The following is a 43,962-nucleotide window of genomic DNA, read 5'->3' as shown; positions in this document are numbered from 1 at the left end:
GCCGCCGGAGAACAGCAGCACCGGCCGCTCGAACTCCCCCGCCACCTCCCGGAAGACGTGCACCGCCTCCGACTCCAGCACATCCAGATGCGACAACGCGTACGGACTGTCCGGAACGCTCATGCCAGCCCCCTTCCCGCCAGCAGCGCGTGCAGCGCCCCGGCCGATTCCGCGACGGTCTGCGCGTGCGCCTCGATCCGCAGGTCCGGGTCGGCCGGCGCCTCGTACGGATCGTCCACGCCCGTCAGCCCGGACAGCTCGCCCGCGGCCTGCTTCGCGTACAGGCCCTTGACGTCCCGCGCTGAGCACACCTCGACGGGCGTGGCCACGTGCACCTCCAGATAGCCGGTGCCCCGCCGCTGGTGGTGCCCCCGCACCGCCTCGCGGGAGTCCGCGTAGGGGGCGATCACCGGGACGAGCACCTTCACGCCGTGCGCGGCGAGCAGCTGCGCGACGAAGCCGATGCGCCGCACGTTGGTGTCCCGGTCCTCGCGCGAGAAGCCCAGACCGGCCGAGAGGAACTCCCTGACCTCGTCGCCGTCGAGCACCTCCACCCGGTGCCCCTCGTCGCTCAGCCGTGCGGCCAGCGCCCGGGCGATGGTCGTCTTGCCCGCGCTCGGCAGGCCGGTGAGCCAGATCGTGGCTCCGCTCATCCTCTGCTCCCGCTCCTGTGTCATCCGTGCAGCCCGCACTCGGTCTTGGCGAGCCCCGACCAGCGACCGGCGCGCGCGTCCTCGCCCGCCGCGATCCGGCGTGTGCAAGGCGCACAGCCGACGGAGGCGTAGCCGTCCATGAGCAACGGGTTGGTGAGCACGCCGTGTTCGGATATGTACGTTTCTACGTCGTCCTGGGTCCAGCGGGCGATGGGCGACACCTTCACCTTCCGCCGCCGCGCGTCCCAGCCGACGACGGGCGTGCCCGCGCGGGTCGGCGACTCGTCGCGGCGCAGCCCGGTCGCCCAGGCGTCGTACGCGGCGAGCCCGCGCTCCAGCGGCTCGACCTTGCGCAGCGCGCAGCACAGGTCGGGGTCGCGGTCGTGCAGCCGGGGCCCGTGGGCGGCGTCCTGCTCGGCGACGGTCGCCCGCGGCGTGAGCGTGATGACGTTGACGTCCATCACGGCCGCGACCGCGTCGCGGGTGCCGATCGTCTCGGGGAAGTGGTAGCCGGTGTCGAGGAAGACGACGTCCACGCCGGGCAGGGCGCGCGAGGCGAGGTGGGCGACGACCGCGTCCTCCATGGAGGAGGTGACGCAGAACCGTTTCCCGAAGGTCTCGGCGGCCCAGCGAAGGATGTCGGGCGCCGGGGCGTCCTCCAGCTCGCGGCCCGCCCGTTCGGCGAGCGCTTGCAGATCGGTAACGGTCATGACGTGATGTCCCCTTCGCCGGGTACGGGCGCGGGGCCCCGGCCGCGCGGGGCCAGCAGCCCGAGGAACGACAGCCGGAACGCGCGGCTGCACGCGGTGCATTCCCAGACCCCGTGCCCCTCCTCGGAGGGGCGCAGGTCCTCGTCGCCGCAGTAGGGGCAGTAGAAGGGGGCGGCGCGTCCGCTCATGACAGGTCCGCCTCCGTGGCACGCGCGGCCCAGGCCGCGAACCGCTCGCCGTCCTCGCGCTGTTCGCTGAAGCGGGTGAGCACCCGCTCGACGTAGTCCGCGAGTTCGCCGGAGGTGACCTTCAGGCCGCGGACCTTGCGGCCGAAGCCGGCCTGCAGGCCCAGCGCGCCGCCCAGATGTACCTGGAAGCCCTCGACCTGGCGGCCGTCCGCGTCCAGCACGAGCTGGCCTTTGAGGCCGATGTCGGCGGTCTGGATCCGGGCGCAGGCGTTGGGGCAGCCGTTGATGTTGATGGTGACCGGCTCCGCGAAGTCCGGCATCCGGCGCTCCAGTTCGTCGATCAGCGAGGCTCCGCGGGCCTTCGTCTCCACGATCGCGAGCTTGCAGTACTCGATGCCCGTGCAGGCCATCGTGCCGCGCCGGAAGGGGGAGGGATTGACCTGGAAGCCGAGCGCCTCCAGCCCGGCGACGAGGGGGGCCACCCGCTCGCGCGCCACGTCCAGGATGACCATCTTCTGCTCGACAGTGGTGTTGAGCCGGTCCGAGCCGTGCGCCGCCGCGAGCTCGGCGAGCTCGGCGAGGGTGCTGCCGTCCACCCGGCCGACGCGCGGGGCGAAGCCCACGTAGAAGCGGCCGTCCTTCTGCTCGTGGACGCCCATGTGGTCGCGCCAGCGGTTGCTCGGCTCGGCCGGCGGCGGCCCGTCGGTGAGCTTCCGCTTCAGGTACTCGTTCTCCAGGACGTCGCGGAACCGCTCCGGGCCCCAGTCGGCCATCAGGAACTTCAGCCGGGCGCGGGTGCGCAGCCGGCGGTATCCGTAGTCGCGGAAGATGCCGACCACCCCGGCCCACACGTCCGGGACGTCCTCCAGCGGCACCCAGGCGCCCAGCCGCTCGCCGAGCCGGGGGCTCGTCGACAGCCCGCCGCCCACCCAGACGTCGAAGCCGGGCCCGTGCTCGGGGTGGACGACGCCGACGAAGGCGATGTCGTTGATCTCGTGGACGACGTCCTGCGCCGGCGAACCGGAGACCGCGGACTTGAACTTCCGCGGCAGGTTGGAGAATTCCTTGCTGCCGATGTAGCGGCGCTCGATCTCCTCGATCGCCGGCGTGCCGTCGACGATCTCGTCCGCGGCGATCCCGGCGACCGGCGAGCCGATGACGACCCGCGGGCAGTCGCCGCACGCTTCCGTCGTCGACAGCCCGACGGCCTCCAGCTTCTCCCAGATGGCGGGCACGTCCTCGATGCGGACCCAGTGCAGCTGGATGTTCTGCCGGTCCGTGATGTCGGCGGTGCCGCGGGCGTACGTCTGCGAGACCTCGCCGATCGCGCGCAACTGGGCGACGGAGAGACGGCCGCCGTCGATGCGGACCCGCATCATGAAGTACTCGTCGTCCAGCTCCTCCGGCTCCAGGACCGCCGTCTTGCCGCCGTCGATCCCCGGCTTGCGCTGGGTGTACAGCCCCCACCAGCGCATCCGGCCGCGGAGGTCGGCGGGGTCGATGGAGGCGAAGCCGGCCTTCGAGTAGATCGTCTCGATGCGTGTCCGCACATTGAGACCGTCATCGTCCTTTTTGAACTGCTCGTTGCCGTTCAGCGGGGTGAAGTGGCCCACGGCCCACTGGCCCTCGCCGCGGTGGCGGCCGGCCTTGCGGCGGGTCGGGGCGGCGGCCGGCGGTGTGTGCGAGGTGGCAGCCATGGCGGTGTGTCCTTCGGTGGCCTGCGGGTAGCCCGCGGAGCCCGGCCCGGCGGGTGCGGGGCGGCGGGCTGCGGCGGAGCTGCGTGGGTGCGCGAGGGGGACGCTCGTCCGCGGCATCGGGGACGGCGGCGGAGCGGGCGAATGTCAGGAAACGGCGGTGCTGGTGCGAAGTGGTGCTGAGACCTCAGCCCGCCGGACAGATGGCGCTGGACACGCGGACGAGGTCGACGTGACGCCGACTCACCAAGACGATTCCAGCTCCGGACATGACGGCAGCGTGGCACGGCGGGATCCGGCCAGTCCACCATTGTCCGTAATGTGGACGAACCCGTCCCGGATGGCGGGACGGGTTCGTTGGTGGGGGTGGTGTTCGGTCAGGCGTGGGCGCCCGGCCACGGGCCCGGAGGCGCGGCCTCCGGCTGCTCCTCGGACTCCGTCCTGAACACGCGGAAGCCGCGGCGCTCGTAGTTGGCGACCGCGTGCTCGCCGTCCAGGCTGCAGGTGTGCACCCAGACCCGCTTCGTCGGCGCCAGGTCCGGCCACCGGCCGGCCAGGTCCCACGCGCGTGCGGTGCCGTAGGAGAGCAGGTGCCCGCCGATGCGGCGGCCCCGGAACGCCGGTATCAGACCGAAGTAGACGATCTCGACCGCGCCTTCGTCCTGCGCCTCCAGTTCGATGTAGCCGGCCGGCGTCCCGTGCTCGTACGCCACCCAGGTCTCGACCCCGGGCCGCTCCAGGTGCGCGCGCCACGTCTCGTAGCTCCACGGCAGCCGGTCGAGCCACGTCACGTCGCCGCCGACGGCCGTGTAGAGGAAGCGGCTGAACTCGGGCGAGGGCACCTCGGCGCGGACGATCCGGATGCCGGACGTGCTGTCCGGTTCCTGGACGGGTGCGAGGTCGCCCGGCGAGGTCTGCTCCAGCGACCAGGTGGTCACGGTGGTCGTACGGTTGCTCATACGCCCAGCCAATCACGCCTGCTGCGCGCGGGGTGCCGGGCGCGTCCCGCGGCGCGGGGCGGCTCGGGCGGACCGCCGCGGGATTTTGTTCCGCCGCAGCGGCGCCCAGCTGCCGCGGTGGTGCCCGGCGGTGCCGTACGGCCTCAGGTTGGTCAGGCACCGCCGGAGGGGTCGCAGTCGGCTGATCGCGGCTGCGGCGGAGGGTGGTGCCGGTGCCGGTGCCGGTGCGGCTCGGGTGGACCGCCGGCGGCTTTCGTTCCGCCGCAGCGGCGCTCAGCCGCCGCGGTGGTGCCCGGCGGTGCCGGGCAGGCCTCGGGCGGCTGCAGCGTCGCCGGAGGCGTCGCCGCGGAGAGGCCGCCTCGGGACCCGCCCGTCAGGGCCCGGCCCGGTCCGCCAGGACCACCGGGGCCGTCGAGGACGGCAGGAGGTCCGCCGGACGGGACGGCACGAGCAGGCGGACGTCGACGTTCTCCGCGAAGCGGTACGGGCGGTGGCTCAGCACGCCCGCGAGCGTGCGCCGCATCCGCGACATCTCCGCCCGTACCGTCACCGTCCGGGACGCGTCCCCGAACAGATCCGCCGCGAGCTCCGCGGCGGACCGCCCCCCGGGGTGCCGGGCCAGCACGTACAGCAGCTCGGCGTGGCGGGGGCTGAGCTCCTGAGACCACTCGCCCGCGGCGCCGGCGACCGTGACCGTCCAGCGCCGCGGCCCCCGCACGTCCAGCACCACGCGGCTGGGCACGAGCTCGGCCCGGGGCGCCTCCTCCACCCGCACCAGCCAGCCGTCCGGCAGGGGCGCGAGCGTGCACAGCCCCAGCGACGGCAGCCACGCCCGCCCCGCCTGGACGGACTTGGGCAGCGCGACCCGGCCGACCGGCCCCATGCCCGTCACCGCCGCCGCCCAGCCGTCGCGGTCCACCACCAGCGCCCGGCCGCCCACCCGGGCCAGCATCGGCGCCGCGACTGCCCGCAGCCGTTCCACCGACTCCCAGTGCCGGACCCGCAGCTCCCCCTCGCCGACCTTCGCGACCGCCGTGACCAGCGGCAGCGTGGCCGGGTTGAAGACCGGGGCCGGACCGCTCACGTTCAGCACGCCCAGCAGCCGCCCGTCGCGCGGATCGTGCAGCGGGGCGGCCGCGCAGGACCACGCGTGGTGCGTGCGGACGAAGTGCTCGGCCGACCGCACCTGCACCGGGCGCCGCTCCACCAAGGACGTGCCGATGCCGTTCGTGCCCACCAGCTCCTCGGCCCAGGACGCGCCCACGTCGAAACCCAGCCGGTCGGCGCTGCGCAGCACGCCGCGGTTCCCCTGCCGCCACAGCACCAGGCCCTCGGCGTCCGTGACGGCCATCAGGTGCCGCTCGACGTCCACCACCGACCCCAGGCCCTCGCGCAGGTGGGCGAGCAGGCCCCCGAGCCGGGAGCCCTGCCGCCGCTCCTCGACCTCGTCCGCCGCCAGCCGCGGGGACGAACCGCCCTTCTCCGGATCGACGCCCCGCAGCCGGACGCGGTGCCAGGACTGCCCGATCAGCGGGCGCGGAGGGGCCGGGGGACGCGCGTCCCCCAGGCAGGCCTCCCGGACGGCCGGCAGCAGGGCTTCGTCGGTGGTTCCGCGGTTCACGCTGCCATGGTGCCGTCCCGCGGGCCCGCCCGCGGGGCATCCACAGGATTGCAACTCCATGCAACCGTTGCGCGGGGCCGCGCCGCGGGCGGATGGTGAGGGTGAGCGGCCGGAGGGTGGTGCCGAGTCGGCGCAGCATCACCCTCCACCGGACGCTTTTCCCGCCCCCGTCGCCCGCCTGTTCGGCTGCTGTGCGATTCCACGTGGCCAGGGCGGATACGGTTAGACCGTGCAGGCAGCAAATGAATCACCGGGGCGTCGGGCCGGCCGGCTGCACAGGGCTCGCGTCCTGTACCGAAATGTCTCGAAACGCAGGATGGCGTGGCTCCTCCTGAAGGACACCGTCAACTCCTGCGTCGAATACCGCGTGACCGGGCTCGCGGCGGAGGCCGCGTTCTTCACGCTGCTCTCCCTGCCGCCGTTGCTGCTCGGTCTCCTCGGCCTGCTCGGCTACCTGGACGCATGGACCGGCACCAACACCATCGGCTCCATCCAGGAGAACATCCTCAAGGCGTCCGCGACCGTCCTCAGCGACAAGGGCGTCAACGAGATCGCCAGGCCCCTGCTGCGGGACGTCACCAAGGGCCGCCCCGACGTCATCTCCGTCGGCTTCGCCATCGCCCTGTGGTCCGGCTCGCGCGCCGTCAACGTCTTCGTCGACACCATCACGATCATGTACGGGCTGGAGGGCAAGCGCGGCATCGTCCGGACCCGCCTGCTCGCCTTCCTCCTCTACGTCGTCGCCCTCCTGATCGGCGCGGTGGCCCTGCCGCTGATGGTCGCGGGGCCCGAGGCCGTCGAGGACGTCGTTCCCTGGAGCGGCGACGTGGTGCGGTTCCTCTACTGGCCCGTCGTCATCCTGCTGTCCATCGTCTTCCTCACCACGCTCTACCACGTCTCCGTGCCGGTCCGTTCGCCCTGGCAGGAGGACATCCCCGGGGCGCTCGTCGCCCTGACGATGTGGGTGCTCGGCAGCTTCGTGCTGCGCATCTACCTCACCCACACGGTCGAGGGCCTGACCATCTACGGGTCCCTCGCCGCGCCCGTCGCCGTCCTCCTGTGGATCGGCGTCTCGGCCTTCGCGGTGCTCGTCGGCGCGGCCGTCAACGCCGCGCTGGACCGCGTGTGGCCGTCGGTCGCCACCGCTGCCGCGCGCGCCGACGTCGACCGGCTGCGGGCCGCGGCCGCGGCGCAGGAGGCGGCCGAGCGGGCGGCCCGCGCGCTGGAGGCGAGCCTCGCCGACGACCTCGACGAGGACGGCCCGGACGAGGGCGTGATCGGCCAGGACCGCGAGCCGCCCTCGGAGTTCCCCGAGCGGTGGGCGCAGTTCCTGCCCCCGGACGACGTCCGCTCCCGGATCCAGAAGGAGACCCACCACCCCAAGCACGCCAAACGGCGGGACTGAGGGCGAGCGATCGGGCGGGCGCGAAAAACCTTTCGCGCCCGCCCGATCGCTCTGCCTAAGCTCACCCCGACGCGAAAGACGCGTGTCCGCAAGGACTTACGGAGAGGAGGCGAGGACCGATGACTGCCACGGCCCGCACCCGGACGTCGATCACCTCCCGCTCCTCCTCCGTGAAGGAACACCGTCTTGAGTTCGCTCTCCCACCCTCTCGCCCCCTACGGCTGGGACGAAGGGTTCGCTGACAGCTACGCCCCGCACGCCGCCGAGGGCGTCGTCCCCGGCCGGATCGTCCGCGTCGACCGCGGCCGCTGCGACGTCGTCGTCCCCGCACCGGACCGCTCCGGCGTCCGCACCGTGCAGGCCGACGCCGCGCTCGTCACCACCGGCGACCCGCTGGCCGTCATGTGCACCGGCGACTGGGCCGCCGTCGACACCGGCCGCGGTTACGTCCTCGCCCTGCTGCCCCGCCGCACCGCCTTCGTGCGGTCCACGTCGTCGAAGCGCTCCGAGGGCCAGGTCCTCGCCGCCAACGTCGACCACGCCGTCGTCGCGGTCTCCCTCGCCGTCGAGCTGGACCTGGGCCGCGTCGAGCGGTTCCTCGCCCTCGCCTGGGAGAGCGGCGCCGAGCCGCTGGTCGTCCTCACCAAGGCCGACTTCGTGCCCGACCCCGTCACCCTGGGCCACCTCGTCGCCGACACCGCCGCAGCGGCGCCGGGCGCCCAGGTGCTCGCCGTCAGCTCCGAGACCGGCGAGGGCCTCGACGTCCTCGCCGCCTCCCTGGCCGGCGGCACCACCGTGCTCCTCGGCCAGTCCGGCGCCGGCAAGTCCACCCTGGCCAACGCCCTCGCCGGCGAGGACGTCCAGGACGTCAACGCCGCCCGCGACCGCGACGGCAAGGGCCGCCACACCACCACCACGCGCAACATGCTCCGGTTGCCCTTCGGCGGCGTCCTGATCGACACCCCGGGCCTGCGCGGCGTCGGCCTGTGGGACGCCGAGGGCGGCGTCGCGCAGGCCTTCGCCGAAGTCGAGGAGTACGCCGCCCGCTGCCGCTTCCACGACTGCGGGCACGCCGGGGAACCCGGCTGCGCGGTGCTGGCCGCCGTCGCCGACGGCGCGCTCGCCCAGCGCCGCCTCGACAGCTACCGCAAGCTCCTGCGCGAGAACGCGTGGATCGCCGCCCGCACGGACGCCCGGCTCCGCGCGGAGATCCGCCGCGACTGGAAACGGAAGACGGCGGAGGGCCGCGAGTCCGCTGCGCGGAAGCGCGGCGGGCGGTAGCCCGTACAGCCGGGGGCGGGTTCCGGCGGTGCCTGACCTGCCCCGGCCCGCGGAGCAGCACCGTCCGCCCACAGGTTCGGCACCGCCGGAAGCCACCGTGGGGCGTCTCGCCGTTGCGGCGGAGAATATGTCCCGCCGCAACGGCGCCCAGCCACGACGATGCGCTCCGGCGGTGCCGGACTCACCCCGGCCCGGGAGGTCCATGACGCGCCCCGCGGGCCGAAGGCCGCCGTCCGATTTCCGCCAGTCGCAAGCGCAGCGATACCGCAGACTGGAGCCATGGACGACGAGTCCCGCTACCAGGCGGTACACAGCAGAGACGCCCGCTTCGACGGCGAGTTCTTCCTCGCCGTGAAGACGACCGGCATCTACTGCCGTCCCAGCTGCCCCGCCGTGACCCCCAAGCGCCAGAACGTCCGCTTCTACCCCTCGGCCGCCGCCGCCCAGGGCGCCGGCTTCCGCGCCTGCCGCCGCTGCCGGCCCGACGCCGCCCCCGGCTCCGCCGACTGGAACGTCCGCGCCGACCTCGTCGGCCGCGCCATGCGGCTCATCGGCGACGGCGTCGTCGACCGCGAAGGCGTCGCGGGCCTCGCCTGCCGCCTCGGTTACAGCTCCCGCCAGGTGCACCGCCAGCTCACCCAGGAGCTCGGCGCCGGCCCCATCGCCCTCGCCCGCGCCCAGCGCGCCCACACCGCCCGCGTCCTCCTGCAGACCACGGACATGTCCGTCACCGGCATCGCCTTCGCCGCGGGCTTCGCGAGCGTCCGCCAGTTCAACGACACGATCCGCGAGATCTACGCGGCCACCCCCAGCGGCCTGCGCGTCCGCAAGGGCCCCCGGCAGACCGGCGCCGGCATCCCGCTGCGCCTGGCTCACCGCGGCCCGTACGCCGCCCCCGAGATCTTCGGCTACCTGCAGCGGCGTGCCGTACCCGGCGTCGAGGAGGTCCTCGGTGGCCCCGGCGCCCGGCTCTACCGCCGCACCCTGCGGCTGCCCTACGGCACCGGCGTCGCCGAGGTCCGCGAACCCCGCCCCGCGGGCGGCCGGCACGGCGCCTGGCTCGACTGCCGGCTCCACCTCACCGACCCCCGCGACCTGGCCACCGCCGTCCAGCGCGTCCGCCGCCTCTTCGACCTCGACGCCGACCCCTACGCCGTCGCCGAGCGCCTCGGCGCCGACCCGCTGCTGCGCCCGCTCGTCGCCGCCCGGCTCGGGCTGCGCTCGCCCGGCGCCGTCGACGGCGACGAACTGGCCGTACGGGCCGTCCTCGGCCAGCAGGTCAGCGTCGCCGCCGCGGTACGCCTCGGCGCGAACCTCGTCGCCGCCTACGGCAAGCCGCTGCCCGCCCCCGACGGCGGCCTCACCCACCTCTTCCCCGACCCCGCCACCCTCGCCGACGCCGCCCTCGACGGCCTCGGCATGCCGGACACCCGCAAGCGCGCCCTGCGCGCCACCGCCACGGCCCTCGCCGACGGCGCCGTCCGCCTCGACCCCGGCGCCGACCGCGACCAGGCGACGCAGGCCCTCCTGCAGCTCCCCGGCATCGGCCCGTGGACCGCCGGCTACGTCCGCATGCGGGCCCTCGGCGACCCCGACGTCTTCCTGCCCGGCGACGCCGGCGCCCGCCACGGCCTCGCCGCCCTCGGCGCGGAGCCCGGCGCCGCCGAAGCCTGGCGCCCCTGGCGCTCGTACGCCCTCCACCACCTCTGGCAGGCGGCCGCCGACCCGGCCCCCGGGCCCGCTGCCGCCACCCCGAACAGCAAGGACTCCTGAACCATGACCACGCTCTACACCGAGATCGCCAGCCCCCTCGGCCTGCTCCTCGTCACCGGCCGGCCCTCCGCGACCGCCCCCGGAGGCACCGCCATCGCCTCCCTGTCCGTACCGGGCCGGAAGAACGCCCCCGCCCCGGCACCGGACCGGCTCCGCGACCACGCCGCGTTCGCCGAGGCCGAGCGGCAGCTCACCGCCTACTTCGCCGGCGAGGCCGAGGGCTTCGACCTCGAATTCGCCGTGGAGGGCACGGAATTCCGCCGCCGCGTCTGGGACGCCCTCGACGCCATCCCCTACGGCGCCACCACCACCTACGGCGAGCTCGCCGCCCGGATCGGCGCCTCCCGCGCCGCGGTCCGCGCGGTCGGCGGGGCCGTCGGCGCCAACCCGCTGCTCGTGCTGCGCCCCTGCCACCGGGTGATCGGCGCGGACGGCTCGCTCACCGGCTACGCGGGCGGCCTGGACCGCAAGCGCGTGCTGCTGGCACTCGAGGGCGTGGGAGAGCCGGCGACGGCCTGAACGGCGCCCGGGCCCCGGCCCGCCCCCATCAGCCCCACGCGACCGCGCCGATCCACCCGCCCACCACCAGCAGGCACGCGAACAGCTCCACCAGGACACTCGTGCCCAGCGCCCGCATCACGTTCCGCGTGGACGCCCACGCCGCGCCGTGCCCGCCCAGCCGCTGCCGCTCCACCCCGTAGAGCCCGCCGACGAAGCCGGGCAGCGCACCCAGCACCGGGAGCACGAAGAAGCCGGCGATCCCGGCGACCCCCGCCACCAGGAAGGCGCGGCGCGTGATGCCCGCGCCCCTGAGCCGGCGGGGCGGCAGCAGCCAGCTGACGGCCTGCTCCAGCAGCAGCACCCCCGTCGCCCCCGCGAGCACCCCCCAGGCCAGGGCGGACTGGTCGGTCATCGCCCACCACAGCACGCCGGCCCAGACGATCGGCGGCCCCGGCACCCCCGGGGTGACGACGCCGAGCAGGCCGAGCAGCATCACGAGGCCGACGAGGAGCAGCTGCCACGTCCCCATGCACCAAGGTTGCCGGAAGGCGGGCGGCGGCGCTCCCGGACGATTGCGGCCACTTTGGCCGACACGCGCCCCCGGCTCGTCCCCGGCCGTCCCGGCCGTCCTCAGCCGTCTCCGGGCGTCCCGGCCGGTGCCGGTCGTTCAGCCCTGCGGCCCGCGGACGGTCGTCCAGCCGTGCGCCGCCGCGTGCCACCCCAGCTGCAGCCGGGTCGTCACCCCGGCCAGCTCCATCAGCCGCTTCACCCGGCGCTGCACCGTCCGCAGCCCCAGCCCGAGCTGCTTGGCGACGCTCGTGTCGGTCAGCCCGCCCATCAGCAGCGAGAGCACCTCCAGGTCGAGCGCGTCGGGCCCGGCGGGAAGGCCGTCCACCGCCCGCCGCCGGGCGGCGTCCGCGCAGACCCGGGCCGGGAGGGCCTCGTTCCAGATGTCCTCGAACAGGTTCACCAGCGTCGAGAGCAGCGGACCCCGGTGGACGACCAGCGCCGCCGGCTCGGGCCCCTCGCGGAGCGCGGCCGGACCGGCGGTACGGGGCGTGAAGGGGAGTAGCGCAACTGCCCGATCGGCAATCACCAGTTCGGCCGGAATGCGGTCCGCAACACGTATCAGGGTGGGATCCCCGGCATCCGGCAGGGCGGCGAGCCCCGTACGTTCGACGACCGTGCGGCGGGGTATGCCGGAGCCTGTGTCAGACGAAGCGGATGGACTTCCCGCGAGCAGCGCGCATATTTCCACGGTCGCCCCGCGGCATATGCGCAGGAGCCGTTCGTCAACAGCGCGTGCTCCCGTCACCAGTTCCACACCACTGTGTCCCGCGGACTGCCGCCGTTCCTTTTCCGTCCCCCCGCAGCGGCTCATCTCCCGGACTGCAGAAGGCGCTTCCGGTTCAATGTCCAGCCCAATGGCGCCAAGCACACGACATCCCTCCCCGCGACCGCTTTTCGACTCGGTCATCATCCCCGGGTGAGGTCCGCCGTGCACTCTTCCCGTATGCCCCAGAGTATGGACAATAAGGGCATGAGCCAGCAGGGGGACCCGCGCACCGGCCAAGAGGACGCCTGGTGGGGCGAGTTGTACGACAAGAATGCACCGGACATCGGATCCGCCGCCGGGGACGACAGCAGCCTCGACGAGCGGTTCACCTCGGCCTCGGCGGTGGTGAGGGCGGAGTCCCGCGGTGAACGGCCGAAACGCACGCAGAGGACGGTCAGGGCGCCCAGAGCAGAGCCTCCCGATCCACCGAGGCCCCCGGATCCGGTCGCCGTACCCCCGAGCGGGCTTCCCTCCCTGCCGAAGGGATACGGAGCACCGCATGCGCGGGGCGTTCCGGGGCGCTCGGAATTCACGCCGCCGCCACCGCCTTCGGGTGCGGAGCGCCTCTCCGACGGGCCGGTCCCGGGCCGTGCGGCGCGTGTGCCCCTGCCGAGGATCCCCAAACCGCCGGATCTGCACGGTGCGGGGCTCCTGCCGGAGCTGCTGGAGAAACCGCAGAAGTGGCGGAAGGCGGATCCGCGCAGGCCTTCCGAAGTGCCGCGGCAACCGGAGGATTCTGCTCCGCCGACGCGGAGGGATCCGCGGGAGCGGCCTGATCGTCCGGACCGTCCTGATCGTCTGGACCGGCTTGATCGTTCGGACCGCCCGGACCGGCGGACCGGGGCGGCCCAGCCGCCGGGATCCATGACCGCGTCCGCCCCGTCGGCCCCCGCCCGGCGGACAAGGTCGGCGCCGGACGGCGCGGGCCCGGAGACCCCCGCCCGCCCCCCGCGCCAGGCCCGTCCCGAGACCACGGGCCGCTCCGAACGCCCGCCCCGCTCCGAACGCACGGACCGCTGCGAAGGCGCGGACCTCTTCTTCGGCGGCCGCACCCCGCGCCCGCCCCGCCCCGAACCGGCCGAACGCGCGGACCGCTCCGGCGGGGCCGAGCGCCCCGAGCGCCCCGAGCGCCCCGAGCGCCCCGACCGCCCCGACCGCCCCGACCGCCCCGAGGATCGCGCCGGGGGCCGGGTCCCCGGTCGCGTGGCCCGCCCCGCGGGCCGGAACGGGCCCCGGTACGCGGGCGGTGACGACCGCGCGGAGAACTTCGACGCCACGGAAGCGGCCGGCAGCGCGGATCGCACGGAAGACCGGAAAGGCATCGGGTACGGCGCGGCGGAGGGCTCGGACGGTACGGAGCTTGCAGGTCGCCGGGGCTCGGAGGACGACGGCTCCCCGGACCGCCTTGCAGCTCCTGAGGAGGCCGGTGATGCGGGGGGTGACGGTCCGGCGGAGGCTTACGGCAGCGCGAAGCCTGCCGGTCGCCGGAATCGTTCCGGGGGTCCGCACGGCGACGGCTCCCCGGAGCGCCTCGCGGGCCCCGAGGGGGCCGGATACGCGGGCGACGAGGAACCGGCGGAGGCTTACGGAAGCACGGAGTTTGCCGGTCGTCCGAATCGTTCCAGCGGCCCGAAAGGCATCGATCCCCCGGACCGGCTTGCAACTCCTGACGAGGCCCGCCTTGCTCCGGACGGCGACGGCTCCCCGGAGCGCCTCGCAGGCCCTGGCGGGGCCGGATACGCGGGCGGTGACGAACCGGCGGAGTCGTCCGACGGCGTGGAGGCCGTCGAGCGGCCGGTGAGCCCGCGTGAGGCCCGGCGCGTGGACGGCCACGGCCGGTCCGGCGCCCCCGGCCGTGACGGGCCCGGGAATTCCCTCAGCCCGGCGCCGGGCCGGCCGGCGTTGCCGGAGCGGCCGGAGCGCATCAGGCGTACCGGGCGGCTGGAGCGGCCGACCAGGCCCGTACGGGCCGAGCGTCCCGTACGCCCGCCGAGGCCCCCCAGGCCGGAGCCCCCGCAGCCGCTGGAGCCGCCCGCGCCGTCCGACACGTACGAGCGCACCGAGCGGCCCGGGCTCCCCGGGCAGTCCCTCCCGGCCGTGCCGGAGAAGCCGGCCTCCGGGGCGAGCCCCGCTCGGGCCCGGAGCGCCCAGCCGGCCCGTACCGCCCCGCCCGGCGGCGACCACGCCGACCCCCTGGAGCCCGCCGCCCGGGCGGCGTCCCTGGAGCCGGCCTCGCGCCCGCCCGTCGTCTCCCACGAGTCGACGCCGCCCCGGCGGCACCCCCTCGCGGCGCCCCCGCAGCCGGCGCGCCCGGCGGCCCGCGGCGCGGAGTTCGTGGGGGAGCGGCCGCCGACGTACGACGCGGAGCCCACCGCCTGGCCCGCCGCGGACCCGCAGGACCTGGACGGCCTCGTGCCGGACACGGTCCTGGACGGGGCGCAGTACGGCGCCGTCACGCTGCGCGCCCTGTCGCTGCGCGGCGACTCCGCGCGCTACCGCGGCGAGCCCCGGCGGGACTCCCTGCTGACGGCGCGCTTCGGGGACGGGGACGGCGCACTGCTGCTCGTGGCGATGGCCAGCGGCCTGCGCGGCACGGACGTGGCGCCCCGTGCGGCGCGGGACGCCTGCAGGTGGCTGGCGGGCGCCGTCGGCCGCAGCCACGCCCGGCTGGCCGACGACATCCGCGGCGGCCGTCGCGGCGAGCTCAAGTCGGGCCTGCACCGGCTCACCGACCGCTCCTACGGCCGGCTGCGCGCCCGCGCCGCCGAGCTGGGCCTGCGGCCCGAGGAGTACACGGCGACGGTCCGCTGCCTGCTGCTGACGGCCGACCCGCAGTGCCGTACGCGGGTGTTCTTCGGCGTGGGCGCGGGCGGCCTGTTCCGCCTCCGCGAGGGCGTGTGGCAGGACCTGGAGCCGGAGGCCCCGCCGGAGGGCACGGGCGACCCCGTCGTCGGCTACGGCTCGGCGCCCGCCGACATGATGACGGTGGACCTCGGCATTCCCACACCGGGCCTCGCCCCGCCCGTCGAGCCGGAAGAACCGGCGGCGCCCGGCGAGCCGTTCCGCTTCCGGGCGTCCGTCGCGCGGCCGGGGGACACGCTGATGCTGTGCACGACGGGCCTGGCCGAGCCGATGCGCGGCGAGCCGGAGCTGGGCGGCAGGCTGGCCGAGCGCTGGGCGGGCGAACGGCCGCCGGGGCTCGCGGCGTTCCTCGCGGACACCCAGCTGCGGGTGAAGGGTTACGCGGACGACCGCACGGCGTGCGCGCTCTGGGAGGCGTAGCCGGGCCGATTCCGGGGCGGGGCGGTGGCGTTGTCACCGCCTCGCCCGGCTGTTTCCCGGTACTTCGCTATTCCTTGCAGTTCCGTACGGACTTTCTCACCGGCCGCGCGCCAATGGCATATTCGCGGCCCGCGCAAGAGGCCCCGGGATTTTGGTCATATCACCATGTTGATGGCTCAACAGGAGTCGTTCCGGGCGGGCCGGGGCATGCATTGCGGTGAGTGAGCGCGAGCGCGTTCGAGGCCGGGGCGCCGGGGAGGGGTCGGGGCGAGGAGGATGAAACGGCAGGCAGTAGGCCGGATGAGCGCTGAAGGTTACGCGGAGGGCCACGCGGGGGACCGGGAGGGCCGTACGGACCACGGGAGCGGGCACGGTGACGACGCGGCGCATTCCGGGCCGCGTTTCGAAAGGAGGCTCCGCCGCCGGGATCTCACCGGTGTCCGGGAAGTCCGGGCCGAGTTGCGCCGCTTGCTGGCCCACTGGGGCGCGCCGGGCCGGGCGGAGACCGCGGAACTACTCACGAGCGAACTCGTCACCAATGCCCTCGTGCACACCGACGGGGGCGCCGTGGTCAAGGCGGTGCTCACCGGTGCGTTCGGCCAGGCGCGGGGGCGGCTGCGGGTGGAGGTCCGGGATTTCGTGGCGGGCCATCCAGCGCTGCGCGGTCCGGGAACGGACATCGGGCCGGTCGTGGGCCCGGGGGGAGCGGTCGGTGACGGCCGCCCCGGCTGCAGGGAGCGGGACGCCGTCAGGGACGTCGCCCGGGACGCCGTTCCGGATATGAACGACATCGAGAAGGCCGCCACGTCGGGGCGGGGGCTGCTGCTGGTCCACGCCCTCGCGGACGGCTGGGGCGTTCGCGCCCACGGCGTCGGCAAGTCGGTCTGGTTCGAGCTGGCCGCCCAGGAGCCCTGAACCGTCGCCGTGCGACGACCCAGGGCCCGGGGGCGTCAGCCGAACTGCCGCTCGATCTGGGCGAGCTTCGCCTCGAGCGAGTCCAGGCGGGGAATCGCCTGGGTGTCGTCCTCCGCGGTGAGGTCGATCGGGTCAGGGCCGCCGACCGCCTGCAGCGGCCGCGCGCGGACGGGAAGCTGTCCCTGGTCGACTATGGAGGGGTCCGAACCGATCTGCGCCGGCTGCGCGGGGCCGGGCACCGCGGTCCCGCCGACCTCCACCTGCCGGCCACCGCGGACCCGCCCCCACACCCGGTTCTGGCGGTTGTACGCCTTGAGCCGGGCGCGCTCCAGCTTGCCCGCCTCCCTCCTGCGGGCCCTGGCCTGCGCCCGCTGCCGCTTGTCCTCGCGGACCTCCTCCACGGCCTCGTCCAGCGAGCGGACGCCCTCCAGGAGCATCAGCGACCAGGCGCCGAAGGTCTCGCGCGGGGCCCGCAGCCAGCGGACTATCCGGATCTGCGGCAACGGCCTGGGCACCAGGCCCTGTTCGCGCAGTGCGGCCCGGCGGGTCTGCTTGAGCGCGCGGTCGAAGAGGACCGCCGCCGACAGCGACATGCCGGCGAAGAACTGCGGCGCGCCCGCGTGGTCGAGGCCCCGCGGCGCGTGCACCCAGTTGAACCAGGCGGCCGCGCTGGCGAAGGTCCACACGAGCATCCGGGAACCGAGCGCGGCGTCGCCGTGGCTCGCCTCGCGCACCGCCAGCACCGAGCAGAACATGGCCGCCCCGTCGAGGCCGAACGGCACCAGGTACTCCCAGCCGCCCGTGAGCCCCAGGTTCTGCCGCCCGAAGCCCACGAGACCGTGGAAGGAGAGGGCGGCGGCTACCGCGGCGCAGCAGAACAGGAGGACGTACGAGGCGCTCCCGTAGATGGCCTCCTTGCGGCGTCTGCGCTCCTCGTTGCGCTCCCAGGAGTCCGAGCCGCCCCCCGAGTCGTCCGCGCCGTGCCGGCCGCGTGCGAGCACCGTCACCGCCACCACGACCCCGGCGAGCGCCACGACACAGGGGAGCATCCAATTCAGCGGTATATCGGTCACTCTCATCTTGCGTCCCTTGCATAGCTGTACGGCCTTTCGCGCGCCATCCTGTCGGAATCGGTCCGTTCGCCAAGGGGTTTCGCGCCAACTGCCTGCCAATGGAGGGCAACGGCATACGGATAGGTGCGAAGAAATTCGAACGCCGTTAAGCAAAGCGGGAATTGCGTTCCCTTCACCTCACCCGATCGAGTGGTGTGAGGCCGGTCAGCTTACGGACAGCCGATGCACCCGGTCCGTGTCGCATGTACGCGGGCAGGTCGTACAGGTGTCCTGCGGACGCAAGGTGTAGAAGAGGCAGCAGCTCGCCCGGTCGCGGGTCGGGATCGGCTCTCCCATGCGGCCGGTAAGCATCCGGAAGGCCGCGCCGCCGACGTACGGCGGCGTCACCCCCGGGAGCAGCAACTGCAGTTCGCGGCGGGCGCGCTCCTCCTCGCCGAGCAGCTGCCCCACATACCACAAGGATTCGGCCAGTTCGTCCGTCACCATTCCCCACAGGGCGCGCGGACCGCGCCGCATCCGTGGCCGGAAGCCCTCCAGGACGGGCGCGAAATGCGCGGCGACCGCGGCCCGCAGTTCCGCGCGCAGCGCCTCTTCGCAGGGAACTGTCCGGGCGCCCGGCAGTTCCGCTGCGGGGTCGCCGGGCAGACAGGCGAATTCCGGTGCAAGGGCCGTCAGCAGGCCCTGGGCGCGGTGGAAGGAAACGGCCTCGGGAGGAAGCCGCGGCACCCTGCGGTGCAGGAACCAGGGGACGGTGACGAGCAGGCAGGACGCCCACGCGTAGCGGTGCAGGCCGAAGCTCGCGACGACGTCCGGGCGGGCCCGCTCCCCGTACTCCCGCAGGATCTGCTGGTCGTCCCACGCGAGGAAGGCGTCCAGCCCGGCGCCGCCCTCCGCGAGCCCGGCGGCGGTCAGCCAGCCCTCGCCGCTGCGCGGCGGTCCGGCCGTCAGGGTCAGGCCCGAGTAGACCTCGGCGAGGCGGGCGTAGGCGTCCGTGAGCGGGGGCGGAGCAACCGGGGCGCTGGAGGCAGGGGCCATGCGGGACCACCGAATCGCGATCGTTCTGCAGGTTAGGCTTACCTTACCCCGGTTGATCGGGGTTTGAACTGTCCGCGGGGCCGCCTATGGTTCAGAAAGGACATCAGGAGGACCCCAATGGAGCAGGGAAGATCCCACGCCGCGCCGCCGGCCGCGAGGCTCTTCGCCGAGATGCCGGCGCAGGTCGCGCGCGGCGCGGCCGTCCGTGGCGGCGCTCCCGCCGGCAGCCGCGGCGGCGGCCCCGCCGAGGTGCACGGCGAGGGTGCCCGGGGTGAGCACGTTCACGGCGAGCAGGAGTACGGGGTCCCGTGTGCCGCCCCCGCGCACGCTCCCGCACGCAGGATGCCGCAGCGCCACTCCGTGCGCGGCCAGATCCTGGACGCCCTGCGCAAGGCCCTCGTCAGCGGCGAGCTGATACCGGGCGAGGTCTACTCGGGCCCCGCGCTCGGCGAGCGCTTCGGCGTGTCGGCCACGCCCGTACGGGAGGCGATGCAGCAGCTCGCCCTGGAGGGCGCCGTCGAGGTCGTCCCCAACCGGGGCTTCCGCGTCGCCACGCGCACCGCGCGCGATCTGGCCGAGCTCGCCGAGGTGCGCGCCCTGCTGGAGGTCCCGGTCCTGCTGCGGCTCGCCCGTACGGTCCCGGCCGCCGGCTGGGACGGGCTCCGCCCGCTCGCCGAGACCGCCTGCGCCGCGGCGGCCACCGGCGACCGCGTCCTCTACGCCGAGGCCGACCGGGCCTTCCACCGCGCGCTCCTCGGCCTCGCGGGCAACCGCCGGCTCGTCGCCGTCGCCGACGAGCTCCACCGGCGCGCGCAGTGGCCCGCGGCGCACGGCGGGCCGCACTGTACGGCCGACCTCGTCGCCGACGCGGCCGAGCACGTGGCGCTGCTGGAGGCGCTGGCCGCGCACGACGTGGAACGGGCCGAGGCCCTGGTGAGAGGACACTTCGCGGGAGCGGAGTGAGAGCTGCTGCGGGCGGGGGCCCGCGCGGCGGACTGGGGCGCGCCGGGCCGGTCCGGGTCCGGGTTGATGCCGGGTGCGGCTGAGTCGGTCGCGTACGGCCGGGTCGGTCCGGGGTGGAGTTGATCGATCCGGCAGGGCCGGTCCGGGGCCGGGTTGATGCCGGGTGCGGCTGAGTCGGTCGCGTAGGGCCGGTTCAGTCCGGGGTGGAGCTGATCGATCCGGCCGGTTCAGTCCGGGGTCGGTGCCGCCGCCAGCTGTTCCGCCAGCCAGCCCGGGACGCCGCCGAGCAGGCGGACCAGCCGGGCGGCCTCCTCGCGCAGCCGGGCTGCCTCGCCGGGGTCGTCGAGGACGGCGGCGAGCGAGACCAGCGCCGGGGCGATGCCGACGAGATAGCCCAGCTCCTCCCGGATGCGCAGCGACTCCCCGAAGCCGTACCGCGCCTCCGCGAACCTGCCCTCGTGCTCGGCCATGGCCGCCACGTGCCGCCAGGTGAAGGAGAGCAGCAGGCGCTGCCCCTGGGTCGTCGCCCCCGCGTGGGCGCGCTCGAAGGCGGCCGTCGCGTCGGAGGGGTTGTCCGACAGGTGCTGGGCGATCAGGCCGCGCCGGAAGTGCAGCAAGGGGCGCGTCGGTGACCCCGGCGCGAGCAGGGCCGCGGCCCTGCCCAGGGCCGAACGGGCCTCGTCCGCCCGGTCGCGGACGCCCAAGAGGGTGGACGCGTAGGCGAGATGGCCGCGCTCGCAGGCCGCCGCCCCCCGCTCTTCGTCGTCCGCGGCCAGTGCTTCCGCCGCGCGCAGGGCGTCCTCGGCGGCGCCCCAGCCCTCCCCGGTGAACATGCAGCGCTCGGTCAGGACCGCCGTCCGCTGCAGGGCCGGGCCCGGCTCGGCGTCGGCGCGCGGCGCGAGCAGGGCCGCGGCGTCGTCCCAGCAGGCGCGGGACCGCAGCCGCCACACGGCCCGTTCCAGCGGATCGTCCCCCCGCGGATCCGCCCCCTGCGGTCCCCGCGGCTCCGGCAACCCCGCATTACGCATGGCGGTGTCCGCCACAGTGCCCTCCCCAAGCGCGCCGTCGAGCTGGAAGCAGCCGTGACCGCATCTCAGCACGAAGAAGCGGGCCCGGCCAAGGGTCAGGTGTGAAGCAATTCACAAAGGCTCTCTCCCAGCGGTAGCGGCAGATTACCAAGAGTGAGCATGAATGTGCGGACATTGAGCGCGGAGGTGCTCATCTGTGCTCGTTGGGCGCGCCGGAAAATCGCTGGATCTCCGTGCCGCGCGGCTGCCAGGATGGCGGCGCGCGCCTCGTGCGCGCAGCGAAACCCATGCACCTCGGGACACGTCGGGAGACATGCCATGCGCCAGCGCCTCGGAACCCTCCAGCGCCCTGACCGGATGACTTCTCCCGAGGACTCCTTTGCGTACGCACACCCTGCTCTCCGGGCTCTCCCTGCCCGCGCGGCCCGTCCTGAACATCGGCGTCCTCGCGCACGTCGACGCGGGTAAGACCAGCCTCACCGAGCGCCTGCTCTTCGACGCCGGCGCCATCGACCGGCTCGGCAGCGTCGACGCCGGCAGCACCCGTACCGACAGTGGCGAGATCGAACGCCGTCGCGGCATCACCATCCGCACCGCCGTCGCTCCCTTCCGCGTCGGAGGCCTGCGCGTCAACCTCGTCGACACCCCCGGCCACAGCGACTTCATCGCCGAGGTCGAGCGCGCCCTGGGCGTCCTCGACGGCGCCGTGCTCGTCCTGTCCGCCGTCGAAGGTGTGCAGGCGCAAACGCGCGTGCTGATGAAGACGCTGCGCCGGCTCCGCCTGCCCACCCTCCTGTTCGTCAACAAGACCGACCGCGCGGGGGCCCGCGAGGCGGAGACCCTCGCCGCCGTCCGCCGCCGGCTCACCCCGCACATCGTGCCCATGGGCACCGTCCATGGCATCGGCGCGCCCGGCGCCCGCACCGTGCCCGGCTCGTACGAGGACCCCGCCTTCCGCGAGGCCATGGCCGAGACCCTGGCCGAGCACGACGACGCGCTGCTCGCGAAGCTGGTCGAGGACCGGCCCGTGACGCCCTGGGAACTGCGGCGGACGCTCGCACGGCAGACCGCGCTCGGACGCGTCCACCCCGTGTACTTCGGCTCGGCCCTCTCCGGCCAGGGCGTGGCCGGTCTCGTCGACGGCATCGTCCGCTACCTGCCGCCCGCGCGCCGCACCGGCCGGGAGGCCACCGGCACGGTCTTCGCCGTCGACCGCGGCCCCTCCGGGGAGAAGACCGCCTACCTGCGCCTCTTCTCCGGCGCGGTCTCCGAGCGCGACCGGATCACCCTCCACCGGCAGCACGCCGACGGCGTCCGCACGGAGCACGCCGGGCGCGTCACCTCCCTCACGGCGGTCGAGGCCGGGGAGCCCGGCGCGGTCCGCCGCCGCGCCACGGCAGGCGACATCGCCCGGATCCGGGGCCTGCCCGAGGTCAGGGTGGGCGACCGCCTCGGCCCCGTCCGCGACGGCGCGCACCACCGGCACTTCGCCGCGCCGAGCCTGGAAACCGTCGTCAGGCCCGTACGCCCCGAGGACGCCGCCCGGCTGCACGGCGCCCTCGCCGCGCTCGCCGACCAGGACCCGCTCATCGGCACCCGCACCCTGCCGGCGGGCGGCGGCACGTCCGTCCTCCTCTACGGCGAGGTGCAGAAGGAGATCATCGCGGCGACGCTCGCCGGGGAGTTCGGCGTCGAGGCCGTCTTCGAGCCGAGCAGCACCGTCCACCGCGAGCGGCTCACCGGCACGGGCGAGGCGTACGAGGAGATCGACCGGCACGGCGGCCACGTCTTCTGGGCCACCATCGGCCTGCGCACCGAACCGGGCGCCCCCGGCTCGGGCACGGTCTTCCGGCGCGACACCGAACTCGGGGCGCTGCCCCTCGCCTTCGACCGCGCCATCGAGGAGACCGTCCACCGCACCCTCGCCCAGGGCCTGTACGGCTGGCCGGTCACCGACTGCACCGTCACCCTGACCCGCTCCGGCTACGCCGCCCCCGTCAGCACCGCCGCCGACTTCCGCCGCCTGACCCCGCTCGTCCTCATGGCGGCCCTGGCACGGGCGGGCACCACGGTGTACGAACCCTGCCACGCCTACGAACTGGAGGCTCCCGCCGACACCCTGAGCGCCGTCGCGGGAGCGCTGGCGGCACTGGAAGCCGAGATCCACGACACGGAGACGGGCCCGGAGGTGTGCGTCCTCAAGGGCACCATCCCGGCCCGCCACGCCCCGGACGCCGAACGCCGCCTGCCCGCCCTCACCCGCGGCGAGGCCCTCTGGTGGACCCACCCCGCCGAGGACCGGCCCCACCGGGGCCGTCCCCCGCGGCGCCCGCGCACGGACGGCGACCCCCTCAACCGTGCGGCGTACCTGCGCCGGCTGACGGCGGTGCGGGCCTGACCCTCACACCGGCGGCAGCGCGTCCGGGCCGATGACGGCCGTGTCGTCCTCGTGCAGGACCCGGCACGGGGGGTGGTGCTTGCAGAAGAACCCCCGGCCCGTGCAGTAGGGGCAGAGGTGAGCGCCCGTCATGTTGCCGCCCTCGCCGGACTGGTCGAGGTAGAGCACGGCCGCGTGGTAGTCGCCGCTCCCTCTGCAGCCCTTGCAGAAGGCGTGCGGGCCGGGGCACGCCTCGTCAGGATCACTCATATCCGTGATGATGCGCGCCTGCCGCAGGAGCCGTACGCCACTTGGGCGCGACTCCTCCTTTCTGCGTACGGCACCGGTCTTTTGTCGTACGTCCCGGACCCGCCGGGCCGGCAGGCCGGTCCGGCGGGTCCGCCTGCACCGGTCAGCTCATGCGCAGGGCCAGGAAGAAGTCCAGCTTGTCCTCCAGGCGCGACAGGTCCCGGCCCGTCAGTTGCTCGATCCTGCCCACGCGGTAGCGCAGGGTGTTGACATGCAGATGCAGCCGCGTCGCGCACCGGGTCCAGGAGCCGTCGCAGTCCAGGAACGCCTCCAGCGTCGGGATGAGCTCGGCGCGGTGGCGGCGGTCGTAGTCGCGCAGCGGGTCCAGGAGCCGGGCGGTGAAGGCGCGGCGGACGTCGTCGGGGACGAACGGCAGCAGCAGGACGTGCGAGGCCAGCTCCTGGTGGCCCGCCGCGCACACGCGGCCCGGGCGGGCGGCGGCGACCCGGCGGGCGTGCCGGGCCTCCTCCAGGGCCCCGCGCAGGCCCTCCGCCGAGTGCACGGCGGCACTGACGCCGAGGGTGAGGCGGCCGTCGTCGTCGAGGCCGCGGGAGAGCGGTTCGCGGAGGGCGGCGAGGATGCGGTCCGCGTGCAGTCCGGGCGCCTGGCCCGCCGCCTCGTCGCCCTCGGTCCCCGCCGGCACCGCGGGCAGCGGTACGAGCGCCACCGCCTCGTCGCCCATGTGGGCGACGGCGATCCGGTCGGACGGCTCGGGCCCGGAGGCTTCGGGGGCGGCCAGCATCTCCTCCAGGAGGGCCTGGGCGACCGGCCCGCCGGGGATGTCGCCGTCCTCCCACTCGACGCGGGCGACGACGACCTGCCAGTGCGGCGCGGTGCCGAGGCCGGGCAGCAGGACGGGGGCCGCGACGCGCAGGCGGGCGGCGATCTCGGCGGGGGCCGCGCCCGTCTGGACGAGTTCGAGCACCTCCTGGGCGAGCCGGCGGCGGACCGTGCGGGCGGCGTCGCGCCGGTCCCGCTCGACCGCGATCAGTTGGGTGACGCCGTCGAGCAGGTCCAGCCGCTCGGGCGACCAGTCGCCGGCGTCGGCCTCGACGGCGAGGAACCAGTCGGACAGGACGGTCTCGCGGACGTCACGGGCGGCCAGTGCGCGGCCGCTGTGGCTGATGGGGAACAGCGAGTACGTGTCGCCGCCGGCGGTCACGCGGTGCGGCCCGCGCCGGCCCGTGCGGGCGGCGGCCAGGTGCTCGCCGGCCAGGGTCGCGCTGACCGCGGCGGGCAGCTCGGGACCCGCGCCCGCGAGCGAGGAGCCCGCGATGGGGCGGCCGGTCGGGGACAGCACCCACGCCCGCAGGTCCAGGTCGGAGCCCAGCAGGTCGAGGACGACCTCGGGGCCCCCGCCGGCCGGGCCGGACGTCATCAGCCGGCGGTGCCGGTCCACGACCGCCGCCAGGTCCCCGGCGCGCTCGCTCGACACCTGCCGCACGACGTGCTCGGTGATGGAGGCGAACGAGACGTTCTCGTTGACCGAGAACAGTGGCAGGCGGTGCCGGGCGCACGCCCGGATGAGGTCGTCAGGGATGGAGGCCATCTCGGCCTCGCCCGCCGCGAGCCCCGCCACGCCCGCCCCCGTGAGGATCCGCACGAACCGCTCGGAGTCCTCCGGCTCCCGCCGCCAGGCGAGGCCGGTGAGCACGAGTTCGCCGCCGGAGAGGTAGCGGCTCGGGTCGCGCAGGTCGGTCGTCATCACGCCGCGCACCGTGCGGTCCAGCTCGTCCTCGCCGCCGAGCAGTCGGAGGCCCAGCACTTCGGTCTCCAGGAGTGCGCGCAGCCGCATCGTGGTCGCCGCCGATCTGTCTTGTTGTTACCAGTGGAATGCAGTGAGGTTTCCCAACCCCGTCTTTCGTTCGAATCTACAAGATGTGCGCTCCGGCCAGCCAACCGCTTCATGGTTTCGGTGACTGCACCGCCCCGCCGGCCCCTCGCTGTACTGGGCCCACGGCGTGCCGCACGGCCGCGCACGGCGCCGGTACGGCGGCGGTCCGCCGCATGCGCACCCCCTCGGACGACCCTGTGAGACCGATCGAGAAGAGAACCCCCATGGAGTTCCTGCGCCCCGGCAGCTGGGAGGAGGCTCTGGCCGCCAAGGCCGAGCACCCGGCCGCCGTCCCCATCGCGGGCGGCACGGACGTGATGGTCGAGATCAACTTCGATCAGCGCCGGCCGGAGCACCTGCTGGACCTGAACCGCATCGGCGATTTGTACGAATGGGAGACCGAGGGGGACGAGATCCGGCTGGGCGCCTCCGTCCCGTACACGCGGATCATGGAGGAGCTGCGGGCGGAGCTTCCCGGCCTCGCGCTCGCGGCGCACACCGTCGGCTCGCCGCAGATCCGCAACCGGGGCGGCGTCGGCGGCAATCTCGGCGCCGCCTCGCCCGCCGGGGACTCCCACCCGCCCCTGCTGGCGGCGGGCGCACAGGTGGAGGCCGCGTCCGTGCGGGGCACGCGGCTGATCCCCGCCGAGGAGTTCTACACGGGCGTCAAGCGCAACGCCCTCGCGCCGGACGAGCTGATCCGGGCCGTGCGCATCGCGCGGGCCGACGGGCCCCAGCAGTTCTCCAAGGTCGGCACGCGCAACGCCATGGTCATCGCCGTGTGCGCGTTCTCCCTCGCGCTGCACCCGCGCACCCGCACGGTCCGCACGGGCATCGGCTCCGCGGCCCCCACCCCGGTGCGGGCCCGCGCCGCGGAGGACTTCCTCACCGCGGCCCTGGACGAGGGCGGGTGCTGGGAGTCCGGCCGGCCCCTGCCGCCCTCCGCGGCACGGCAGTTCGCCGAGCTCGCCGCCGGAGCGTGCAACCCGATCGACGACGTCCGCGGCAGCGCCCGCTACCGCCGGCACGCGGTCGCCGTCATGGCCCGCCGCACGCTCGGCTGGACGTGGGACGCCTACCGCGGCGGGGAGAGGGGCGAACGATGCGCGTGAACCTCACGGTCAACGGCCGGCCGCGGCAGGCCGACGACGTCTGGGAGGGCGAGAGCCTGCTCTACGTCCTGCGGGAGCGGCTCGGCCTGCCGGGCTCGAAGAACGCCTGCGAGCAGGGCGAGTGCGGCTCGTGCACGGTCCGGCTCGACGGAGTGCCGGTGTGCGCCTGCCTGGTGGCCGCCGGGCAGGCCGAGGGCCGCGAGGTCGTCACGGTCGAGGGGCTCGCCACGGGCGGCGACGGCACGGAACTCTCCGTCGTCCAGCAGGCGTTCACCGACGCCGGCGCCGTCCAGTGCGGCTTCTGCACCCCGGGCCTGCTCGTCGCCGCCGACGAGCTCATCCGGCGCAACCCCGGCCCCTCCGACGCGGACATCCGCGAGGCCCTCTCGGGCAACCTGTGCCGCTGTACCGGCTACGAGATGATCCTCGACGCGGTCCGCCTCGCGGCCGCCCGCGCCGGAGAGGCGGGCTGACCATGGCCACCGCACGCACCCCCGCCGACCTGACCGCCGGCACCCGCGGCGGCATCGGCGAGTCCGTCCTGCGCCCCGACGGCACGCTCAAGGTCACCGGCGAGTTCGCCTACGCCTCCGACCTGTGGCACGAGGACATGCTGTGGGGCTTCACACTCCGCAGCCCCCACGCCCACGCCCGCATCCTCTCCGCCGACGTGTCCGCGGCGCTCGCCACCCCCGGCGTGTACGCGGTGCTGACCCACGACGACCTGCCCGCCGCCACCCGCTACGGGCTGGAGATCCAGGACACCCCCGTCCTCGCCGACGGCGTCGTCCGCTACCACGGCGAGCCCGTCGCCCTCGTCGCCGCGGACCACCCCGAGACCGCCCGCCGCGCCGCGGCCCGGATCCGCATCGCCTACGAGGAACTCCCCGTCGTCCACGACGAGGAGAGCGCCACCGCCCCCGGCGCACCCCTCCTGCACCCCGCCCGCGACGACTCGCACGCCGCCCACGTCCCGCACCCCAACGTCGTCCACCGCCAGCCCGTCGTCCGCGGCGACGTCGCCGCCGCCCGGGCCCGCGCCGCCGCCGTCGTCACCGGCGACTACGAAGTGGGCATGCAGGACCAGGCGTTCCTCGGCCCGGAGTCCGGGCTCGCCGTGCCCGCCGAGGACGGCGGCGTCGACCTCTACATCGCCACCCAGTGGCTCCACGCCGACCTGCGCCAGATCGCCCCCGTCCTCGGCCTCCCCGAGGACAAGGTCCGCATGACGCTCTCCGGCGTCGGCGGCGCCTTCGGCGGGCGCGAGGACCTGTCCATGCAGGCCCACGCCTGCCTGCTCGCGCTGCGCACCGGCAAGCCCGTGAAGATGGTCTACAACCGCTTCGAGTCCTTCTTCGGCCACGTGCACCGCCACCCCGCCCGGCTCCACTACGAGCATGGTGCGAGCAGCGACGGCCGGCTGCTCTACGTCAAGGCCCGCATCCTCCTCGACGGCGGCGCCTACGCCTCCTCCTCCCCGGCCGTCGTCGGCAACGCGGCGTCCCTGGCCGTGGGCCCGTACGTGGTCGATCACGTCGACGTCGAGGCCCTCGCCCTCTACACCAACAACCCGCCGTGCGGCGCGATGCGCGGCTTCGGCGCCGTCCAGGCCTGCTTCGCGTACGAGGCCCAGATGGACCGGCTCGCGGACCGGCTGGGCCTGGACCCCGTGGAGTTCCGGCAGCGCAACGCCATGGCGCAGGGCGCCGTCATGCCCACGGGGCAGGTCGTCGACGCGCCCGCGCCCGTCGCGGAGCTGCTGCGCCGGGTCAAGGCCCGGCCGCTGCCGCCCGAGCGGCCGTGGGAGACCGCCGGGGGCGGCCCCGACATCCGCGCGCTGCCGGGCGGGCTGTCCAACACCACCCACGGCGAGGGCGTCGTCCGCGGCGTGGGCTACGCGGTCGGGATAAAGAACGTCGGCTTCTCGGAGGGCTTCGACGACTACTCGACGGCCCGGGTGCGGCTCGAAGTGACCGCCGGGCAGCCGGTGGCCACCGTGCACACCGCGATGGCCGAGGTCGGCCAGGGCGGCGTGACCGTCCACGCCCAGATCGCGCGCACCGAACTCGGCGTCACCCGCGTCGTCCTGCAGCCCGCCGACACCCGCGTCGGCTCGGCCGGCTCCACCTCCGCCTCCCGCCAGACGTACGTGACCGGCGGCGCCGTCCGCCACGCCTGCCGGGCCGTACGGGAGAAGGTCCTCGCCCTCGGCCGCGCCCGGTTCGGGGCGTACCACCCCGCCTGGGCGCACGCCGGACTCCTGCTGGAGGGCGGCAAGGTGACCACCGACGCGGGCGAGGTCCTCGCCGGTCTGGCCGAAGTCCTGGAGGACGAGGCCGTCGACGTCGAGTGCGAGTGGCGGCACCGGCCCACCGAGCCCTTCGACCTGCGGACCGGCCGGGGCAACGGCCACGTCCAGTACTCCTTCGCGGCCCACCGCGCCGTCGTCGACGTCGACACCGAACTCGGGCTCGTCAAGGTCGTCGAGCTGGCCTGCGCGCAGGACGTCGGCAAGGCCATGAACCCGCTGGCCGTCACCGGCCAGATACAGGGCGGCACCACCCAGGGCCTGGGCCTCGCGGTCATGGAGGAGATCGTCGTCTCCGCGGACGGGCTGGTGCGCAACCCGTCCTTCACGGACTACCTGATCCCCACCATCCTCGACACCCCCGCCATACCCGTGGACATCCTCGAACTCGCCGACGAGCACGCCCCGTACGGGCTGCGCGGCGCGGGCGAGGCGCCCACGCTGTCCGCCACCCCGGCGGTCGTCGCGGCGATCCGGGCCGCGACCGGGCTGCCGCTCGGCAGGGTGCCGGTGCGGCCCGAACACCTCACCGGAACCTGAGAGTCCCTCGCAGGGCACCACCGGCCGCGCGCCCCCCAGCGGCCGGTGACGTGCCGCCCTTCGTCTCGGGCCGTCCCCCGGGTCGTGCACGCCGCTACCCACCCACACCCCGGAGAAGGCAGCTCATGACCCAGCCATCCGTGGAGCCGGCCTCCACGGCGCCGAACGCGGGCGCGGGCCCGCGGCCGGCCGCCGGAAGGTCCTGGCCCGACCGCTACTTCCACATCAGCGCGCGCGGATCCACCGCCGGCCGGGAGGTGCGCGGCGGCATCACCACCTTCATGGCGATGTCGTACATCCTCCTGCTCAACCCCCTGATCCTCTCCGGCCCGGACGCCTCCGGGCAGCGGCTCGGCCACACCGGGCTGATCACCGCCACCGCGCTCGCCGCGGCGGTCTGCACCCTGGCGATGGGCTTCCTCGGCAGGGTCCCGCTCGCCCTGGCCGCCGGGCTGGGCGTCTCCGGGGTGCTCTCCACCCAGGTGGCCCCCCACATGACCTGGCCCCAGGCGATGGGGATGTGCGTGCTGTACGGCGGGGTGATCGTGCTGCTGGCCGTGACCGGACTCCGCGAGCTGATCATGAATGCGCTGCCGCTCGCCCTCAAGCACGCCATCACCATGGGCATCGGCATGTTCATCGCCCTGATAGGGCTGGTCAAGGCCGGTTTCGTGCACGCCTCCAAGGGTGGCGGGCCGGTCACGCTCGGCCCGGCGGGCGAGCTCGCCGGCTGGCCCGTACTGATCTTCTGCGTCACCCTGCTGGCCGTCTTCATGCTGCAGGCCCGCGACGTCCCCGGCGCGATCCTCATCGGCATCGTCGTCGGCACGGTGCTGGCCGTCGCCGTCAACTCCGCCGCCGGGCTCCGGCCGTCCGCCTGGCAGAACGGCGCGCCCGAACTCAAGGGCAGCGCCGTCTCCATGCCGGACTTCTCGCTCTTCGGGCACGTGGAGTTCGGCGGCTGGGGATCGCTGGGCGTCATGAGCGTCGGGATGATCGTCTTCACGCTGGTCCTGGCCGGCTTCTTCGACGCGATGGCCACGATCATCGGCGTCGCGACGGAGGCGCGGCTGACGGACGACCGCGGCCGGCTGCCCGGCCTCAGCACGGCGCTGTTCGTCGACGGCGCGGGCGGCGCGATCGGCGGGGTCGCCGGGGCGTCGGGCCAGACCGTCTTCATCGAGTCCGCGACCGGGGTCGGCGAGGGCGCCCGTACGGGGCTGTCGTCCGTCGTGACCGGGCTGCTCTTCGCCGCCTGCCTGTTCTTCACCCCGCTCACCCGCATCGTGCCCGGCGAGGTCGCCGCCGCCGCGCTCGTCGTCATCGGCGCGATGATGATGAGCAACGCCCGGCACGTCGAGTGGGGCGACCGGGCCGTCGCCGTCCCGGCGTTCCTGACCGTGGTGCTCATGCCGTTCACGTACTCCATCACGGCGGGCGTCGGCGCGGGCGTCATCGCCTTCACGGCGATCAAGGCGGCCCAGGGGAAGTGGCGCGAGCCGGGCGTGTTCATGTGGGTGCTGACGGCGGTGTTCACGGCGTACTTCGCGCTGCATCCGATTGAGAGCTGGCTGGGCGTCAAATAGATCGCATACGTGCATGTACACCGCGTAAGTCAGGTGAGGAGTGGGCCGTCATGCTGGACATCGCCGAGGAGCTGCACCGCTGGTGCGGGGAAGGGCGGGCGTTCGCCGTCGCCACGGTGGTCGCCGTGGAGGGCAGCGCACCCCGGCAGCCGGGCGCGGCCCTCGCCGTCGACGCCGGGGGCACGGCGGTCGGTTCGGTCTCGGGCGGGTGCGTGGAGGGCGCGGTGTACGAGCTGTGCCGCGCCGCGCTGGAGAGCGGCGAGAGCGTGCGAGAACGATTCGGCTACTCGGACGAGGACGCCTTCGCCGTGGGCCTGACCTGCGGGGGAGTCCTCGACGTCCTCGTCGTCCCGGTCCTGCCGGACGGCCCCGGGCGGGAGGTGCTGGCCGAGGCGCTGGCGGCGGCGACGGCGGGCGAGCCGGTGGCGCTGGCCCGCGTGGTGGACAGTCCGGACGGGACGCTGGGCCGGGCGCTGCTCGTACGGCCGGACGGCACGTACGCGGGGGGTCTCGCCGGATCCGGGAGGGGCGTCGGACCGGACACAGGGCCCGGGGCGCTGGAGCGTACCGTCGCGGCCGAAGCCGCCGCGCTGCTGGCCGCCGGCCGGACCGGTACCGTGACGGCCGGCCTGTACGGGGCGCGCTGCGGCGACCCGGTGACGCTCCTCGTGGAGTCGTGCCTGCCGCCCCCACGCATGATCGTCTTCGGGGCGGTGGACTTCGCCGCGGCGCTCGTCCGCGCGGGCAAGTTCCTCGGCCACCACGTGACGGTGTGCGACGCGCGGCCCGTGTTCGCGACGGCGCGGCGCTTCCCCGAGGCGGACGAGGTCGCCGTCGACTGGCCGCACCGCTACCTCGACGCCCAGGAGGCGGCAGGGGCGCTCGACGCCCGGACCGTCCTGTGCGTGCTGACCCACGACGCGAAGTTCGACGTGCCGCTGCTGGAACGCGCCCTGCGGCTGCCCGTCGCCTACGTCGGCGCGATGGGCTCGCGCCGCACGCACGAGGCCCGGCTGGCGCGGCTGCGCGAGGCGGGCGTCGGCGAGCGCGCGCTTCGCCGGCTGCGCTCGCCGATCGGCCTCGACCTGGGGGCGCGGACCCCGGAGGAGACGGCCCTGTCCATCGCGGCGGAGATCGTCGCCGTCCGGCACGGGGGGACGGGTGCCCCGCTGACGGGCGCGGGCACGCCGATCCACCACGAGCCGCGGCGGGGGCTGGGGTCGGTGGCCTGACGCCTCTGTGTCAGGGGCCTCTGATAGAACATGAGTCGCATTTTTGAGCTGTTCATTTTGAGCCGTTCATGTTCTTCATGTTCCTGTCCCGCCAGCACGATGAGGCCCTTTGTCCCCCTCGTCTCCCCCCAGACGGATCTGGACCCTCGCCATAGCCGTGGGTCTGACCACCTGCGGCACGGCCGCCACGGCGGCCGCCGCCCCCTCCCCGGCCGGCCCGTCCCCCGCCCCCTCCGCGGCCGCGGCGGCCCGCTCCGCCGAGACGTACTGGACGGCCGAGCGCATGGCGGGCGCGAAGCCCCTCGACGCGGGCAAGGCCCCGGTCGACGCGGGGAAGACCCCGGCCGCCGGGAAGGCCCCCGCCTCGGGGCCGGCCCTGGCCGCGCCCCTCACGTCGGTCGCCGCGGCGCCGCCCGCAGGCACGCCCCAGGGCACGTACGGCGACGGCATACCCATGGTCGGCACGTTCTTCAGCAGCGACCCGACCGGGACCACGTACTGCACCGCGAGCGTCGTGCAGAGCCCGGGCCGCAACCTGGTCCTCACCGCCGGGCACTGCGCCCAGGGCCTCGCCGGGAGCACCCAGCAGATCTTCGTGCCGCAGTACCGCAAGGGCCTGGACGCGGCCCACCAGCCGTACGGCGTCTTCCCCGTGGAACGGGTCTTCAGCGACCCGCGGTACACCCGCAACAGCACCGGCCCCGACTCCGACCTGGACGTCGGCTTCGCCCGCCTCGGCCCCAACTCCCGCGGCGAGCAGGCCGAGACCCGCACCGGCGGGCTCCGGCTGACGCCCACGCCCCGCTGGACCAGCACCGTCACCGTCGTGGGCTATCCCGGCTCGCATAACACCGACCAGCGGGCGCTCAGCTGCACCGTGCCGACATCGCGCCTGTCCGGCCAGCACCAGCTCCGGATGCAGTGCGGCGGCTTCTACGGCGGCACGTCCGGCAGCCCCTGGATCACGAACTACGACGCCTCGGCCCGCACCGGCGACATCGTCGGCAGCCTCGGCGGCTGGAACGGCGGCGGCACCCTCACCGGCGAGGACTGGATCAGCTACGCGCCCGTCTTCGGCAGCGAGGTCCAGGCCCTCTACCAGGACGCGATCGCCGACCGGACGCCCGTCCGCACGGCCTACCAGCGCCCCTCCGACAGCGCCCGCCTTCCCGGCGCCGCCTCCACCTGGGCACACGCCAAGCACCTGGTCTCCGCCGACCTCACCGGCGACGGGCGGGACGACCTGCTGACGATCTGGAGCGACGGCGAGGTCAGCCTCTACCCGGGCGACGGCCGCGGCGGCTTCGGCGCCGAACAGCAGCTCGCGCGGTCCGACAGCTTCTGGAAGCGCGCCGTGACCGTCACGGCGGGCGAGCTCAGCGGCACCGGCAAGCCCGACCTCATGGTCCGCTGGGACACCGGCAAGCTCTCGTACTACGAGGACTTCCAGGCCACCGGCTCCGGCCCGGAGTACACCCTCGGCGCGGGCGGCTCCTTCTGGAAGTACGCCTCCCAGATCACCGCCGGCCGCTACAACTCGACGGACCGGTCCGCAGACCTGGCCGTCCGCTGGGTCGACGGCAGCCTGAGCGTGTACGCGGGTGCCGGCCCCTCCGGCCCCGGCACGGAGCGCCGCCTGATGGACGCCGGCTCGTACTGGAAGTACGCCACCGCCCTCAGCAGCCCCCGCCCGGCGGGCCAGGACCGCAGCACGCTCCTCGTCCGCTGGTCCGACGGCTCCCTCGGCTCGTACGCCACCACCGGCACCGACCTCGGCAAGGGCACCCGCCTCCAGGCCCCCAACCCGTCCTGGACGGACACCGCCATGACCACGGGCGACCTCAACGGCTCGGGCCGCCCGGACGACCTCGTCGTCCGCTGGTCCGACGGCGAGACGTCCCTGTACGACGGGGTGGGCGGCGACGGACCAGGGGCGTGGACGCCGCTGGTGAACAACGGCTGAGGCGACACCCCCAACGGCAGCTGACGGCGCCCCGGCCGGCCGGGGCGCCGTCAGCGTTCACTGCCCGAACTCCCGGCTCACCCGTGCAGCACCGCATCCACCACCAGCCCCCGGTGGTCCGTGCCCGCCAGGTCCAGGAAGCGGGCGCGGCGGGGTTCGAGGGCCGGGCTGAGGAGGACGTGGTCGATCTGGGCGCCCAGCGGGGGAGCGGTCAGGGACGGCCAGGTGGGGGTGCGGGAGCGGCCCAGGAGGGCCGCGCTGTCGCGGACGCCCGTGTCCAGGACGGCGCGGAAGACCGCATGGTCCTGCGAGGCGTTGAAGTCGCCGGCGATGACGGCGGGGGCCTCGCCGCGCGCCGCGGCCATGGCGCGGACGCGGCCCAGCTCCGTGCGCCACAGCTCCACCCCGCCCGCCACCGGCGGCATCGGGTGCGCCACCTGGAACAGCAGCCGCGTCCCCGCCACCCGCACCAGCGCCCGCGGCATCGCCAGCGTCCCGCGCACGGACCCGTCCGGCTCCAGCGGGAACCGGCTGAGGAGCGCCGAGCCCTGCGCCCTGCCCCCGCCCACCACGATCCGGTACGGGTACGCGGCCCGCACCTGCGCGCCGTTCAGGGCCGGTGCGCACTCCTCCGGGGAGCACTCCTGCACCGAGACCAGGTCCGGCCGCTCGCGCCGCAAGGCCTCCAGCAGGCCCGGCGTGGCCGCGCCGAACTCCAGGTTCGCGGTCAGGACGCGCAGCCGGGCCACCTCCGGGCCGGACGCCGCCGCGCCTCCGGCCTCGTACGGGGACAGGAAGTGCAGCGTCCCGAGCACCGCCGCCAGGCCCCACGCGCAGCCCACCGCCCACCGCGTGCCCGCCGCGAGCACCAGCGCGGCCCCCGCGGGTGCGAGCAACCAGGGCAGGAACGCGAGCAGTTGAGGCACCGGCGTGACGCCGTCCACGTCGCAGGCCCGGCACAGCAGCGGCCCGCTGACCAGCGCCAGAAGCAGGCCCGCGGCCCAGCGGGCGGCCTTCCGGCGCACGCGCGGGGGCGGTCCTTCCGGGCCGGGCGGTGCCGGGACGGTCCCCTCCATGGTTTTGACCTTGGTATTACCTTCTGATTGCGGACGGCTTGACGTCATATGGCAAGCTAGACGCTGAAGGTGCCGCTCCGGCCGCATTTGGCGTGTATTTCGCGCGGTGCCGCATCGTGTACGTACGAGCGAGGAGGTGATCGGGATGACCAGTCGGAGTCCCGAGGGAAGTCCTTGCCAGTACGCTGCGCTGAGCTGACCGGTTGCCGGGCCTGTGGTCGGGCCTGTTGAGTCGGCCGCGCCGTTTTCTGTGAGTATCCCGCTACGGCGGTGGATTTTCCCTTTTCGTGCTCAGTGATGTCGTGATTCCGGCCTTCGTGGCCTCTGACGTTCGCTGACGTTCCTTTTCCGTGCCCGGGGCGCCTCGCGCTGCCCTGCACCAATTCCTTCACCCCTCCGTGCCACGGCGCGGCCACGTCGTGCCGCCATGCCGTCGTGCCGCCATGCCGTCGTGCCCGGGAGAGAGGTTCCGCCATGACCAACACCACCCTCGCCCCCCGCAAGCTCGCCCCGCCGGGCCGCACCCGCCGTGAGCGCAAGGCCGCCGAGCTGGAGGCCCGTACCCGTGCCGCCGGCGACCGGCTGGCCCGGCTCAGCGGCTGGCCGGCCGCGCAGGTCCTGCAGGACTCCCGCGCCACCCCGCACGGCCTGCGCCAGGACGACGCCGAGCTGCGACTCGCCCGCGGCGGGGCGAACGTCGTCGCGCACGACACCGGCCCCCGCTGGTACGCGCAGCTCGCGAAGGCCTTCTGGAACCCGTTCATCATGATCCTGGTCGTCCTCCTGGCGGTCATGTATGTGCAGTGGCTGCAGGTCGCCGACGAGGAGCCGTTCGACCCCAAGATCCCCATCATCGGCGCGATGGTGCTGGTCAGCGGCCTGCTGCGGTTCTGGCAGGAGCACCGCTCGGCGGGCGCCGCGGCCGCCCTGCGCGCCCTCGTCACCACGACCACCGCCGTCCGGCGCCGCGCCGACCGCAACACGGCCCCGGCCACCGCCGAGATCCCGATGGACCAGGTCGTCGTCGGCGACGTCGTCCGCCTCGCCGCGGGCGACCTCGTCCCGGCGGACCTGCGCCTGCTCACCGCCAAGGACCTGATGGTCAGCCAGGCGGCGCTGTCGGGCGAGTCGCTGCCGGTCGCCAAGGCCGACACCCGCACCCACGACTACGGCCAGTCCACGACCACCGACCCCGTAGAGGCCGACAACCTCTGCCTCATGGGCACCTCGGTGACCTCCGGCACCGCCACCGGCGTCGTCGTGGCCACGGGCGCGGACACCTACTTCGGGTCGATGGCCGGCTCGCTCGTCGGCGAGCGCCCCGAGACCACCTTCGACGCCGGCGTGAAGAAGGTCAGCTTCCTGCTGATCCGGTTCATGCTCGTCATGGTGCCGCTCGTGTTCGCCGTCAACGGCTTCACCAAGGGTGACTGGGACGAGGCGTTCATGTTCGCCGTCGCCGTGGCCGTCGGCCTCACGCCCGAGATGCTGCCGATGGTCGTCACCACGAACCTCGCGCGCGGCGCCGTCGCCATGTCGAAGCGCAAGGTCGTCGTCAAGCGGCTCAACGCCATCCAGAACCTGGGCGCCATGGACGTGCTGTGCACGGACAAGACCGGCACGCTCACCGAGGACCGCATCGTCCTCGACCGCTACCTCGACGCGCACGGCCGGGAGGACACCGAGGTCCTCGAACACGCCTACCTCAACAGCCACTTCCAGACCGGGCTGCGCAACCTCATGGACCGGGCGGTCATCGACCGCGTGCTCGAGGCCGAGGAGGTTGTCGTCGACGCCCGCTTCACCAAGGTCGACGAGATCCCCTTCGACTTCGCCCGCCGCCGGATGTCGGTGGTCCTGAGCCGCAACGAGGTCACTCGCAGCGAGGTCACTCGCAAGGACGTGAGCCGCAACGACGTGAGCCGCAACGACCTCGACAGCCCCGGAGACGCCGCCGAGCACATCCTCATCACCAAGGGCGCCGTCGAGGAAGTCCTCGCGCTGTGCACCCACATGACCGACGGCGGCCGCCGCACCGCGCTCGACGCCGCGCTGCGCCGCCGCGTGACCCGTACCGCCGAGGACAACAACCGGCAGGGCCTGCGCGTGCTGGCCGTCGCGACCCGCACCTTCCCCGCCGGCCGCGACGCCTACACGGTCGCGGACGAGGACGGCCTGACCCTCGTCGGCTTCCTCGCCTTCCTCGACCCGCCGAAGGCCGACGCCGCGGCGGCCCTGCGGGCCCTCGCCGGCAAGGGCGTGGCCGTCAAGGTCGTCACCGGCGACAACGAGCTCGTCGCGGCGCGCGTCTGCGCCGGCGTCGGCATCGACGTGGGCGCCGTCGTCACCGGGGCGGAGGCCGACGCCCTGGACGACGCGGAGCTGCGCACCCTGGTCCGCGCCACGACGGTCTTCGCCAAGACCAACCCGGTCCAGAAGGCCCGCATCGTCCGGGCGCTCCAGGCCGAGGGGCACACGGTCGGCTTCCTGGGTGACGGCATCAACGACGCCGCCGCGCTGCGCGACGCCGACGTCGGCATCTCCGTCGACACGGCCGTCGACATCGCCAAGGAGTCGGCCGACATCATCCTGCTGGAGAAGGACCTGATGGTCCTGGAGCAGGGCGTCGAGCAGGGCCGCACCACCTTCGGCAACACCATCAAGTACATCAAGATGACGGCGAGCTCGAACTTCGGGAACGTCTTCTCGGTCCTGGTGGCCAGCGCCTTCATCCCCTTCCAGCCGATGCTGGCGATCCACCTGCTGGTGCAGAACCTCGCCTACGACATCTCGCAGCTCGCCACGCCCTGGGACCGGATGGACCCGGAGTACCTGCGCAGGCCGCGCACGTGGGACGCCAAGGGCATCGCCCGGTTCATGCTCTTCATCGGGCCGATCAGCTCGGTCTTCGACATCACCACCTTCCTGGTGCTGTGGAACGTGTTCGGGGCGGACAGCGAGGCGGGCCAGACGCTGTTCCAGTCCGGGTGGTTCGTCGAGGGGCTGCTGTCCCAGACCCTCATCGTCCACATGATCCGCACCCGCAAGGTGCCGTTCCTCGGCTCCCGGGCCTCGGCGCCGGTGATGGTGATGACCGCCGTGGTGATGGCGTTCGGCCTCCTCCTGCCGTTCTCGCCGCTGGCCCCGGCGCTGTCGATGGAGGCGCTGCCGATGGGCTACTTCCCGTGGCTGATCGCGATCCTGCTCGCGTACTGCGCCCTGACGCAGGCGGTCAAAACCTGGTACATCCGGCGATTCAACACCTGGCTGTGACCGGCCGATAGGGATACCGACGAGGAAGGTGGATCATGGTTGTGGTCAACGAATGGCACATGGCGGCCAACATCGCGGCCGGCCTGGGCTTCGGTGCGATCATCGGACTGGAGCGCCAGTGGCGGGCCCGGATGGCGGGCCTGCGCACCAACGCGCTGGTCGCGGCCGGATCCGCCCTCTTCGTCCTGCTCTCGCAGTACGGCTTCGCCGCCGCGACGAGCACCACGGGCTACGACGGCTCCCGCGTCGCCGCGCAGATCGTCTCCGGCATCGGCTTCCTCGGCGCGGGCGTCATCATGCGGGACGGGCTGAGCGTGCGCGGCCTCAACACCGCGGCCACCCTGTGGTGCTCGGCCGCCGTCGGAGCCCTCGCCGGGACCGGGCTGTACGTGGTGGCCGCGCTCGGCACGGTGGGCGTCGTCGGCGCCAACACCCTGCTGCGGCCGCTGGCCCGCGGGCTCGACCGGGGTCCGCACGGCGGCGCGGAAGTGGCCACCGACTACCACTTCGAGGTCGTGTGCACCGAGCCGGAGGAGGCCCACGTCCGCACCCTCGTCGTCCAGGCCGTCGCCCGCCCCGGCTTCCGCCTGCGCTCGGTCTACAGCGCGGACGCCGAGGCCCCCGGCAAGGTCACCGTCTCGGCCGACCTCACCACGGAACGCCGCGACGACAGCCTCCTGGAGGAGGCCGTCAGCCGTCTCTCCCTCGAACCCGCCGTCTCCGCCGTCAGCTGGACCGTCCTGCAGGGCCCCGACGACGACTCCGACGACGACTACACGGCCGAGCGCCGCGGCCGTCGCCGGGTCCGGGACTTCTTCACGGGGCGGTGAGCCCGGGCCGGGTCACCGGGCGCTGATCCGGGGAGTCCTCAAGTACGCACGTGGAAGTGCGTGGTTACCTGCAGGTCATCGCGGTCGGTGCCCGGCGCGTCACCCACCGTCGTTTCGGCAAATCTCCACATCCTCCGGGTACCCGCGGTAGCCCCTCCATCCCGCGCCGCAATATGCCGGTTATGCCCGACGCGCTTGGTGGGCGTGTGTCCATTTATGTTCCGCGAGGATCTTGGTCCCCTTGTATCTGTTACTCGATCTTGTGAAGGACTTGTGATGATCCCGCGAAGGAATCCGAAAGCACGTCCTCGGGAAAGGCGTCGGAGCGGCAACACGGTTGGCCGTGCCACCCGTTCGCATGCTTATATCTGCGGCACCGCAACCGGCTCTTTGAACGGTGGCCGATCCGGCCGGGCCGATGCGGAATGTCAACGTGGCAATGCCGGCGTGGCAATGCCGACGTGGCAATTAGGAAACATTCAGACGAACGAAGGGTGCGCAATCATGCGTGACAACCTCGAGACCCGTGAGATCGCCGACGCCGAGCTGGACGCCGTCTCCGGCGGTGTGAGCATTTCCGGTGGCCTGCTCGGCGCCGTGACCGGCGACGTTCACAACGTCCTCGGCACCGTGACCTCGCTCAACACCGTCCAGGCCGTCCCGGGCGTGGCCGGTCAGGTCGAGGGCATCGTCGGCGTGCACGCCGGCATCGCCGGTCTCTGAGATCCTCTGAGAATCTCCGAGAACCTCTGAGAATACGCCGCCTGTGAATCCCGGAACTCCTCCCCTGTTCCGGGGTTCACGGCTGCCCGCATTTCCGTCGTACATTTCAGTACCCGTGTCACGAATGCAGTCGAAGGAATAGTCCGTGCAGTTCCGCCAGCAGGCGCTTTCCAAGCTGCAATCGCCCGAAGAACTCGATCTGCCCGTACGGTTCGCGCGCCCGCAGGGGCGGCTCGTGCTGGCTGTCACGCTCGCCGTTGTCGCCGCCGCCGCTTTCTGGGCGTTCACCGGGTCCGTTACGTCCAGGTTGAGCGCGCCGGGCATTCTCACGCGCGCCGAGGGCAGTTATCTGCTGCAGAGCCCGTACGCGGGCCAGGTCACCGGAGTCCTCGCCCGGGAGGGCCAGTTGCTGGCCCCGGGCGCACCCCTGCTGCGGGTCAGCACGGACCGCGGAGAGCGGACCGTGAGCGTCGTGGCCGGGGGACGGGTGACGTCCCTGGTCGCCAGGACGGGCGCGGTCGTGACGACCGGAGCGGACGTGGCGACCGTGGAACGGGTGACGAACCCGGACGACCCGCTGGTGGCCATGCTGTACGTGCCGGGCGGGAGCGGCGGCGCGATCCCCGTGGGTGCCTCCGTCGACCTGAGCGTCGAGTCCGTCCCCCGCGAGAAGTTCGGCGTGCTGCGCGGCCGCGTCCAGGCCGTCGGCCGGGCACCCCAGAGCACGGCGCAGATCGCCGGTTTCCTCGGCGACAACCGGCTCGCCGACCGGTTCACCCGGCAGGGCAACCCCGTGGCCGTGCTCGTACGCCTGGAGCGCTCGTCCGCCACGACGTCCGGCTACCGCTGGTCCGTCGCGAGCGGGCCCCCGTACGCCGTCGACTCCACCACGCCGGTCACCGGCGCCGTCCGCCTCGCCGACCAGCGGCCCGTCGACTGGCTGCTGCCGTGACCGCCGCGCGCCGCCGCCGGACCGCGCCCGCGCCCTCCGCCGGCCGGCAGAAGTCCGTACGCACTTCCAAGACCACGCGTACGCCCAAGACCGTACGCACCCCCACCGTCCTGCAGATGGAGGCCGTCGAGTGCGGCGCCGCCGCGCTCGCCATGGTGCTCGGCCACCACGGCCGCTTCGTCCCCCTCGAAGAGCTCCGCATCGCCTGCGGCGTCTCCCGCGACGGCTCCCGCGCCAGCAACCTCCTCAAGGCCGCCCGCAGCTACGGGCTGACGGCCAAGGGCATGCAGATGGACCTGGCCGCCCTCGCCGGGGTGCGCGCCCCGGCCGTCCTGTTCTGGGAGTTCAACCACTACGTCGTCTACGACGGCACGGGCCGCCGGTTCGGCCGCCGGGGCGTCTACGTCAACGACCCCGCCAAGGGCCGCCGGTTCGTCCCGATGGAGGAGTTCGACTCCGCCTTCACCGGCGTCGTGCTCACCTTCGAACCCGGCCCGGACTTCCGCCGCGCCGGCCGCCGCCCCGGCGTCATGGGCGCGATGCCCGCCCGGCTGCGCGGCACGTCCGGCACCATGATCGCCGCCGTCCTCTCCAGCCTCCTGCTGGTGGCCGTCGGCGCGGCGGTGCCCGCGCTGAGCCGCACGTACATCGACACGTTCCTGATCAGTGGCCGGACCTCCCTGCTGGGCGTGCTCTTCGCGTCCATGGCGACCGCCCTCGTGCTCACCGCCACGCTCACCGCGCTGCAGCAGGCCAACCTGCTGCGCGGCCGCATCATCTCCTCCACCCTGGGCAGCGCCCGCTTCCTGCGCCACCTGCTCAGGCTCCCGGTCACCTTCTACGCCCAGCGCAACCCGGCCGACCTCGTCCAGCGCCTGCGATCCAACGACGCGGTCGCCGAGACCCTCGCACGGGACCTCGCCGCGGCCGGGGTCGACGCGGTGGTCGTCGTCCTCTACGCCGTGCTGCTGTGGACGTACGACCCGCAGCTCACCGTCGTAGGCATCGGCATCGCGCTCCTCAACGTCCTCGCCCTGCGCATCGTGGTCCGCGTGCGGGCCACCGGCACCCAGAAGCTGCGCGCCGAGAGCGCACGGCTCACCAACACCTCCTACAGCGGCCTGCAGCTCATCGAAACGATGAAGGCGACCGGCGGCGAGAACGGCTTCTTCCGCCGCTGGGCGGGCCGGCACGCCGTCACCCTCGACGTCCAGCAGCAGCTCGGCGTGCCCAGCGCCTGGCTGGCGGTCGCCGCGCCCACCCTCGCCGCCCTCAACAGCGCGCTGATCCTCGCCATCGGCGGCCTGCGAGCCGTCGAGGGACACCTCTCCGTCGGCCTCCTCGTCGCCTTCCAGGCCCTCGTGACCGGCTTCACCGCGCCGATCACCCGGCTCAACGGCGTGGCCGGCCGCATCCAGGACTTCGCCGCCGACGTCGCCCGCCTCAAGGACGTCGAGAACTTCCCCGTCGACCCGGTCCACGCGCGCCGCGAGCCACCCGCCGCCACCCGCCGCCTCAAGGGCCACGTGGAGCTGGACGGCATCACCTTCGGCTACAGCCCCCTCGACGCCCCGCTGCTGAAGGACTTCTCGCTCTCCGCCGGCCCCGGGCAGCAGATCGCCCTCGTCGGCGGCTCCGGCAGCGGCAAGTCCACCGTCTCCCGGCTGATATCCGGCCTCTACGCGCCCTGGGAGGGCACCGTCCGCATCGACGGGATGCGCCTGGAGGACATCCCGCGCGGCGCGCTCGCCGCCTCCGTCTCCTTCGTCGACCAGGACGTCTTCCTCTTCGAGGGCACCGTCCGCGACAACGTCGCCCTGTGGGACCCCTCCGTTCCCGACGACGCCGTGGTCGCCGCCCTGCAGGACGCCGCCGTGTACGACGTCGTCGCCCGCCGCCCCGGCGGCATCCACAGCCGCGTCGAGCAGGACGGCCGCAACTTCTCCGGCGGCCAGCGCCAGCGCCTGGAGATCGCCCGCGCGCTCGTGCGCCGCCCCAGCGTCCTGGTCCTGGACGAGGTGACCAGCGCCCTCGACGCGGTCACCGAGCAGACCGTCATGGACAACCTGCGCCGCCGCGGCTGCGCTTGCGTCGTCATCGCCCACCGGCTGAGCACCGTGCGCGACAGCGACGAGATCCTCGTCCTCGACCGCGGCACGGTCGTCGAACGCGGGCGCCACGAGCACCTGGCCGCGGCCGGGGGCCCGTACGCCGAACTGGTCAGGGAGCACTGACGTGACCACCCCGTACCCCGTTTCCACCGTCACCGACCCGGTCGTGGCGGCCCTCGGCGCGCTCGGCACGCCCGTCGACTGCACGGGCCTGCGCAGCCTGGACCTGGAGGGCCCGCTCGTCCTGTGGCTCGTCGTGGACGGCGAACTGGACCTGTTCGCCGTCGACGCCGCCCGCGCCGGGCACTGGCACTTCCTGGGCCGGCTGGCCCCGGGCACGCTGCTCCTGGGCCCGGCCGACGGCCCCGAGCACACCCTGCTCGGCCGGCCCCTGCAGGGCTGCGCACTGCGCCGCATCGACCTCCACGAGCTGCACCGGCAGGAGCACGCGGGCGCCTGGCACGGCGACTCCTGGCAGTACGGCGACCCCTGGCAGAACGGCGAAGCGTGGCAGGACGGCGCTCCCGGCGGGACGCTCGGCCCCCTGGAGAACGCCTTCGCCCTCGGCATCGGCCGCGGACTGCGCGTCCTCTACCAGGCGCCCTTGGAGAACCGCGCGGCCCAGGGCCCGGGCGGCGCCGACGAGGACGTCCTGTGGATGCAGATCACCCCCGGCAGCGTGCAGTACGGCGCCCCCTACGAAGGCTGCACGGCCGGGAGCCTGCTCGTCGACCCGGCGATGTGGCAGGGCATGGTCGACCAGCAGTACCGGCTGCTGTACGCCCTCGACCGCTGGATCGAGCAGGCCGAGCGCGCCCACGAGGACCGCACGGCCGCCGGCATCGAGGCCGGCGAGGCCGCCCGCACCCGCGCGGACCAGGCGCTCCTGGCCTCCATCGGCCGCTCCGGCCGGTCACCGCGCCGCGGCGCGCGGGACGACGACGCGACGTTCGCCGCGTGCCGCCTGGTCGCCGACGAGGCCCGCATCGCCCTGACCGAGCCGGCCGGAGCGGGCGCGGCCGACGCCCGGACGGACCCCGTCGAACGCATCGCGCTCGCCTCGCGCATCCGCACCCGCACCGTCGGGCTCAGCGGCCGCTGGTGGCGCGACAACAGCGGCCCCCTGGTCGGCCGGCGCGCGGAGGACGGGGCACCCGTCGCGCTCCTGTGGCGGCGCGGGCGGTACGAGGCCGTCGACCCCGCCACCGGCAGGCGCGAGCGACTCGGCAAGGACAGCGAGGACGCGTACGAACCGCGCGCCGTCATGCTCTACCGCCCTCTGCCCCCCGGGAAGCCGCGCCTGCTGCCCCTCCTGCGCT

At 74.2% G+C, this 43,962-nt stretch carries 35 protein-coding genes and 1 pseudogene (1 of these 36 only partly in view); 20 read left to right on the top strand and 16 right to left on the bottom strand.

The window, feature by feature from the left end:
• The 8 genes and pseudogenes from IF61_RS35390 to IF61_RS0120785 all read right to left on the bottom strand — a co-directional run.
• A pseudogene (locus IF61_RS35390) lies at positions 1 to 123 on the bottom strand (sulfate adenylyltransferase subunit CysD); the annotation flags it as partial.
• Positions 120 to 653 (bottom strand): adenylyl-sulfate kinase, encoded by a 534-nt coding sequence (gene cysC, locus IF61_RS0120810; protein WP_030367978.1) that lies wholly within the window; start codon positions 651 to 653, stop codon positions 120 to 122. The pseudogene IF61_RS35390 and the gene cysC, both read right to left, overlap by 4 nt.
• Positions 654 to 673: 20 nt before the next feature.
• Positions 674 to 1,363 carry a phosphoadenylyl-sulfate reductase gene (locus IF61_RS0120805; protein ID WP_030367977.1) on the bottom strand — a complete coding sequence of 230 codons (690 nt, stop codon included), beginning with the start codon at positions 1,361 to 1,363 and terminating at the stop codon, positions 674 to 676.
• On the bottom strand, positions 1,360 to 1,551 hold the full coding sequence (locus IF61_RS0120800) for a hypothetical protein (protein WP_030367976.1): 192 nt from the start codon (positions 1,549 to 1,551) through the stop codon (positions 1,360 to 1,362). Before IF61_RS0120800 ends, IF61_RS0120805 begins: the two co-directional genes overlap by 4 nt.
• Positions 1,548 to 3,248 carry a nitrite/sulfite reductase gene (locus IF61_RS0120795; protein ID WP_030367975.1) on the bottom strand — a complete coding sequence of 567 codons (1,701 nt, stop codon included), beginning with the start codon at positions 3,246 to 3,248 and terminating at the stop codon, positions 1,548 to 1,550. The genes IF61_RS0120800 and IF61_RS0120795 overlap by 4 nt, the downstream gene beginning before the upstream one ends.
• Positions 3,249 to 3,432: 184 nt before the next feature.
• Complete coding sequence (locus IF61_RS37745) at positions 3,433 to 3,516, bottom strand: putative leader peptide (protein WP_353620284.1); 84 nt, start codon at positions 3,514 to 3,516, stop codon at positions 3,433 to 3,435.
• Positions 3,517 to 3,622: 106 nt separating this feature from the next.
• Positions 3,623 to 4,204, bottom strand: coding sequence for a GNAT family N-acetyltransferase (locus IF61_RS0120790; protein WP_030367974.1), 582 nt, complete (start codon positions 4,202 to 4,204; stop codon positions 3,623 to 3,625).
• 373 nt (positions 4,205 to 4,577) lie between these two features.
• On the bottom strand, positions 4,578 to 5,825 hold the full coding sequence (locus IF61_RS0120785) for a helix-turn-helix domain-containing protein (RefSeq protein WP_030367980.1): 1,248 nt from the start codon (positions 5,823 to 5,825) through the stop codon (positions 4,578 to 4,580).
• Positions 5,826 to 6,054: 229 nt separating this feature from the next.
• On the opposite strand from IF61_RS0120785, the gene IF61_RS0120775 reads away from it, so the two are divergent.
• The 4 genes from IF61_RS0120775 to IF61_RS0120760 all read left to right on the top strand — a co-directional run bounded on the left by IF61_RS0120775 (position 6,055) and on the right by IF61_RS0120760 (position 10,803).
• Positions 6,055 to 7,230, top strand: coding sequence for a YihY/virulence factor BrkB family protein (locus IF61_RS0120775; protein ID WP_078660365.1), 1,176 nt, complete (start codon positions 6,055 to 6,057; stop codon positions 7,228 to 7,230).
• 186 nt (positions 7,231 to 7,416) lie between these two features.
• Positions 7,417 to 8,511 carry a ribosome small subunit-dependent GTPase A gene (gene rsgA, locus IF61_RS0120770; protein WP_030367972.1) on the top strand — a complete coding sequence of 365 codons (1,095 nt, stop codon included), beginning with the start codon at positions 7,417 to 7,419 and terminating at the stop codon, positions 8,509 to 8,511.
• A gap of 279 nt (positions 8,512 to 8,790) precedes the next feature.
• Complete coding sequence (locus tag IF61_RS0120765; protein ID WP_030367971.1) at positions 8,791 to 10,284, top strand: DNA-3-methyladenine glycosylase 2 family protein; 1,494 nt, start codon at positions 8,791 to 8,793, stop codon at positions 10,282 to 10,284.
• A gap of 3 nt (positions 10,285 to 10,287) precedes the next feature.
• Positions 10,288 to 10,803, top strand: coding sequence for a methylated-DNA--[protein]-cysteine S-methyltransferase (locus tag IF61_RS0120760; protein ID WP_030367970.1), 516 nt, complete (start codon positions 10,288 to 10,290; stop codon positions 10,801 to 10,803).
• Positions 10,804 to 10,831: 28 nt separating this feature from the next.
• On the opposite strand, the gene IF61_RS0120755 is transcribed toward IF61_RS0120760, so the two are convergent.
• On the bottom strand, positions 10,832 to 11,314 hold the full coding sequence (locus IF61_RS0120755) for a DUF456 domain-containing protein (RefSeq protein ID WP_030367969.1): 483 nt from the start codon (positions 11,312 to 11,314) through the stop codon (positions 10,832 to 10,834).
• Between the two features lie 138 nt (positions 11,315 to 11,452).
• Positions 11,453 to 11,881 (bottom strand): helix-turn-helix transcriptional regulator, encoded by a 429-nt coding sequence (locus tag IF61_RS33475; RefSeq protein ID WP_052392873.1) that lies wholly within the window; start codon positions 11,879 to 11,881, stop codon positions 11,453 to 11,455.
• 1,104 nt (positions 11,882 to 12,985) lie between these two features.
• Here IF61_RS33475 and IF61_RS37740 point away from each other — a divergent pair.
• Positions 12,986 to 15,403: a protein phosphatase 2C domain-containing protein gene (locus IF61_RS37740; RefSeq protein ID WP_078660364.1), complete on the top strand. Its 2,418-nt coding sequence runs from the start codon at positions 12,986 to 12,988 to the stop codon at positions 15,401 to 15,403.
• Positions 15,404 to 15,862: 459 nt separating this feature from the next.
• A complete protein-coding gene (locus IF61_RS0120740; protein WP_052392884.1) occupies positions 15,863 to 16,318 on the top strand; it encodes an ATP-binding protein in 456 nt (151 codons plus the stop codon).
• 35 nt (positions 16,319 to 16,353) lie between these two features.
• Here the strand turns inward: IF61_RS0120740 and IF61_RS0120735 are convergent, their stop codons facing one another.
• Together IF61_RS0120735 and IF61_RS0120730 are read right to left on the bottom strand one after the other, a co-directional pair.
• On the bottom strand, positions 16,354 to 17,397 hold the full coding sequence (locus tag IF61_RS0120735) for a DUF2637 domain-containing protein (protein ID WP_030367965.1): 1,044 nt from the start codon (positions 17,395 to 17,397) through the stop codon (positions 16,354 to 16,356).
• Between the two features lie 198 nt (positions 17,398 to 17,595).
• A complete protein-coding gene (locus IF61_RS0120730) occupies positions 17,596 to 18,426 on the bottom strand; it encodes a (2Fe-2S)-binding protein (protein ID WP_030367964.1) in 831 nt (276 codons plus the stop codon).
• A 117-nt stretch (positions 18,427 to 18,543) separates the two neighbouring features.
• On the opposite strand from IF61_RS0120730, the gene IF61_RS0120725 reads away from it, so the two are divergent.
• Positions 18,544 to 19,389, top strand: a complete 846-nt coding sequence (locus IF61_RS0120725) for a GntR family transcriptional regulator (protein ID WP_030367963.1) — start codon at positions 18,544 to 18,546, stop codon at positions 19,387 to 19,389.
• A gap of 227 nt (positions 19,390 to 19,616) precedes the next feature.
• Here the strand turns inward: IF61_RS0120725 and IF61_RS0120720 are convergent, their stop codons facing one another.
• Positions 19,617 to 20,417, bottom strand: a complete 801-nt coding sequence (locus tag IF61_RS0120720) for a hypothetical protein (RefSeq protein ID WP_052392883.1) — start codon at positions 20,415 to 20,417, stop codon at positions 19,617 to 19,619.
• Positions 20,418 to 20,796: 379 nt separating this feature from the next.
• On the opposite strand from IF61_RS0120720, the gene IF61_RS0120715 reads away from it, so the two are divergent.
• The gene (locus tag IF61_RS0120715) at positions 20,797 to 22,815 is read left to right on the top strand and encodes an elongation factor G (RefSeq protein ID WP_245684565.1); all 2,019 of its coding nucleotides are present in this window, start codon (positions 20,797 to 20,799) and stop codon (positions 22,813 to 22,815) included.
• Between the two features lie 3 nt (positions 22,816 to 22,818).
• On the opposite strand, the gene IF61_RS0120710 is transcribed toward IF61_RS0120715, so the two are convergent.
• On the bottom strand, positions 22,819 to 23,064 hold the full coding sequence (locus IF61_RS0120710; RefSeq protein WP_030367960.1) for a hypothetical protein: 246 nt from the start codon (positions 23,062 to 23,064) through the stop codon (positions 22,819 to 22,821).
• A 142-nt stretch (positions 23,065 to 23,206) separates the two neighbouring features.
• A complete protein-coding gene (locus IF61_RS0120705; protein ID WP_030367959.1) occupies positions 23,207 to 24,898 on the bottom strand; it encodes a PucR family transcriptional regulator in 1,692 nt (563 codons plus the stop codon).
• A 263-nt stretch (positions 24,899 to 25,161) separates the two neighbouring features.
• Here IF61_RS0120705 and IF61_RS0120700 point away from each other — a divergent pair, with 263 nt between their 5' ends.
• The 6 genes from IF61_RS0120700 (at position 25,162) to IF61_RS35385 (ending at position 33,678) form a co-directional block, all read left to right on the top strand.
• A complete protein-coding gene (locus tag IF61_RS0120700; RefSeq protein WP_030367958.1) occupies positions 25,162 to 26,049 on the top strand; it encodes an FAD binding domain-containing protein in 888 nt (295 codons plus the stop codon).
• Complete coding sequence (locus IF61_RS0120695) at positions 26,040 to 26,522, top strand: (2Fe-2S)-binding protein (RefSeq protein ID WP_030367957.1); 483 nt, start codon at positions 26,040 to 26,042, stop codon at positions 26,520 to 26,522. Before IF61_RS0120700 ends, IF61_RS0120695 begins: the two co-directional genes overlap by 10 nt.
• 2 nt (positions 26,523 to 26,524) lie before the next feature.
• Positions 26,525 to 28,897 carry a xanthine dehydrogenase subunit D gene (gene pucD / locus IF61_RS0120690; RefSeq protein WP_030367956.1) on the top strand — a complete coding sequence of 791 codons (2,373 nt, stop codon included), beginning with the start codon at positions 26,525 to 26,527 and terminating at the stop codon, positions 28,895 to 28,897.
• Positions 28,898 to 29,022: 125 nt separating this feature from the next.
• Positions 29,023 to 30,483 (top strand): NCS2 family permease, encoded by a 1,461-nt coding sequence (locus tag IF61_RS0120685; RefSeq protein ID WP_030367955.1) that lies wholly within the window; start codon positions 29,023 to 29,025, stop codon positions 30,481 to 30,483.
• A gap of 50 nt (positions 30,484 to 30,533) precedes the next feature.
• Positions 30,534 to 31,715: an XdhC family protein gene (locus tag IF61_RS0120680; RefSeq protein WP_030367954.1), complete on the top strand. Its 1,182-nt coding sequence runs from the start codon at positions 30,534 to 30,536 to the stop codon at positions 31,713 to 31,715.
• Positions 31,716 to 31,872: 157 nt separating this feature from the next.
• Complete coding sequence (locus tag IF61_RS35385) at positions 31,873 to 33,678, top strand: FG-GAP-like repeat-containing protein (RefSeq protein ID WP_052392872.1); 1,806 nt, start codon at positions 31,873 to 31,875, stop codon at positions 33,676 to 33,678.
• Positions 33,679 to 33,755: 77 nt separating this feature from the next.
• Here IF61_RS35385 and IF61_RS0120670 read toward each other — a convergent pair whose 3' ends face one another.
• A complete protein-coding gene (locus IF61_RS0120670; RefSeq protein ID WP_052392871.1) occupies positions 33,756 to 34,754 on the bottom strand; it encodes an endonuclease/exonuclease/phosphatase family protein in 999 nt (332 codons plus the stop codon).
• A 474-nt stretch (positions 34,755 to 35,228) separates the two neighbouring features.
• On the opposite strand from IF61_RS0120670, the gene mgtA reads away from it, so the two are divergent.
• The 6 genes from mgtA to IF61_RS0120640 all read left to right on the top strand — a co-directional run.
• Positions 35,229 to 38,027 (top strand): magnesium-translocating P-type ATPase, encoded by a 2,799-nt coding sequence (gene mgtA / locus IF61_RS0120665; RefSeq protein ID WP_030367951.1) that lies wholly within the window; start codon positions 35,229 to 35,231, stop codon positions 38,025 to 38,027.
• A gap of 35 nt (positions 38,028 to 38,062) precedes the next feature.
• A complete protein-coding gene (locus IF61_RS0120660; protein ID WP_245684564.1) occupies positions 38,063 to 38,857 on the top strand; it encodes an MgtC/SapB family protein in 795 nt (264 codons plus the stop codon).
• 504 nt (positions 38,858 to 39,361) lie between these two features.
• Positions 39,362 to 39,580, top strand: coding sequence for a hypothetical protein (locus IF61_RS0120655; RefSeq protein WP_030367949.1), 219 nt, complete (start codon positions 39,362 to 39,364; stop codon positions 39,578 to 39,580).
• A 145-nt stretch (positions 39,581 to 39,725) separates the two neighbouring features.
• Entirely contained in the window at positions 39,726 to 40,532 is an 807-nt protein-coding gene (locus IF61_RS0120650; protein ID WP_030367948.1) for an HlyD family efflux transporter periplasmic adaptor subunit, read from the top strand.
• A 116-nt stretch (positions 40,533 to 40,648) separates the two neighbouring features.
• A complete protein-coding gene (locus tag IF61_RS0120645) occupies positions 40,649 to 42,766 on the top strand; it encodes an NHLP family bacteriocin export ABC transporter peptidase/permease/ATPase subunit (protein ID WP_043190006.1) in 2,118 nt (705 codons plus the stop codon).
• 1 nt (position 42,767) lies between these two features.
• A protein-coding gene (locus tag IF61_RS0120640) for an NHLP bacteriocin export ABC transporter permease/ATPase subunit (protein ID WP_030367946.1) crosses the window boundary here: on the top strand, positions 42,768 to 43,962 show its 5' portion. Its footprint extends 1,679 nt past the window's final position; the window shows 1,195 of its 2,874 coding nt (coding positions 1–1,195); its start codon is at positions 42,768 to 42,770; its stop codon lies beyond the right edge, outside the window.

Origin of the sequence: Streptomyces roseoverticillatus (assembly GCF_000719265.1) — a bacterium.
Lineage (GTDB): Bacteria > Actinomycetota > Actinomycetes > Streptomycetales > Streptomycetaceae > Streptomyces > Streptomyces roseoverticillatus.
This window is presented reverse-complemented; position numbering and strand designations above follow the sequence as displayed.

Coding starts and splice junctions, on each gene's coding strand:
- cysC (WP_030367978.1), bottom strand. CDS start 653: ATGAGCGGAGCCACGATCTGGCTCACCGGCCTGCCGAGCGCGGGCAAG.
- IF61_RS0120680 (WP_030367954.1), top strand. CDS start 30,534: ATGCTGGACATCGCCGAGGAGCTGCACCGCTGGTGCGGGGAAGGGCGG.
- IF61_RS0120725 (WP_030367963.1), top strand. CDS start 18,544: ATGGAGCAGGGAAGATCCCACGCCGCGCCGCCGGCCGCGAGGCTCTTC.
- IF61_RS0120655 (WP_030367949.1), top strand. CDS start 39,362: ATGCGTGACAACCTCGAGACCCGTGAGATCGCCGACGCCGAGCTGGAC.
- IF61_RS0120760 (WP_030367970.1), top strand. CDS start 10,288: ATGACCACGCTCTACACCGAGATCGCCAGCCCCCTCGGCCTGCTCCTC.
- IF61_RS0120670 (WP_052392871.1), bottom strand. CDS start 34,754: ATGGAGGGGACCGTCCCGGCACCGCCCGGCCCGGAAGGACCGCCCCCG.
- IF61_RS0120710 (WP_030367960.1), bottom strand. CDS start 23,064: ATGAGTGATCCTGACGAGGCGTGCCCCGGCCCGCACGCCTTCTGCAAG.
- IF61_RS0120705 (WP_030367959.1), bottom strand. CDS start 24,898: ATGCGGCTGCGCGCACTCCTGGAGACCGAAGTGCTGGGCCTCCGACTG.
- IF61_RS0120800 (WP_030367976.1), bottom strand. CDS start 1,551: ATGAGCGGACGCGCCGCCCCCTTCTACTGCCCCTACTGCGGCGACGAG.
- mgtA (WP_030367951.1), top strand. CDS start 35,229: ATGACCAACACCACCCTCGCCCCCCGCAAGCTCGCCCCGCCGGGCCGC.
- IF61_RS0120755 (WP_030367969.1), bottom strand. CDS start 11,314: ATGGGGACGTGGCAGCTGCTCCTCGTCGGCCTCGTGATGCTGCTCGGC.
- IF61_RS0120700 (WP_030367958.1), top strand. CDS start 25,162: ATGGAGTTCCTGCGCCCCGGCAGCTGGGAGGAGGCTCTGGCCGCCAAG.
- IF61_RS0120695 (WP_030367957.1), top strand. CDS start 26,040: ATGCGCGTGAACCTCACGGTCAACGGCCGGCCGCGGCAGGCCGACGAC.
- pucD (WP_030367956.1), top strand. CDS start 26,525: ATGGCCACCGCACGCACCCCCGCCGACCTGACCGCCGGCACCCGCGGC.
- IF61_RS0120730 (WP_030367964.1), bottom strand. CDS start 18,426: ATGGCCCCTGCCTCCAGCGCCCCGGTTGCTCCGCCCCCGCTCACGGAC.
- IF61_RS0120765 (WP_030367971.1), top strand. CDS start 8,791: ATGGACGACGAGTCCCGCTACCAGGCGGTACACAGCAGAGACGCCCGC.
- IF61_RS0120720 (WP_052392883.1), bottom strand. CDS start 20,417: ATGCGTAATGCGGGGTTGCCGGAGCCGCGGGGACCGCAGGGGGCGGAT.
- IF61_RS0120795 (WP_030367975.1), bottom strand. CDS start 3,248: ATGGCTGCCACCTCGCACACACCGCCGGCCGCCGCCCCGACCCGCCGC.
- IF61_RS0120660 (WP_245684564.1), top strand. CDS start 38,063: ATGGTTGTGGTCAACGAATGGCACATGGCGGCCAACATCGCGGCCGGC.
- IF61_RS37740 (WP_078660364.1), top strand. CDS start 12,986: ATGACCGCGTCCGCCCCGTCGGCCCCCGCCCGGCGGACAAGGTCGGCG.
- IF61_RS0120805 (WP_030367977.1), bottom strand. CDS start 1,363: ATGACCGTTACCGATCTGCAAGCGCTCGCCGAACGGGCGGGCCGCGAG.
- IF61_RS37745 (WP_353620284.1), bottom strand. CDS start 3,516: ATGTCCGGAGCTGGAATCGTCTTGGTGAGTCGGCGTCACGTCGACCTC.
- IF61_RS0120645 (WP_043190006.1), top strand. CDS start 40,649: ATGGAGGCCGTCGAGTGCGGCGCCGCCGCGCTCGCCATGGTGCTCGGC.
- IF61_RS0120790 (WP_030367974.1), bottom strand. CDS start 4,204: ATGAGCAACCGTACGACCACCGTGACCACCTGGTCGCTGGAGCAGACC.
- IF61_RS0120735 (WP_030367965.1), bottom strand. CDS start 17,397: ATGAGAGTGACCGATATACCGCTGAATTGGATGCTCCCCTGTGTCGTG.
- IF61_RS0120685 (WP_030367955.1), top strand. CDS start 29,023: ATGACCCAGCCATCCGTGGAGCCGGCCTCCACGGCGCCGAACGCGGGC.